Source organism: Streptomyces sp. NRRL F-525, assembly GCF_000716605.1.
Taxonomy (GTDB): domain Bacteria; phylum Actinomycetota; class Actinomycetes; order Streptomycetales; family Streptomycetaceae; genus Streptomyces.
Genome location: NZ_JNXE01000014.1, coordinates 112546 through 170216 on the forward strand (window position 1 = coordinate 112546; position 57671 = coordinate 170216).

The 57671-nt window shown below is 69.9% G+C and carries 52 protein-coding genes (2 of these 52 only partly in view); 40 read left to right on the top strand and 12 right to left on the bottom strand.

Annotation, left to right across the window (positions count from 1 at the left end; genetic code table 11):
- From secD to OO69_RS21005, 5 genes are all read left to right on the top strand, one after another.
- A protein-coding gene (gene secD, locus OO69_RS20985) for a protein translocase subunit SecD (RefSeq protein WP_199810994.1) crosses the window boundary here: on the top strand, window positions 1-578 show its 3' portion. Its footprint begins 1201 nt before the window's first position; the window shows 578 of its 1779 coding nt (coding positions 1202-1779); the start codon falls outside the window, past its left edge; the stop codon is at window positions 576-578.
- 1 nt (window position 579) lies between these two features.
- Window positions 580-1704 (top strand): protein translocase subunit SecF, encoded by a 1125-nt coding sequence (gene secF, locus OO69_RS20990; protein ID WP_033282263.1) that lies wholly within the window; start codon window positions 580-582, stop codon window positions 1702-1704.
- Window positions 1701-2240, top strand: a complete 540-nt coding sequence (locus tag OO69_RS20995; RefSeq protein ID WP_033282264.1) for an adenine phosphoribosyltransferase — start codon at window positions 1701-1703, stop codon at window positions 2238-2240. The genes secF and OO69_RS20995 overlap by 4 nt, the downstream gene beginning before the upstream one ends.
- Window positions 2241-2466: 226 nt before the next feature.
- Window positions 2467-2943, top strand: coding sequence for a hypothetical protein (locus OO69_RS21000; RefSeq protein WP_234444490.1), 477 nt, complete (start codon window positions 2467-2469; stop codon window positions 2941-2943).
- A 241-nt stretch (window positions 2944-3184) separates the two neighbouring features.
- Window positions 3185-5728 (top strand): RelA/SpoT family protein, encoded by a 2544-nt coding sequence (locus OO69_RS21005; RefSeq protein ID WP_033282265.1) that lies wholly within the window; start codon window positions 3185-3187, stop codon window positions 5726-5728.
- A gap of 64 nt (window positions 5729-5792) precedes the next feature.
- Here OO69_RS21005 and OO69_RS21010 read toward each other — a convergent pair whose 3' ends face one another.
- Window positions 5793-7022 carry a DUF349 domain-containing protein gene (locus tag OO69_RS21010; protein WP_033282266.1) on the bottom strand — a complete coding sequence of 410 codons (1230 nt, stop codon included), beginning with the start codon at window positions 7020-7022 and terminating at the stop codon, window positions 5793-5795.
- Between the two features lie 135 nt (window positions 7023-7157).
- Window positions 7158-7985 (bottom strand): peptidylprolyl isomerase, encoded by an 828-nt coding sequence (locus tag OO69_RS21015; protein ID WP_033282267.1) that lies wholly within the window; start codon window positions 7983-7985, stop codon window positions 7158-7160.
- A gap of 179 nt (window positions 7986-8164) precedes the next feature.
- Between OO69_RS21015 and OO69_RS21020 the strand changes: the two genes are divergently transcribed.
- Together OO69_RS21020 and hisS are read left to right on the top strand one after the other, a co-directional pair.
- The gene (locus OO69_RS21020; RefSeq protein WP_033282268.1) at window positions 8165-8875 is read left to right on the top strand and encodes an MBL fold metallo-hydrolase; all 711 of its coding nucleotides are present in this window, start codon (window positions 8165-8167) and stop codon (window positions 8873-8875) included.
- A gap of 10 nt (window positions 8876-8885) precedes the next feature.
- Entirely contained in the window at window positions 8886-10148 is a 1263-nt protein-coding gene (hisS, locus tag OO69_RS21025; RefSeq protein WP_033282269.1) for a histidine--tRNA ligase, read from the top strand.
- A gap of 322 nt (window positions 10149-10470) precedes the next feature.
- On the opposite strand, the gene OO69_RS21030 is transcribed toward hisS, so the two are convergent.
- The 4 genes from OO69_RS21030 to OO69_RS21045 are packed head-to-tail and all read right to left on the bottom strand — an operon-like array spanning window position 10471 to window position 14043.
- A complete protein-coding gene (locus OO69_RS21030) occupies window positions 10471-11094 on the bottom strand; it encodes a response regulator (protein ID WP_033282270.1) in 624 nt (207 codons plus the stop codon).
- Window positions 11091-12326 (bottom strand): sensor histidine kinase, encoded by a 1236-nt coding sequence (locus tag OO69_RS21035; RefSeq protein WP_033282271.1) that lies wholly within the window; start codon window positions 12324-12326, stop codon window positions 11091-11093. Before OO69_RS21035 ends, OO69_RS21030 begins: the two co-directional genes overlap by 4 nt.
- Window positions 12323-13180: an ABC transporter permease gene (locus OO69_RS21040; protein ID WP_033282272.1), complete on the bottom strand. Its 858-nt coding sequence runs from the start codon at window positions 13178-13180 to the stop codon at window positions 12323-12325. The genes OO69_RS21035 and OO69_RS21040 overlap by 4 nt, the downstream gene beginning before the upstream one ends.
- Window positions 13177-14043 (bottom strand): ABC transporter ATP-binding protein, encoded by an 867-nt coding sequence (locus OO69_RS21045; RefSeq protein WP_033282273.1) that lies wholly within the window; start codon window positions 14041-14043, stop codon window positions 13177-13179. The genes OO69_RS21040 and OO69_RS21045 overlap by 4 nt, the downstream gene beginning before the upstream one ends.
- 142 nt (window positions 14044-14185) lie before the next feature.
- On the opposite strand from OO69_RS21045, the gene OO69_RS21050 reads away from it, so the two are divergent.
- The 3 genes from OO69_RS21050 (at window position 14186) to rpsD (ending at window position 17162) form a co-directional block, all read left to right on the top strand.
- Entirely contained in the window at window positions 14186-14842 is a 657-nt protein-coding gene (locus tag OO69_RS21050) for a vitamin K epoxide reductase family protein (RefSeq protein WP_033282274.1), read from the top strand.
- A gap of 47 nt (window positions 14843-14889) precedes the next feature.
- On the top strand, window positions 14890-16245 hold the full coding sequence (locus OO69_RS21055) for a replication-associated recombination protein A (RefSeq protein ID WP_033282275.1): 1356 nt from the start codon (window positions 14890-14892) through the stop codon (window positions 16243-16245).
- A 302-nt stretch (window positions 16246-16547) separates the two neighbouring features.
- Window positions 16548-17162 (top strand): 30S ribosomal protein S4, encoded by a 615-nt coding sequence (gene rpsD, locus OO69_RS21060; protein ID WP_019066381.1) that lies wholly within the window; start codon window positions 16548-16550, stop codon window positions 17160-17162.
- 31 nt (window positions 17163-17193) lie between these two features.
- On the opposite strand, the gene OO69_RS21065 is transcribed toward rpsD, so the two are convergent.
- The gene (locus OO69_RS21065; RefSeq protein ID WP_199810995.1) at window positions 17194-19362 is read right to left on the bottom strand and encodes an ATP-binding protein; all 2169 of its coding nucleotides are present in this window, start codon (window positions 19360-19362) and stop codon (window positions 17194-17196) included.
- Between the two features lie 206 nt (window positions 19363-19568).
- Between OO69_RS21065 and OO69_RS21070 the strand changes: the two genes are divergently transcribed.
- The 13 genes from OO69_RS21070 (at window position 19569) to nusB (ending at window position 32945) form a co-directional block, all read left to right on the top strand.
- Window positions 19569-20015 carry a DUF948 domain-containing protein gene (locus OO69_RS21070; RefSeq protein ID WP_063744453.1) on the top strand — a complete coding sequence of 149 codons (447 nt, stop codon included), beginning with the start codon at window positions 19569-19571 and terminating at the stop codon, window positions 20013-20015.
- A gap of 7 nt (window positions 20016-20022) precedes the next feature.
- Entirely contained in the window at window positions 20023-20382 is a 360-nt protein-coding gene (locus OO69_RS21075; RefSeq protein WP_033282276.1) for a hypothetical protein, read from the top strand.
- Window positions 20382-23054, top strand: coding sequence for an alanine--tRNA ligase (gene alaS, locus OO69_RS21080; protein ID WP_033282277.1), 2673 nt, complete (start codon window positions 20382-20384; stop codon window positions 23052-23054). The genes OO69_RS21075 and alaS overlap by 1 nt, the downstream gene beginning before the upstream one ends.
- A 15-nt stretch (window positions 23055-23069) precedes the next feature.
- Window positions 23070-23534, top strand: coding sequence for a Holliday junction resolvase RuvX (ruvX, locus tag OO69_RS21085; RefSeq protein WP_033282278.1), 465 nt, complete (start codon window positions 23070-23072; stop codon window positions 23532-23534).
- A gap of 122 nt (window positions 23535-23656) precedes the next feature.
- A complete protein-coding gene (gene mltG / locus OO69_RS21090) occupies window positions 23657-25396 on the top strand; it encodes an endolytic transglycosylase MltG (RefSeq protein ID WP_078652510.1) in 1740 nt (579 codons plus the stop codon).
- The gene (locus OO69_RS21095) at window positions 25377-26216 is read left to right on the top strand and encodes a shikimate dehydrogenase (protein ID WP_033282280.1); all 840 of its coding nucleotides are present in this window, start codon (window positions 25377-25379) and stop codon (window positions 26214-26216) included. The genes mltG and OO69_RS21095 overlap by 20 nt, the downstream gene beginning before the upstream one ends.
- 623 nt (window positions 26217-26839) lie before the next feature.
- Complete coding sequence (gene aroC / locus OO69_RS21100) at window positions 26840-28024, top strand: chorismate synthase (protein ID WP_033282281.1); 1185 nt, start codon at window positions 26840-26842, stop codon at window positions 28022-28024.
- Window positions 28021-28539 (top strand): shikimate kinase, encoded by a 519-nt coding sequence (locus tag OO69_RS21105; RefSeq protein WP_033282282.1) that lies wholly within the window; start codon window positions 28021-28023, stop codon window positions 28537-28539. The genes aroC and OO69_RS21105 overlap by 4 nt, the downstream gene beginning before the upstream one ends.
- Complete coding sequence (aroB, locus tag OO69_RS21110; RefSeq protein WP_033282283.1) at window positions 28536-29627, top strand: 3-dehydroquinate synthase; 1092 nt, start codon at window positions 28536-28538, stop codon at window positions 29625-29627. The genes OO69_RS21105 and aroB overlap by 4 nt, the downstream gene beginning before the upstream one ends.
- A 164-nt stretch (window positions 29628-29791) precedes the next feature.
- Window positions 29792-30631: a Pro-rich N-terminal domain-containing protein gene (locus OO69_RS21115; RefSeq protein WP_033282284.1), complete on the top strand. Its 840-nt coding sequence runs from the start codon at window positions 29792-29794 to the stop codon at window positions 30629-30631.
- 142 nt (window positions 30632-30773) lie between these two features.
- The gene (locus OO69_RS21120; RefSeq protein WP_033282285.1) at window positions 30774-31880 is read left to right on the top strand and encodes an aminopeptidase P family protein; all 1107 of its coding nucleotides are present in this window, start codon (window positions 30774-30776) and stop codon (window positions 31878-31880) included.
- 61 nt (window positions 31881-31941) lie between these two features.
- A complete protein-coding gene (efp, locus tag OO69_RS21125) occupies window positions 31942-32508 on the top strand; it encodes an elongation factor P (RefSeq protein ID WP_019059745.1) in 567 nt (188 codons plus the stop codon).
- A gap of 2 nt (window positions 32509-32510) precedes the next feature.
- Entirely contained in the window at window positions 32511-32945 is a 435-nt protein-coding gene (nusB, locus tag OO69_RS21130) for a transcription antitermination factor NusB (RefSeq protein ID WP_019066395.1), read from the top strand.
- A gap of 233 nt (window positions 32946-33178) precedes the next feature.
- On the opposite strand, the gene bldD is transcribed toward nusB, so the two are convergent.
- Entirely contained in the window at window positions 33179-33679 is a 501-nt protein-coding gene (gene bldD, locus OO69_RS21135) for a transcriptional regulator BldD (RefSeq protein ID WP_019059743.1), read from the bottom strand.
- 252 nt (window positions 33680-33931) lie between these two features.
- Between bldD and pyrR the strand changes: the two genes are divergently transcribed.
- The 13 genes from pyrR (at window position 33932) to metK (ending at window position 48255) form a co-directional block, all read left to right on the top strand.
- Complete coding sequence (pyrR, locus tag OO69_RS21140; RefSeq protein ID WP_033282286.1) at window positions 33932-34495, top strand: bifunctional pyr operon transcriptional regulator/uracil phosphoribosyltransferase PyrR; 564 nt, start codon at window positions 33932-33934, stop codon at window positions 34493-34495.
- A 93-nt stretch (window positions 34496-34588) separates the two neighbouring features.
- On the top strand, window positions 34589-35566 hold the full coding sequence (locus OO69_RS21145; RefSeq protein WP_033282287.1) for an aspartate carbamoyltransferase catalytic subunit: 978 nt from the start codon (window positions 34589-34591) through the stop codon (window positions 35564-35566).
- Window positions 35567-35571: 5 nt separating this feature from the next.
- The gene (locus tag OO69_RS21150; RefSeq protein WP_033282288.1) at window positions 35572-36858 is read left to right on the top strand and encodes a dihydroorotase; all 1287 of its coding nucleotides are present in this window, start codon (window positions 35572-35574) and stop codon (window positions 36856-36858) included.
- Window positions 36855-37439, top strand: a complete 585-nt coding sequence (locus OO69_RS21155; protein ID WP_033282289.1) for a hypothetical protein — start codon at window positions 36855-36857, stop codon at window positions 37437-37439. The genes OO69_RS21150 and OO69_RS21155 overlap by 4 nt, the downstream gene beginning before the upstream one ends.
- Window positions 37436-38578 carry a glutamine-hydrolyzing carbamoyl-phosphate synthase small subunit gene (carA, locus tag OO69_RS21160; protein WP_033282290.1) on the top strand — a complete coding sequence of 381 codons (1143 nt, stop codon included), beginning with the start codon at window positions 37436-37438 and terminating at the stop codon, window positions 38576-38578. The genes OO69_RS21155 and carA overlap by 4 nt, the downstream gene beginning before the upstream one ends.
- Entirely contained in the window at window positions 38571-41879 is a 3309-nt protein-coding gene (carB, locus tag OO69_RS21165; protein ID WP_033282291.1) for a carbamoyl-phosphate synthase large subunit, read from the top strand. Before carA ends, carB begins: the two co-directional genes overlap by 8 nt.
- Window positions 41880-41954: 75 nt before the next feature.
- Window positions 41955-43061: a quinone-dependent dihydroorotate dehydrogenase gene (locus OO69_RS21170; protein WP_033282292.1), complete on the top strand. Its 1107-nt coding sequence runs from the start codon at window positions 41955-41957 to the stop codon at window positions 43059-43061.
- Window positions 43058-43903, top strand: coding sequence for an orotidine-5'-phosphate decarboxylase (gene pyrF / locus OO69_RS21175; protein WP_033282293.1), 846 nt, complete (start codon window positions 43058-43060; stop codon window positions 43901-43903). Before OO69_RS21170 ends, pyrF begins: the two co-directional genes overlap by 4 nt.
- 289 nt (window positions 43904-44192) lie before the next feature.
- Window positions 44193-44516: an integration host factor gene (locus OO69_RS21180; protein WP_019059734.1), complete on the top strand. Its 324-nt coding sequence runs from the start codon at window positions 44193-44195 to the stop codon at window positions 44514-44516.
- Window positions 44517-44575: 59 nt separating this feature from the next.
- Window positions 44576-45169: a guanylate kinase gene (gene gmk / locus OO69_RS21185; RefSeq protein WP_078652511.1), complete on the top strand. Its 594-nt coding sequence runs from the start codon at window positions 44576-44578 to the stop codon at window positions 45167-45169.
- A gap of 40 nt (window positions 45170-45209) precedes the next feature.
- Complete coding sequence (gene rpoZ / locus OO69_RS21190) at window positions 45210-45482, top strand: DNA-directed RNA polymerase subunit omega (protein ID WP_019059732.1); 273 nt, start codon at window positions 45210-45212, stop codon at window positions 45480-45482.
- Between the two features lie 112 nt (window positions 45483-45594).
- Window positions 45595-46797 (top strand): bifunctional phosphopantothenoylcysteine decarboxylase/phosphopantothenate--cysteine ligase CoaBC, encoded by a 1203-nt coding sequence (gene coaBC / locus OO69_RS21195; RefSeq protein ID WP_033282295.1) that lies wholly within the window; start codon window positions 45595-45597, stop codon window positions 46795-46797.
- A 249-nt stretch (window positions 46798-47046) separates the two neighbouring features.
- Window positions 47047-48255, top strand: a complete 1209-nt coding sequence (gene metK / locus OO69_RS21200; RefSeq protein WP_033282296.1) for a methionine adenosyltransferase — start codon at window positions 47047-47049, stop codon at window positions 48253-48255.
- Between the two features lie 260 nt (window positions 48256-48515).
- Here metK and OO69_RS21205 read toward each other — a convergent pair whose 3' ends face one another.
- Together OO69_RS21205 and OO69_RS21210 are read right to left on the bottom strand one after the other, a co-directional pair.
- Window positions 48516-49223, bottom strand: coding sequence for an ABC transporter permease (locus OO69_RS21205; RefSeq protein WP_234444491.1), 708 nt, complete (start codon window positions 49221-49223; stop codon window positions 48516-48518).
- Between the two features lie 34 nt (window positions 49224-49257).
- Window positions 49258-50172 (bottom strand): ABC transporter ATP-binding protein, encoded by a 915-nt coding sequence (locus tag OO69_RS21210; RefSeq protein ID WP_033282298.1) that lies wholly within the window; start codon window positions 50170-50172, stop codon window positions 49258-49260.
- 68 nt (window positions 50173-50240) lie between these two features.
- Between OO69_RS21210 and OO69_RS21215 the strand changes: the two genes are divergently transcribed.
- Together OO69_RS21215 and OO69_RS21220 are read left to right on the top strand one after the other, a co-directional pair.
- Window positions 50241-50771: a TetR/AcrR family transcriptional regulator gene (locus OO69_RS21215; RefSeq protein ID WP_033282299.1), complete on the top strand. Its 531-nt coding sequence runs from the start codon at window positions 50241-50243 to the stop codon at window positions 50769-50771.
- 61 nt (window positions 50772-50832) lie between these two features.
- Window positions 50833-52986 carry a primosomal protein N' gene (locus tag OO69_RS21220; RefSeq protein WP_033282300.1) on the top strand — a complete coding sequence of 718 codons (2154 nt, stop codon included), beginning with the start codon at window positions 50833-50835 and terminating at the stop codon, window positions 52984-52986.
- Window positions 52987-53474: 488 nt separating this feature from the next.
- Here the strand turns inward: OO69_RS21220 and OO69_RS21225 are convergent, their stop codons facing one another.
- Entirely contained in the window at window positions 53475-54044 is a 570-nt protein-coding gene (locus OO69_RS21225) for a hypothetical protein (RefSeq protein ID WP_033282301.1), read from the bottom strand.
- 266 nt (window positions 54045-54310) lie between these two features.
- On the opposite strand from OO69_RS21225, the gene fmt reads away from it, so the two are divergent.
- Entirely contained in the window at window positions 54311-55255 is a 945-nt protein-coding gene (gene fmt, locus OO69_RS21230) for a methionyl-tRNA formyltransferase (protein ID WP_033282302.1), read from the top strand.
- Between the two features lie 410 nt (window positions 55256-55665).
- Complete coding sequence (locus OO69_RS21235) at window positions 55666-57084, top strand: RsmB/NOP family class I SAM-dependent RNA methyltransferase (protein WP_033282303.1); 1419 nt, start codon at window positions 55666-55668, stop codon at window positions 57082-57084.
- 146 nt (window positions 57085-57230) lie between these two features.
- Here the strand turns inward: OO69_RS21235 and OO69_RS21240 are convergent, their stop codons facing one another.
- Window positions 57231-57671, bottom strand: partial view of an alpha-hydroxy-acid oxidizing protein gene (locus tag OO69_RS21240; protein WP_033282304.1) — the 3' portion only. It continues 732 nt past the right edge of the window; the window shows 441 of its 1173 coding nt (coding positions 733-1173); its start codon lies beyond the right edge, outside the window; its stop codon occupies window positions 57231-57233.

Below are 57671 nucleotides of genomic sequence, written 5' to 3' on the forward strand. Positions count from 1 at the left end.
TCGCGCTGGTCGTCATCTACCTGCTGATCTTCTACCGCGGCCTGTCGGTCATCGCGATCCCCTCGCTGCTGGTCTCCGCGATCCTCACGTACGTGATCATGGCACTGCTCGGCCCGGGCATCGGCTTCGCGCTGAACCTGCCGGCGGTCTGCGGTGCGATCGTTGCGATCGGTATCACCGCGGACTCGTTCATCGTGTTCTTCGAACGCATCCGGGACGAGATCCGCGAGGGCCGCTCGCTGCGTCCCTCCGTCGAGCGGGCCTGGCCCCGTGCCCGGCGCACCATCCTGGTCTCCGACTTCGTGTCGTTCCTCGCCGCCGCGGTGCTGTTCATCGTCACCGTTGGCAAGGTCCAGGGCTTCGCGTTCACCCTCGGTCTGACCACCGTGCTCGACGTGGTCGTCGTCTTCCTCTTCACCAAGCCGCTGATGACCATCCTCGCCCGCAGGAAGTTCTTCGCGGACGGCCACAAGTGGTCCGGCATCGACCCGAAGGCGCTGGGCGCCAAGCCGCCGCTGCGCCGCACCCGCCGTCCCGCCGGTTCTGCCGCGGGCCCTGTCGACCCGAAGGAGGCGTGAGATGTCGAAGCTCGGCAACCTCGGCGCCCGGCTGCACCGTGGCGAGGTCGGGTACGACTTCGTCGGCAATCGCAAGATCTGGTACGGCATCTCGATCCTGATCACCATCACGGCCATCCTCGGCCTGACGGTGCGTGGCCTGAACATGGGCATCGAGTTCCAGGGCGGCGCCGCCTTCACCACGCCGAAGCACATGAGCGCCTCGGTGACCCAGGCGGAGAAGTACGCCGAGGACGCCTCCGGCCACGACGCGGTCGTCCAGAAGTTGGGCGACGGCAGCCTGCGCATCCAGATCGCCGGCATCGACACCGACAAGTCCGACAGCATCAAGGCGAAGCTGGCGAAGGACCTCGACGTCAGCTCCGAGAACATCGCAGCGGACCTGGTCGGCCCCAGTTGGGGTGACCAGGTCGCCAACAAGGCCTGGGAGGGCCTGGCGATCTTCATGGTGCTGGTCGTGATCTATCTGGCGATCGCCTTCGAGTGGCGCATGGCCCTGGCCGCGCTCGTCGCCCTGATCCACGACATCACCATCACCATCGGCATCTACGCCCTCGTCGGCTTCGAGGTCACGCCCGGCACGGTGATCGGTCTGCTGACCATCCTCGGTTACTCGCTCTACGACACGGTCGTCGTCTTCGACAGCCTCAAGGAGCAAACCAAGGACATCACCAAGCAGACCCGCTGGACCTACAGCGACATCGCCAACCGGTCGATCAACGGCACCCTGGTGCGTTCCATCAACACCACGGTCGTCGCGCTGCTGCCGGTCGGGGCCCTGCTGTTCATCGGTGGCGGCTTCCTCGGCGCGGGTGTCCTCAACGACATCTCGCTGTCGCTGTTCGTCGGCCTCGCGGCCGGTGCGTACTCGTCGATCTTCATCGCCACGCCGCTCGTCGCCGACCTCAAGGAGGCCGAGCCGCAGATCAAGGCCCTCAGGAAGCGCGTCCTCGCCAAGCGGGCCCAGGCCGCCGCGCAGGGCGAGCCGGCGGAGTCGCAGGTCACGAACCGCTCGGACGACGACTACGACGACGAGCCCGAGGACGCGGCAGCCGTCGTCGGCCCGCGCACCCAGCCGGCGTCCCGCAACCGCGGCCGCGGGCGCCCCTCGGGGAAGCGCCGATGACGGACATCCAGGAGCTGCTGCTCAGCCGTATCCGCGATGTGGCCGACTACCCGGAGCCGGGCGTGATGTTCAAGGACATCACCCCGCTCCTGGCGGACCCGGCCGCGTTCACGGCGCTCACGGACGCGCTCGCCGAGATCGTGGTGCGCACCGGTGCGACGAAGGTCGTGGGCCTGGAGGCCCGCGGGTTCATCCTCGGCGCCCCGGTGGCCGTCCGCGCGGGCGTCGGCTTCATTCCCGTGCGCAAGGCGGGCAAGCTCCCCGGAGCGACCCTCAGCCAGGCGTACGACCTGGAGTACGGCTCCGCCGAGATCGAGGTGCACGCGGAGGACATCGGCGCTGAGGACCGGATCCTGATCGTCGACGACGTGCTCGCCACCGGCGGCACTGCGGAGGCGTCGATCCAGCTCGTCCGCCGCGCGGGAGCGGAGGTCGCTGGCATCGCAGTCCTGATGGAGTTGGGGTTCCTGCGAGGGCGCGCCCGGATCGAACCCGCGCTGATGGGAGCCCCGCTGGAAGCGCTGATCGTGGTCTGATCCGGCTCCTACGGAACGTCACGGTGCTTTCGCGGTGCGTCGACTCGATGCACCGCGAAAGCACCGTTTCTGCTTGTGTCTTTGACCGTCAACAGGAACACGGCGCCTTCGGAACCCTGTTGACATGTACTGATCGATAAGTTTCAATGGTGAAAATTTGCCGAACCACGTGACCACTGGTTCGGGCGCGGGGGATTTATCGGCTTGCAGCACAGGATTTGTGCGTGTGCCTGATGTTTCCGCTGCCCGGAAAGGGTTCGTGGGAAATGAAGCAGGGGGATTCTTTTTGTTGCGCATGAGATCGATTGCGGTTGTCACGTCGATTGCTGCGGCTGCCTTCCTTGGAGCGGCCACGGGCCCGGCGCAAGCTGGTACCGGCATGCTCATCGCGGTGAACATCAACAATTTCCAGGACTGGGGCAACTTTAATCAGGACCCGGTGGGAGGCACCGATCCCACTCCGGGCGACGCCATCCGCGCCTGCGACGACACTGCTGACGGCTGGGGAGTCACCGCCTACCTGGATGTCGGTAGGAACGGATCCTGGGACCGTACGTCCACGACGGCCGGCCATGCCTCAGGATTCTGCAGCGCCTGGGAGACCGGTAACCTCACCGAGGGGACCAAGGTGACCCTCAAGGCGTGCAATACGAAGGCTGGCTATGCGCCGAAGAACTGCGATGAGGCCGATACCGTCGCCTGACGGCTGGATTAATGTCGGCGCGACGTAGCTCTCTTCACACAGTCGTTCGGGACCTTTCCTGGGCCTGAGATGGCTGTGACGCCTCGCAGGGGCGGGCCCGGAGGAATCCGGTGCCCGCCTCTCGTGTTTCACCGGTAGCAGGCCCTCACATCGGCCTGAAGGCGAGCCCGGAGCCCGGGATCGCTACCATGGGCACTCCGGAGCCTGACCGGGGGACCCGGATCGCGCACGAGGAGTCCTCTTGGCAGACGAGGCCCAGCCCCTGACCGCCGCCAAGCCCGAGCCCACCCCGGGCCCCGCGGCGGAGCCCGCCACGAGCGCGAGCACCGCACCCGCGAGCACCGCACCGGCCGAACCGCGCCCGGCGGCGGAGCACGACCGGTCGGCGCCCGCCGACAAGGCGGTCGAGCCCGCGCGCCCCAAGCCGGCCCCGGCGGCCACTCCCGCGCCCCGTCCCACGGCAGGCCAGCCCGCACGCACCGGCGGCGGCTCCTCCAACCGCGTCCGCGCCCGTCTCGCCCGCCTCGGCGTCCAGCGCTCCAACCCGTACAACCCGGTCCTGGAGCCCCTGCTGCGGATAGTGCGCAGCAACGACCCGAAGATCGAGACGGCCACCCTCCGCCAGGTCGAGAGCGCCTACCAGGTCGCCGAGCGCTGGCACCGCGGCCAGAAGCGCAAGAGCGGCGACCCATACATCACGCACCCGCTCGCCGTGACCACGATCCTGGCCGAGTTGGGCATGGACCCGGCAACGCTCATGGCCGGCCTGCTGCACGACACCGTCGAGGACACCGAGTACGGACTCGACCAGCTCCGCCGCGACTTCGGTGACTCCGTCGCCCTCCTCGTCGACGGCGTCACCAAGCTCGACAAGGTCAAGTTCGGTGAGGCCGCGCAGGCCGAGACCGTGCGCAAGATGGTCGTAGCGATGGCCAAGGACCCGCGTGTCCTGGTCATCAAGCTCGCCGACCGCCTGCACAACATGCGCACCATGCGCTATCTCAAGCGCGAGAAGCAGGAGAAGAAGGCGCGCGAGACGCTGGAGATCTACGCGCCGCTCGCCCATCGCCTGGGCATGAACACCATCAAGTGGGAGCTGGAGGACCTCGCCTTCGCGATCCTCTACCCCAAGATGTACGACGAGATCGTCCGGCTGGTGGCCGAGCGGGCACCGAAGCGTGACGAATACCTGGCCATAGTGACCGACGAGGTCCAGACCGACCTGCGCGCCGCCCGCATCAAGGCGACCGTCACCGGCCGCCCGAAGCACTACTACAGCGTCTACCAGAAGATGATCGTCCGCGGCCGCGACTTCGCGGAGATCTACGACCTGGTCGGCATCCGCGTCCTCGTGGACACCGTCCGCGACTGCTACGCGGCACTCGGCACCGTGCACGCGCGATGGAACCCGGTCCCCGGCCGGTTCAAGGACTACATCGCGATGCCCAAGTTCAACATGTACCAGTCGCTCCACACGACGGTAATTGGCCCCAACGGCAAGCCAGTTGAGCTCCAGATCCGTACCTTCGACATGCACCGCCGTGCGGAGTACGGCATCGCCGCGCACTGGAAGTACAAGCAGGAGGCCGTCGCCGGCACCTCCAAGGTGCGCGCGGAGACGCCCCGGACCACCGGCAAGGACGACCACCTCAACGACATGGCGTGGCTGCGCCAGCTGCTCGACTGGCAGAAGGAGACCGAGGACCCGGGCGAGTTCCTGGAGTCCCTGCGCTTCGACCTGTCCCGCAACGAGGTCTTCGTCTTCACGCCCAAGGGCGACGTGATAGCGCTGCCGGCGGGCGCCACCCCGGTCGACTTCTCCTACGCGGTGCACACCGAGGTCGGCCACCGGACCATAGGGGCACGGGTCAACGGGCGGCTCGTACCGCTCGAATCCACCCTGGACAACGGCGACTTGGTCGAGGTCTTCACCTCCAAGGCACCCGGCGCGGGCCCCTCCCGCGACTGGCTCGGCTTCGTCAAGTCGCCGCGCGCCCGCAACAAGATCAGAGCCTGGTTCTCCAAGGAGCGCCGCGACGAGGCGATCGAGCAGGGCAAGGACGCCATCGCCCGCGCGATGCGCAAGCAGGACCTGCCGATCCAGCGCATCCTCACCGGCGACTCCCTGGTCACGCTCGCGCACGAGATGCGCTACCCGGACATCTCCTCGCTGTACGCGGCGATCGGCGAGGGCCATGTCGCGGCGCAGAACGTCGTACAGAAGCTGGTGCAGGCGCTCGGCGGCGAGGAGGCGGCCACCGAGGAGATCGACGAGAGCGTGCCGCCGGCGCACGGCCGGGGGCGCAAGCGCCGGTCGAACGCCGACCCCGGTGTCGTCGTCAAGGGCGTCGACGACGTGTGGGTCAAGCTGGCCCGCTGTTGTACGCCCGTCCCCGGCGACCCCATCATCGGTTTCGTCACGCGAGGTAGCGGTGTATCGGTTCACCGCAGTGACTGCGTCAACGTGGAGTCACTGTCCCGCGAACCCGAGCGCATCCTCGAGGTCGAGTGGGCGCCCACCCAGTCCTCGGTCTTCCTGGTCGCCATCCAGGTCGAGGCCCTGGACCGCTCCCGGCTCCTCTCGGACGTCACCCGCGTCCTGTCCGACCAGCACGTCAACATCCTCTCCGCGGCCGTCCAGACCTCCCGCGACCGCGTAGCCACCTCCCGCTTCACCTTCGAGATGGGCGACCCCAAGCACCTGGGCCACGTCCTGAAGGCCGTCAGGGGCGTGGAGGGGGTCTACGACGTCTACCGCGTGACGTCGGCGCGCAACAAGACGTAGACGATACGCAGGAGGGGCTCCCGTACGTCGCGTACGGGAGCCCCTCCTGCGTGCCTACGACGGGTCAGCCGCCGAACTCCTGAAGGCCCTTCAGCGCCTGCTCCAGCAGGGCCTGGCGGCCCTCCAGCTCGCGCTGGAGTTTGTCGGCGCGGGAGGTGTTGCCCTGGGCGCGCGCCTGCTCGATCTGGCCCGTGAGCTTGTCCACGGCGGCCTGGAGCTGACCGGTGAGACCCTCGGCACGCGCGCGTGCCTCCGGGTTCGTCCGGCGCCACTCGACCTCCTCGGACTCCTGGAGGGCCCGCTCGATCGTGTGCATCCGGCCCTCGACCTTCGGGCGGGAGTCACGCGGCACATGGCCGATGGCCTCCCAGCGCTCGTTGATCGAGCGGAAGGCCGCGCGGGCCGCCTTCAGATCGGTCACCGGCAGGAGCTTCTCGGCCTCCTCGGCCAGCTCCTCCTTGAGCTTCAGGTTCTCCGTCTGCTCGGCGTCCCGCTCGGCGAAGACCGAGCTGCGGGCGGCGAAGAAGACGTCCTGGGCGCCGCGGAAGCGGTTCCACAGATCGTCCTCGTGCTCGCGCTGGGCGCGGCCCGCCGCCTTCCAGTCGGCCATCAGCTCGCGGTAGCGCGCGGCCGTGGGACCCCAGTCCGTCGAGGCCGACAGACCCTCGGCCTCGGCGACCAGCTTCTCCTTGGTCTTGCGGGCGTCCTCGCGCTGCGCGTCCAGCGACGCGAAGTGCGCCTTGCGGCGCTTGGAGAAGGCCGACCGGGCGTGCGAGAAGCGGTGCCACAGCTCGTCGTCCGACTTGCGGTCCAGGCGCGGCAGACCCTTCCAGGTGTCCACCAGCGCGCGCAGCCGCTCACCGGCGGCCCGCCACTGGTCGGACTGCGCCAGCTCCTCCGCCTCGACGACCAGCGCCTCCTTGGAGTGCCGGGCCTCGTCGGACTGCTTGGCGCGCTGCTGCTTGCGCTCCTCGCGACGCGCGTCGACGGTCTCCACCAGCTTGTCCAGCCGGACCCCGAGCGCCGCCAGGTCGCCCACCGCGTGGTGGGCGTCGACCTGCTCACGGAGATGGTCGACGGCGGCCTGCGCGTCCTTCGCCGACAGGTCGGTGGTCTTCACGCGCTTCTCGAGGAGGCCGATCTCGACAACCAGGCCTTCGTACTTGCGCTCGAAGTAGGCCAGCGCCTCCTCGGGGGAGCCGGCCTGCCAGGAACCGACGACCTGCTCGCCGTCGGCCGTACGCACGTACACGGTCCCCGTCTCGTCGACGCGGCCCCACGGGTCGCTGCTCACAGCGCCTCCTCCACATGATGCCTGCACAGGGCCTCTGTGCCCCCGGGCATCGTCCACAGTTTCGTCACGGCCAACATAGGCGACCGGCGGGTTGCCTGTCCGCATCCCGCGCGACCGAAATTTCGCTGTTGACGGTCAGGATTTCGTGACGGTCGCCTTGTTGATCACGACCGTCGCGTTCGGTGCTCCGTCGCCCGCGCCCGTGCTCTCACCAGCGGCCGCGATCTTGTTCAGGACCTTCATCCCGGAGGCCGAGATGGTACCGAACGGGGTGTAGCTCGCCGGCAGCGTGCTGGCCTTGTACACGAGGAAGAACTGGCTGCCGCCGGTGTGCTTCTGACCGGTGTTCGCCATCGCCACCGTGCCCGCCGGGTACGTCCCGCCCTTGAGGCTGGCGTCCTTCAGGTTCTCGTCCGGGATCGTGTACCCGGGGCCGCCGCTGCCCGCGCCCGTCGGGTCGCCGCACTGCAGCACGTAGATGCCGCTGGTGGTGAGCCGGTGGCACTTCGTGTGGTCGAAGAAGCCCTTGGCGGCAAGGAAGTTGAACGAGTTCACGGTGTGCGGCGCGGCCGACGTCTTCAGCGCGATGTCGATGTCACCGCAGGTCGTCGCCAGCTTCATCGTGTACTTCGCCGACTTGTCGATCGTGACCGCCGGCTCCTTCTTCCACGTCTCCGTCTTGATCTTGCCGGCCGCCGGCTTGGCGCACGGGTCCGGCGCCTTCTTCGTCGCCGAGGCGCTGGGCGTGGGCGTCACGTCCGCGCTCGCGTTGGTCTTGTCGTCGTCGTTCTTCAGGACGCCCGTCGTGTACAGCGCCACACTGCCGATCACGATCACGCCGAGCACCGACGCGATCACCGAGTTGCGCATGCGCGCCTTGCGTCGAGCGGACGTACGCCGCTGCTGCTGCCGCAAGAACTTCTCCCGCGCGAGCTGCCGCTTCCGCTGTTCCTGGGTGACCACCGGATTCTCTCCTCATGCGTCTCGTACGTCGACTGGGACGCGTGCGTCTTGTGAGCCGACCGCCTGCGTGTGCCCCGTACCGTATATGGGTTCGCTGAGGATTCGGCAGCGCCGGTAGGCTCTGACCACTGACGCAGGGATCCTTATCCCCACCCGTATCGACACAACGAAGGACGATCGTGCTCATTGCCGGGTTCCCCGCCGGGGCCTGGGGGACGAACTGTTATCTCGTCGCCCCCGCCGCCGGTGAGGAGTGCGTGATCATCGACCCGGGCCATCAGGCCGCCCAGGGAGTCGAGGAAGCGCTCAGGAAGCATCGGCTCAAGCCCGTCGCGGTCGTCCTCACCCATGGTCACATCGACCATGTGGCCTCGGTCGTCCCGGTGTGCGGCGCGCACGACGTGCCGGCCTGGATCCACCCCGAGGACCGCTACATGATGAGCGACCCCGAGAAGGCGCTCGGCCGCTCGATCGGGATGCCGCTGATGGGCGAGCTGACCGTGGGGGAGCCGGACGACGTCAAGGAGCTGACCGACGGAGCGCGGCTCGCGCTCGCGGGACTGGAGTTCTCGGTCGCGCACGCGCCGGGCCATACGAAGGGGTCGGTGACCTTCCAGATGCCCGAGAACACGGACATCCCGTCCGTGTTCTTCTCCGGGGATCTGCTCTTCGCCGGCTCCATCGGACGCACCGACCTGCCCGGCGGCTCCCACGCCGAGATCCTCGACTCGCTGGCCCGCGTGTGCCTGCCGCTCGACGACTCGACCGTGGTGCTGTCCGGCCACGGCCCCCAGACGACCATCGGCCAGGAGCGCGCCACCAACCCCTACTTGCGGGAAGTGGCCGCCGGCCAGGGAGCTGACGTGAACGCTCCCCGACGAGGAATGTGACGAGATTTTCGTGAGCACCTTTCAGGCCCCCAAGGGCACGTACGACCTGATTCCGCCGGAGTCGGCCAAGTACCTCGCCGTGCGCGAGGCCATCGCCGCTCCGCTGCGGAACTCCGGCTACGGCTACATCGAGACCCCCGGCTTCGAGAACGTCGAGCTGTTCGCGCGCGGTGTCGGTGAGTCCACCGACATCGTGACCAAGGAGATGTACGCCTTCGAGACCAAGGGCGGCGACCAGCTCGCCCTGCGCCCTGAGGGCACGGCTTCCGTCCTGCGCGCGGCACTTGAGGCCAACCTGCACAAGCTCGGCAACCTGCCGGTCAAGCTCTGGTACTCCGGCTCCTACTACCGCTACGAGCGCCCTCAGAAGGGCCGTTACCGCCACTTCTCCCAGGTCGGTGCCGAGGCGATCGGTGCCGAGGACCCGGCCCTGGACGCCGAGTTGATCATCCTGGCGGACCAGGCGTACCGCTCCCTGGGGCTGCGGAACTTCCGCATCCTCCTCAACAGCCTGGGCGACAAGGAGTGCCGTCCGGTCTACCGGGAGGCGCTGCAGACCTTCCTCCGGGGCCTGGACCTCGACGAGGAGACCCTGCGCCGCGCGGACATCAACCCGCTCCGCGTCCTCGACGACAAACGCCCCGACGTCCAGAAGCAGTTGACCGACGCGCCGTTGCTCCGCGACTACCTGTGCGACGCGTGCAAGGCGTACCACGAGGAGGTCCGCGAGCTCATCACGGCTGCGGGCGTCTCCTTCGAGGACGACCCCAGGCTGGTCCGCGGCCTCGACTACTACACCCGTACGACCTTCGAGTTCGTCCACGACGGTCTGGGTTCCCAGTCCGCGGTGGGCGGCGGTGGCCGTTACGACGGCCTCTCCGAGATGATCGGCGGGCCCGCGCTGCCCTCCGTGGGCTGGGCGTTGGGCGTCGACCGTACGGTTCTCGCCCTGGAGGCGGAGGGTGTCGAACTCGAACTCCCCGCGTCCACCAGCGTGTTCGCCGTCCCGCTCGGCGACGAGGCCCGCCGGGTCCTCTTCACCAAGGTGACCGAACTCCGCAAGCTCGGTATCGCGGCAGACTTCTCCTACGGCTCCAAGGGGCTCAAGGGTGCGATGAAGAACGCGAACCGCAGTGGGGCGCGCTACACGATCGTCGCCGGCGAACGTGATTTGGCCGAGGGTGTCGTGCAGCTCAAGGACATGGAGTCGGGGGAGCAGCGGGCGGTCGGGGTGAACGAGATCGTGGCGGAGCTGGAGTCGAAGCTGGGCTGAGGACGGGATTTTCGCCCCCGCCGCCCCTACCCGTCCCATCCCCCAGGGGCTCCGCCCCTTCGACCCCGCCAGGGGGCTCTGCCCCCTGGACCCCCGCTCCTCAAACGCCGGAGGGGCTGGATTCTCGGCGGATGGACTGAAAGTACTGGACGGCTGAGAACGCCGGACGGGCTGAGATGCTGCCGACCGAAGCCTTCAAGCGCCGGTCCGCACCCCTTAGCCCGTCCGGCGTTTGAGGACGAGGCCGTTCAGGCCGAAGCGGGGGTCTGGGGGCGGCAGCCCCCAGTGATGGGACGGGTAGGGGCGGCGGGGGCGAGAATCCTCAGTCCAGCAACCCGTACCGCATCGCACTCGTCACCGCGGCCGTCCGGTCATCGACGCCCAACTTGCCGAAAACCCGCAGCAGATGAGTCTTCACCGTCGACTCCCCGATGAACAACCGCCGCCCGATCTCCGCGTTGGTGCACCCCTCCGCCACCAACCGCAACACGGCAGTCTCCCGCTCCGACAACCGAGGCCGCTCCGGCCTCGTCCGCAACTGGTCCACCAGCCGCGCAGCCACAGACGGAGCCAACACGGTCTCGCCCCGCGCAGCGGCCCGTACCGCGTCCGCCAGTTCACCCCGCGGCAGATCCTTCAGCAGATAACCCGCCGCCCCCGCCTCCACGGCCCGCAGAATGTCCCGGTCGGTCTCGTACGTCGTGAGGACGATCACCCGGCACGACAACCCGGCCGCACTCATCCGCACGATGGAGTCGACGCCCCCGCCGCCCGGCATACGCAGGTCCATCAGCACGATGTCGGGCCGGAGTTCAGCGGCAAGCGCCTCCGCCTGAGGCCCACTGGACGCATCGGCGACGACATCGAGATCCGGCTCGGCACTGAGCATGGCGCGCAGCCCCTCCCGTACGACGGGATGGTCGTCGGCCAGGATGATCCGGATCATCGGGGACTCCTCGAAGGCGATACAGGCGATACAGGCGATACAGGCGATACAGGAGATACCGGCAGCCGCACCGTCACAGTCGTCCCCCCACCCACCGCACTCCGCACCACCGCCGTCCCACCCACCTCCGCCGCCCGCGTCCGCAACCCCGCCAGACCATAACCACCGGACACCGCCCCCGGATCGAACCCGCACCCGTCATCCCGTACCGACACGGTGAGTTGCTCGTCGGCGTACACCAGCGCGAGGCTCACCTTCGCTGAACTCCCCGCGTGCTTACGGGCGTTGGCAAGAGCTTCCTGGCAGGAACGCAGAGCTACGACCTCCGGCCCGGCGGGCAACGTACGCACAGGCCCGGTGACTTGGAGGGTCGCGTCATGGCGGGCGGCGAGCCGGCGCAGGGCGTCGGAGAGGGACGCGCCCTCCAGGTCGGCCGGGGTGCCGCCGGCGACCAGGGCGCGGGCCTCGGCCAGGTTCTGGCGGGCCGTCTCGTCCATCAGGGTCAAGTGCCGCCTGGCCTGCGGCAGATCGTCGTCCAGCTCCGCCTCCACCGCCTGGATCAGCATCAGCAGGCTGGTGAAACCCTGCGCGAGGGTGTCGTGGATCTCGCGGGCCATCCGCTCCCGTTCGGCCAACGCGCCGTGGGCCGAGGAGAGTCGGGAGACCTCATGGCGGCTGGCGTCCAGCTCGGCTATCAACTCCGCGCGCTCCTGGCTCTGTTCGATGACACGGATGATCCAGGTGCCGAGGGCCATCGAGAAGACCAGGGTGACCACCGCGAAGACGGAATTGAAGAACACGTCCTGCGCGCTCGGCCACCACAGCAGCGCCCAGCCGATCACGGGCGCGATGTTGATCACGGTCACCGCGATCAGAGCCCAGCGCAGCCGCAGCACCATGAAGCAGGGCGGGACGAGCGCGAAGGCCAGCAGCCGCGTCTCGCCGACCAGGACCGCGGAGGGGAGGAACAGCGCCATTTCCGCGATGAGGTAGCCGACCGCCCGGCGTTCGTCCGGTGGGTCGCCCTGCAGCACCGGGCGGCCCATCCAGACGTAGAGCGGGATCAGCGGGACGAGCAGCGTGGCCGCCGTGACGCGCACCGGCCACCCCGGTTGGCTCGTGCCGAGCACGAAGACCAGGGTGGCCAGCCAGATCAGGGCGAAGTACGTGTCCCAGAGCCGGAACGAGCGGTCCCAGGTGTACGAGCCCGACGGCCCGTGCGGAGCGGTCATCCGTCGCGCCGGTTCTTCCACCGGAAGGTCAGCAGGCACAGCAGCAATCCTCCGACGCACCACGCCCCGAGCACCAGCGCGACCTTCCCGAACTCCCAGCTCCCGGCCTGTTCCAGCACCTGCGCCGACGAGGGCAGGAACACCCCGCGCAGCCCCTGGCACATCCACTTCAGCGGGAACAGGGCGCCGATGTTGAGCATCCAGTCCGGGATGGTGTCGATGGAGATGTACACCCCGGAGATGAACTGCAGGACCAGGAAGGGGAGTACGACCACGGAGGTCGCGCTCTTGCCGGACTTCGGGACCGAGCTGACCGCGATGCCGAGCAGCGCGCACGCCGTCAGACCGAGCACGAAGATCCACCCGAAGTCCAGCCACTTCACCGCGGACGAGGGCAGGTCCACGTCGTAGAGCGTGGTGCCGACGAGGAGCAGGATCGCCGTCTCCATGAGGCCCGTGACCAGAACCAGCCAGATCTTGCCGAGGAAGTACGCGGCTGGTGGCATGGGCGTGCCGCGCAGCCGGCGCAGCACCTTCTCGTCCCGCTCGATCGCGATCGATATGCCCAGGGACTGGAAACTCGTCGACATGATGCCGGCGGCCATCATCGCCGGGACGTAGAGCTGGGAGGCGTTGACGCCCGCGCCCCGGACGTCGTCCTTGAAGATCGACGCGAAGAGGAACAGGAAGACGACCGGGAAGGCGAAGGTGAACACCACCTGGTCGCGCTGCCGGAAGAACTGTTTGAGTTCCAGCGACCCGCGGCGCAGTCCGAGTCCCCAGGCGTTGGGGAGCCGCTCTCCGGAGGTCCTCGTCCGGGGCCGTACGGCGGTCGTGTCCGTGGTCGTGGTCATCGCGCGTCCTCCTGTCCGGTCAGCCGGAGGTAGACGTCCTCCAGGGTGGGGCGGCTCACCAGGAGCCCGGGGATCTCGCCGTCGAAGCGGTGCATGAGCTCGGCTACGACCTTGGTAGGAGTCTCCGTGTGCTCCGCGCGCGGGGTGCCGTCCGGGTCCGTCCACTCGACCGTGGCCCCGGTGCCGTGGCGTTCGCGCAGGGCGGCCGGTTCGCCCTCGGCGACCACACGGCCCTTGGCGACGATGGCGAGGCGGTCGGCGAGGTTCTCCGCCTCCTCCAGGTAGTGGGTGGTGAGGAGGATCGTGGTGCCCTCGTCGGCGAGCTTGCGGATCAGGTCCCAGAACTGGCGCCGGGCCGCCGGGTCGAAGCCGGTCGTCGGCTCATCCAGGAGGAGGAGATCGGGGCCGCCTATCACCCCGAGGGCCACGTCGAGCCGCCTGCGCTGGCCGCCCGACAGGGCCTTGATACGGCTGTCCACCTTGGCCTCCAGACCCACCAGGCCGATGACCTCCTCGGGGTCGCGTGGCCGGGGGTAGTAGCGCGCGAAGTGCCGTACCGTCTCGCCGACCGTCAACTCGGCGGGTGCGGATTCGTCCTGCCAGACGATCCCGACCCGCGAACGCCACGCGCGCGTGCCCGTCGCCGGGTCCGAGCCGAGCACCGACACCTCACCCGCGTCCCGGCCGCGGTTGCCCTGGAGGATCTCGACCGTGGTGCTCTTGCCCGCCCCATTGGGTCCGAGCAGGCCGAACACCTCTCCCGTGCGGATCTCCAGGTCGATTCCGTCTACGGCGGTCACGTCCCCGTACTGCTTGCGCAGCCCCCGCACATCCACTGCGAGTTCGTTCGCCTGTGTTGTCATGCGACGAGCATCGTCCGGAATCGAGCGCTCAGGGACGACCGTGCGTACTTCCTTATGTCCATCGAACGGTGGACAGAGGTGCGCGTGCGGCACAATGGCCGTGCCCGAAGAAGGTCCAACTCTCAAGTGACGGATCGGCGTGATGAGCAAGACGACAGTGAAGGACGTCTCCACCGACTCCGAGCCGGAGCACACGGCCGCAGAGCCGCGCACGGTGGGCGGCAGCCGGGCCTTCGCCCTGCTGCTGGTGATCACCGGAGCGGCCGGACTGCTCGCCGCCTGGGTCATCACGATCGACAAGTTCAAGATCCTTGAGGGCAAGGTAGCCGGGAAGACGTTCACCCCGAGCTGCAGCATCAACCCGATCGTGTCCTGCGGCAGCGTCATGGAGAGCAAGCAGGCCGCGGCCTTCGGCTTCCCGAACCCGATGCTCGGCCTGGTCGCCTACGGCATCGTCATCTGCGTCGGCGTCAGCCTGCTGACCCGGGTCCAGTTCCCGCGCTGGTACTGGCTGACCTTCAACTTCGGCACGCTCTTCGGGGTGGCCTTCTGCACCTGGCTGCAGTTCCAGTCGCTGTACCGGATCAACGCGCTGTGCCTGTGGTGCTCGCTGGCCTGGGTCGCCACGATCACGATGTTCTGGTACGTCACGTCGTTCAACATCCGCAACGACTTCCTGAAGGCCCCGCGCCCGGTGAAGAACTTCCTGGGCGAGTTCACCTGGGTCCTCCCGGTCACCCACGTCGGCATCATCGCCATGCTGATCCTGACCCGCTGGGGCACCCAGCTCTGGGCCTGACCCCCGGCCAGACCGGATTGTCAGTGCGGTGACATAGGGTTTTGGACGTGGAGCCCGACCTATTCACCGCCGCCGCGGAAGAACGCCAGGAGAAGGACCCGTCCAGCAGTCCCCTGGCGGTGCGGATGCGCCCGCGCACCCTCGACGAGGTCGTGGGCCAGCAGCATCTGCTGAAGCCGGGCTCGCCCCTGCGCCGACTCGTCGGTGAAGGGGCGGGTGGCCCGGCCGGCCCCTCCTCGGTGATCCTCTGGGGGCCGCCCGGCACCGGCAAGACGACCCTCGCGTACGTCGTCTCCAAGGCGACCAACAAGCGGTTCGTGGAGCTGTCCGCGATCACCGCCGGGGTCAAGGAGGTCCGCGCGGTCATCGACGGCGCCCGGCGGGCCACCGGGGGCTTCGGCAAGGAGACCGTCCTCTTCCTCGACGAGATCCACCGCTTCAGCAAGGCCCAGCAGGACTCCCTCCTCCCGGCCGTCGAGAACCGCTGGATCACCCTGATCGCGGCGACCACGGAGAACCCGTACTTCTCGGTGATCTCCCCGCTGCTGTCCCGCTCGCTCCTCCTCACCCTCGAACCCCTCACGGACGAGGACCTGCGCGCCCTGCTCCGCCGGGCCTCGAGCGACGAACGCGGCCTGAAGGACGCGGTCACCCTTCCCGAGGACAGCGAGAACCACCTGCTGCGCATCGCCGGCGGCGACGCCCGCCGCGCGCTCACCGCCCTGGAGGCCGCCGCCGGGGCCGCCCTCGACAAGGGCGAGCCGGACATCACCCTCCAGACCCTGGAGGAGACGGTCGACCGCGCGGCGGTGAAGTACGACCGCGACGGCGACCAGCACTACGACGTGGCCAGCGCCCTCATCAAGTCCATCCGGGGCTCCGACGTCGACGCGGCCCTGCACTACCTGGCCCGCATGATCGAGGCCGGCGAGGACCCCCGCTTCATCGCCCGCCGCCTGATGATCTCCGCCAGCGAGGACATCGGCCTGGCCGATCCGAACGCGCTGCCGATCGCGGTCGCCGCCGCCCAGGCCGTAGCGATGATCGGCTTCCCGGAGGCCGCGCTCACCCTCAGCCACGCCACCATCGCGCTCGCCCTCGCGCCCAAGTCGAACGCGGCGACCAACGCGATCGGCGCCGCCATGGAGGACGTACGCAAGGGGCACGCGGGTCCGGTGCCCATGCATCTGCGGGACGGGCACTACAAGGGCGCGGCCAAGCTCGGGCATGCCCAGGGGTACGTCTATCCGCACGACCTGCCCGAGGGGATCGCCGAGCAGCAGTACGCCCCGGAGGAGCTGAAGGACCGCGAGTACTACGAGCCGACCCGGCACGGGGCCGAGGCGCGGTACGCGGACGCCGTGGAGTGGACCAGAAAACACCTTGGTCGTAAGCGGTCCTGAGCACCCTGTAGAATCCCCCGAAGTGCTGTGTCCCGTGCTGTCAGAACGGGACGGTCAGCCGGAGCCCCGGTTCTCGGACCGGCTCCAGGAGCGTCGCGCACCGTTCGAATGGTGTCGCGGGCAGCCCACCACCATCCGCCGCACGGCGGGACCGGTCGGTGGGCCACTCGCGTGCTGCACGTAGTGCCCAGATCAGGGGAGCGGCTGCCCACCAGGTCCCGTAAGGGTCCCGGCGGGTTTCCCCGGCTGCGGATGCGACCTCCCTCACGACCCTGACAAGCCGACAGACAGAAAGAGACATCGTGGCGAATCAGTCCCGCCCCAAGGTCAAGAAGTCGCGTGCCCTCGGCATCGCGCTGACCCCGAAGGCCGTCAAGTACTTCGAGGCCCGTCCCTACCCGCCGGGTGAGCACGGTCGTGGCCGCAAGCAGAACTCGGACTACAAGGTCCGTCTGCTGGAGAAGCAGCGTCTGCGCGCGCAGTACGACGTGTCCGAGCGCCAGCTCGTCCGCGCCTACGAGCGTGCCTCCAAGGTCCAGGGCAAGACCGGTGAGGCCCTGATCATCGAGCTGGAGCGTCGTCTCGACGCGCTGGTCCTTCGTTCGGGCATCGCCCGCACGATCTACCAGGCCCGCCAGATGGTCGTCCACGGCCACATCGAGGTCAACGGCCAGAAGGTCGACAAGCCGTCCTTCCGCGTCAAGCCCGACGACGTCGTCATGGTCCGCGAGCGCAGCCGCAGCAAGACGCTGTTCGAGGTCTCCCGCGCCGGTGGCTTCGCCCCCGACGGCGAGACCCCGCGCTACCTCCAGGTGAACCTCGGCGCCCTGGCGTTCCGCCTGGACCGCGAGCCGAACCGCAAGGAGATCCCGGTGATCTGCGACGAGCAGCTCGTCGTCGAGTACTACGCCCGCTGATCACCTCACGGACGTAGCACCACCCTTCGCGTCAGCCCGCCGTCTCCCCGCCCTTCCGGGTGGGCGAGGCGGCGGGCTTTCGCATGTCCACGCTCACGGTGGCGGGCCGCACCGGGCCGCGCGGCACCGGCACCGCGTCCAACGCCCGCGACGGCCCCAGCGCCCGCGCCACGGCCGCCTCCCGGCCCAGCAGTGCTCCGTCCCGTACGCACTCCTCGTACCGCTCGTCGCCGAGGCGCTCGCGGGCCATCGCCTCGCACAGCTCGTGCGGCGCGTTGTAGTACGCCGAGCCGAACAGCGGCAGCCCCACCGACGGCCACATCCCGCCCGCCGCGCCCTGCAGCAGCGCGGCCTCGGCGGCGTCGCCCTCCGCCACGGTGACGAGGGCCAGCAGTTCGACCGCGAGCACCGAGCCGAGCAGATCGCGGAACCCGTGCGCGCTGCCCAGGCAGTCCGCCAACAGGTCGCGGGCGAGCGGGAGTTCGCCGTCGCTCCAGGCGACGTAGGCCAGGACGTACAGCGCGTACGCCCGGGTCCAGCGCTCACCGTGGTCCTCGCACACGCGCCGGACGTCCTCGCACAGCTTCACCGCGTCCGCGAGATCGCCCTGGAACGCCCGGGTCATCGCCAGCTCGACCTGGCCCATCAGCACGTTGCTGTTGAGCTCGCCGATCTGCTGGTAGCGGTCGAGCGCCGAGCGCAGCAGGGTCTCCGCGCGGGCCATGTCGTCGGTGACCAACGCCAGGCAGCCGGTGCGGTGTTCGGCGTACGCGACCGCCGTGGGGTTCGCGGCCTCGTCCGCCTCCTCGCGGCACTCCTGGAGGGCGGCCAGCGCGGGCACGGTGTCGCCCTGGAGGATCGCCACGTAGCCGAGCACCCAGAGGGCCTTCAGCCGCGACTGGTCGTTGGCCGTGTCCTCCGCGTCCAGCTGCACGGCCTGCTCCAGCCAGTGCCGGCCCTCCGCGAGACGCCCGCAGCCCGCCCAGTAGAACCAGAGCGAGCCCGCGAGGTACTGGCCCAGGTGTGTCTCGTCCGGCTCGGTCAGGCAGTACTCCAGGGCGCCGCGCAGATTCGGCAGCTCCGCCTCGACCCGCGCGGCGACCTCGCCCTGGCGCGGTGAGAACCAGTCCAGCTCGCACCACGTGGCCAGGCCCAGATACCAGTCGCGGTGTCTGCGCCGCAGCCGGGCCGCGTCCCCGGTCGCCTCCAGCCAGTCGGCGCCGTAGGCCCGGATCGTGTCGAGCATGCGGTAGCGGACGCCCGTCGGTGTCTCCTCGCGGACGACCACGGACTGCGCGAGGAGTTCGGACAGCACGTCGAGAACGCCGTCGGAGTGCAGTCCGTCGCCACCGCACACGTACTCGGCGGCTTCCAGGTCGAAGCGCCCGGCGAACACCGACAGGCGCGCCCACAGCAACCGCTCCTCGGGCGTGCACAGTTCATGGCTCCAGCCGATCGCCGTGCGCAGCGTCTGGTGCCGGGGCAGAGCGTCCCTACGCCCGCCCGCCAGCAGCCGGAACCGGTCGTCGAACCGCGCCAGCAACTCCCCGGGTGCCAACGCCCGCAGCCGTCCCGCCGCCAGCTCGACGGCCAGGGGAATCCCGTCGAGCCGACGGCACAACTCCCGTACGTCCGGACCGTCTTCGAGGACGACCCCCTGCTGCGCGGCCCGGTCGGCGAACAGCTCCACCGCCTCGTCCTCGCCCAACGGCGCCACCGCGACGACCCGTTCACCCGCCAGTTCCAACGGCCGCCGCCCCACCGCGAGCACCCGCAGCCCCGGCACCCGCCCGAGCAACTCCGCCACCAGCTCGGCACACACCTCCACCAGATGCTCGAACCCGTCCAGCACCAAAAGGAGTTGACGGTCGGTCAGGTGGGCGAGCAACGCCTCGCGCGGCAGCCGCGCGGTGTGATCCGTCAGCCCCAGCGCCTCCACGACCGCGAAGTCCACGAGTTCCGGGTCGCGCACCGGTGCCAGTTCCACCCGCCACACGCCGTCCGGGGGAGCGGACCGGGCCGCCGCGTGGGCCGCGAGCCGGGACTTGCCGACCCCGCCGGGCCCGGTCACCGTGACCAGACGCGAGGCGTCGAGCGCCCGCGCCAGCTCGGTGAGTTCGGCCGAGCGGCCCACGAACCGGTCGGGTTCGAGGGGCAGATTGCCGTCCGCGGTGGCGTCGCCGCCAGGGGAAGCTCGCATGGAACACGGAGCGTACTGAACCGTATTCAGTCCGTACAATCGCTTCGCGCAACTCCGGTGTGCGCGGGGCGGTAATGCGGTACGGAGCGCAGCCCCCGGCGCGATAGGCTCGGCAGCGGTTATCCACAGGTGTTCACGGGGCGCCGCCTCCGGCGCGATAGGCTCGGGACGAGTCATCAACAAGCGTTTATGAGAGCGGGTGTCAGGTGTCCGGTGGAGAGGTGGCCGGGATCCTGGTGGCCGTCTTCTGGGCGATCCTGGTCTCGTTCCTCGCCGTCGCACTGGTGAGGCTGGCCCAGACGCTCAAGGCGACCACCAAGCTGGTCGCGGACGTGACCGACCAGGCCGTGCCGCTGCTGGCGGACGCCTCCGCGGCGGTGCGCTCCGCGCAGACCCAGATCGACCGGGTCGACGCGATCGCCACCGACGTCCAGGAAGTCACGTCGAACGCCTCCGCACTGTCCACCACCGTCGCCTCCACCTTCGGCGGCCCGCTCGTCAAGGTCGCGGCCTTCGGCTACGGCGTCCGCCGGGCCCTGGGCGGCCGCCGCGAGGACGTGCCCGCGCCGTCCGGGGCGTCCCGTCGTACGGTGATCGTGGGCCGTACCGTCCCGGCCGGACGGCGGGGCAAGCGCACCCGGAAGAAGGACTGACCGAGCCATGTTCCGCCGTACGTTCTGGTTCGGCACGGGCGTAGCCGCCGGTGTCTGGGCGACCACCAAGGTCAATCGCAAGCTGAAGCAGCTGACCCCCGAGCACCTCGCCGTCTCCGCGGCCAACAAGGCGCTCGCAGCGGGCCACAAGCTCAAGGACAGCGCGGTGCACTTCGCGCTCGACGTCCGCGCGGGCATGGCCCAGCGCGAGGCCGAACTCGGCGACGCGCTCGGGATCAACGCTCCCGTGGACCCCGAACTCCCGGCGCCCCGGGCGCACATCGCCATCGAGAACCGCAACACCCCCATGTCCGTCGAAAGAAACGACAGGACGACGTACTCGTACAACCGGAATGAGGACCACTGATGGAGTCGGCTGAAATCCGCCGCCGCTGGCTGAGCTTCTACGAGGAGCGCGGCCACACCGTCGTTCCCTCGGCGTCGCTCATCGCGGACGACCCGACTCTGCTCCTGGTCCCCGCCGGCATGGTCCCCTTCAAGCCGTACTTCCTCGGCGAGGTCAAGCCGCCGTGGCCGCGCGCCACCAGTGTGCAGAAGTGCGTGCGCACGCCGGACATCGAAGAGGTCGGCAAGACCACGCGCCACGGCACGTTCTTCCAGATGTGCGGCAACTTCTCCTTCGGCGACTACTTCAAGGAAGGCGCCATCACCTACGCCTGGGAGCTGCTCACCTCGCCCCAGGACAAGGGTGGTTACGGCCTCGACCCCGAGCGCCTGTGGATCACGGTCTACCTCGACGACGACGAGGCCGAGACCATCTGGCGCGAGAAGATCGGCGTCCCGGCCGAGCGCATCCAGCGCCTCGGCAAGAAGGACAACTACTGGTCGATGGGCGTCCCGGGTCCGTGCGGCCCGTGCTCCGAGATCAACTACGACCGCGGCCCCGAGTTCGGCGTCGAGGGCGGCCCGGCCGTCAACGACGAGCGGTACGTGGAGATCTGGAACCTCGTCTTCATGCAGTACGAGCGGGGCGAGGGCATCGGCAAGGAGGACTTCGAGATCCTCGGCGAGCTGCCCAGCAAGAACATCGACACGGGCCTCGGCCTCGAGCGCCTCGCGATGATCCTGCAGGGCGTGCAGAACATGTACGAGATCGACACCTCCATGGCCGTCATCAAGAAGGCCACCGAGCTGACCGGTGTCGAGTACGGCGACTCGCACGAGTCCGACGTCTCCCTGCGCGTGGTCACCGACCACATGCGCACGTCCGTGATGCTCATCGGCGACGGCGTGACCCCCGGCAACGAGGGCCGCGGTTACGTCCTGCGCCGCATCATGCGCCGCGCCATCCGCAACATGCGCCTGCTCGGCGCCACCGGCCTGGTCGTCAAGGACCTCATCGACACCGTCATCGCGATGATGGGCCAGCAGTACCCCGAGCTCGTCACCGACCGCCAGCGCATCGAGACCGTGGCCCTCGCCGAGGAGGCCGCCTTCGTCAAGACGCTGAAGGCCGGCACCAACATCCTCGACACCGCCATCGCCGACACCAAGCAGTCGGGCGGCAAGGTCCTCGCCGGCGACAAGGCGTTCCTGCTCCACGACACCTGGGGCTTCCCGATCGACCTCACCCTCGAAATGGCCGCCGAACAGGGCCTTTCCGTGGACGAGGACGGCTTCCGGCGCCTGATGAAGCAGCAGCGCGACCAGGCCAAGGCCGACGCGCAGGCCAAGAAGACCGGCCACGCGGGCGTGGGCGCCTACCGCGAGATCGCCGACAAGGCCGGCGAGACCGACTTCATCGGGTACTCGGACACCCAGGGCGAGTCCACCATCGTCGGCATCCTCGTCGACGGCGTCTCCTCCCCGGCCGCGACCGAGGGCGACGAGGTCGAGATCGTCCTCGACCGCACCCCCTTCTACGCCGAGGGCGGCGGCCAGATCGGCGACACCGGCCGGATCAAGGTCGAGTCCGGTGCCATGATCGAGATCCGCGACTGCCAGAAGCCGGTGCCCGGGGTCTACGTCCACAAGGGCGTCGTCCAGTACGGCGAGGTCACCGTCGGCGCCAAGGCCGAGGCCGCGATCGACATCCGCCGCCGTACCGCCATCGCCCGCGCCCACTCGGCCACCCACCTCACCCACCAGGCGCTGCGTGACGCCCTCGGTCCGACGGCCGCGCAGGCCGGTTCCGAGAACCAGCCGGGCCGTTTCCGCTTCGACTTCGGATCGCCGTCCGCGGTTCCCACGGCCGTGATGACCGACGTCGAGCAGAAGATCAACGAGGTGCTCGCCCGGGACCTGGACGTGCACGCCGAGATCCTCAGCCTCGACGAGGCCAAGAAGCAGGGCGCCATCGCCGAGTTCGGCGAGAAGTACGGCGAGCGGGTCCGCGTCGTCACCATCGGCGACTTCTCCAAGGAGCTGTGCGGCGGCACCCACGTCCACAACACCTCGCAGCTGGGCCTGGTCAAACTGCTCGGCGAGTCGTCGATCGGCTCCGGAGTGCGCCGTATCGAAGCGCTCGTCGGTGTCGACGCCTACAACTTCCTCGCCCGTGAGCACACGGTCGTCGCCCAGCTCCAGGAGCTGATCAAGGGGCGCCCGGAGGAGCTGCCGGAGAAGGTCTCCGCGATGCTCGGCAAGCTGAAGGACGCCGAGAAGGAGATCGAGAAGTTCCGCGCCGAGAAGGTGCTGCAGGCCGCGGCCGGTCTCGTCGAGTCCGCCAAGGACGTGCACGGCATCGCCGTCGTCACCGGCCAGGTCCCGGACGGCACGAGCGCCGACGACCTGCGCAAGCTGGTCCTCGACGTGCGCGGCCGCATCCAGGGCGGACGGGCCGCCGTAGTGGCCCTCTTCACGGTCAACAACGGCAAGCCGCTCACCGTCATCGCCACCAACGAAGCCGCCCGCGAGCGCGGTCTCAAGGCCGGTGACCTGGTGCGCGCCGCGGCCAAGACCCTCGGCGGCGGCGGTGGCGGCAAGCCGGACGTGGCCCAGGGCGGTGGCCAGAACCCGGCCGCCGTCGGTGAGGTCGTGGACGCTGTCGAGCGCATCGTCGCCGACACGGCCAAGTAAGAAACGGCCGAGAACATGCGAAGAGGACGTCGACTCGCGATCGACGTCGGGGACGCCCGGATCGGGGTCGCCTCGTGCGACCCCGACGGGATCCTCGCCACTCCCGTCGAGACCGTCCCCGGCCGCGACATCCCGGCGGCACACCGCCGGCTGAAGCAACTCGCCGAGGAGTACGAACCGATCGAAGTCGTCGTCGGCCTCCCGCGCTCCCTCAAGGGGGGCGAGGGACCGGCCGCGGTGAAGGTCCGGGCCTTCGCCCAGGAACTCGCGAAGGGCATCGCCCCGGTACCGGTCAGACTGTTGGACGAACGGATGACCACGGTGACGGCCAGTCAGGGACTGCGCGCCTCAGGGGTGAAGTCCAAGAAGGGCCGGTCGGTCATCGACCAGGCGGCCGCGGTCATCATCCTCCAGCAGGCGCTGGAATCCGAACGGGTGTCAGGTAAACCACCCGGCGAGGGCGTCGAAGTGGTCATCTGATCGCGATACGGTAACGTTCCGCGCGATGCGATGGTGTTCGAACAGCCATGGCACAGCAAGAGGCGGGACGGGAGCCGGAGCCGCAAGCGCCGCGACCGCCGCCTCGCGGCTCTAGGGGATCGATGACTGAGTATGGCCGGGGCCCAGGCTCCGAACCGTGGCATCCGGAGGACCCGTTGTTCGGGGACGTCGGATGGGAAGGACAGCAGGCCCAGATGGGGCAGCAGTCCTCCTACGGCGGCCAGCCGCAGCACTATCCGGAACAGCCGCAGCAGCCGCAGCAGTACGGCGACTGGGGCCATGGCCAGCAGGCCGACTACGGTCAGGCGCAGCAGCAGTACCCGGTCTACGACGAACAGGGCAACGCGCACTACCCCGACCAGCAGCAGTGGGCCGACCAGCAGCAGTACGCCGATCAGAGCCATCAGCAGTACGCCGCTCAGCAGCAGCAATATCAGCAGGGCGGCTGGGACGGCACCGGCGCGCCCGCGCAGGTTCCGTACGCCGCGGACCCCGGCGACCCGTACGCACAGCAGGCCGCCGCCTATGGCGAACAACAGCCCGATTTCTACGGCACGCCCGACGCGTTCCCACCGCCCGAGCCGCCCGGCAAGCGACGCACCGAGCCGGAACCGGAGCAGACCGACTGGGACCCGGGACCCGATCAGGGCGAACACGCGTTCTTCGCGGGTGGCGGTGACGACGAGGACGAGGCCGACGACGAGCCGGACGGGCGGCGCCGGGGCAAGGGCGGCAAAGGCAAGGACAAAGGCGGCAAGGAGAGGAAACGCCGCAACGGCTGCGCCTGCCTTGTCGTCGTCATGGTGTTCGGCGGCGGCCTGGCCACGGTCGGCTACTTCGGCTGGCAGTTCTACCAGAACCGTTTCGGCTCGGCGCCGGACTACGCGGGCGACGGCACCGGTTCGGTGAGCGTCACCATCCCCAAGGGGGCGGGTGGCTACACCATCGGGCAGGAGCTGAAGAAACAGGGCGTCGTGAAGAGCGTCGATGCCTTCGTGGCCGCTCAGTCGCAGAATCCCGACGGGAAGAAGATCCAGGCCGGCGTCTTTCTCCTCAAGAAGGAAATGTCCGCCGCGAGTGCGGTCAAGCTGATGCTCGACCCCAAGAGCCAGGACAATCTGATCGTCCCCACGGGCTGGCGGAACTCCAAGATCTACGCGGCGATCGACAAGAAACTCCAGGTTTCCGACGGCACCACCAAAGCCATCGCCAAGAAGGACTACAAGTCGCTCGGACTGCCCAGCTGGGCGAACAGCAACAAGGACATCAAGGACCCGCTGGAGGGCTTCCTCTACCCGGGCACGTACGGCGCCGCAAAGGGTATGAAACCCGAAACGGTCCTCAAGCAGATGGTCGCTCAGGCGAGCGACAAATACGGCGCGATCGACCTTGAGGCGAAGGCCAAGGCGCTCAATCTGGACGACCCGCTGCAGGTCATCACGGTCGCGAGCCTCGTCCAGGCCGAGGGCAAGACGCACGACGACTTCCGCAAGATGGCCGAAGTGGTCTACAACCGTCTCAAGACCACGAACACCGAGACCAACCGTTACCTGCAATTCGACTCGACCTTCAATTACCTGAAGGGCCAGAGCAACATCCACATCAGCGAGTCCGAGATCAACAGCAACAAGGACCCGTACAACACCTACACCCAAAAGGGCCTCCCGCCCGGTCCCATCGACAACCCCGGTGACGAGGCTCTGGCAGCGGCACTGAATCCGACCCATGACGGCTGGATCTACTTCGTGGCGACCGACGGTGAGAACAAGACCGAATTCGCCAAGACGTACGCCGAATTCCAGGCACTCAAGGAAAAGTTCAATGCCACCTCGGGCAACTGACGCCCGCCGTGCCGCCGTGCTCGGTTCCCCCATCGCCCACTCCCTCTCCCCGGTGCTGCATCGCGCGGCGTACGGGGAGTTGGGGCTGGACGACTGGTCGTACGACCGCTTCGACGTGGACGAGGAGGCCCTCCCGGGGTTCTTCAAGGACCTCGGCCCGGAGTGGGCGGGCCTGTCGCTGACGATGCCGCTCAAGCGGGCGGTGATACCGCTGCTCGACGAGATCAGCGAGACGGCGTCGTCCGTGGACGCGGTCAACACCGTGGTCTTCACGGAGGACGGCCGCCGCGTCGGCGACAACACCGACATCCCCGGCATGGTCGCCGCCTTGCGCGAACACGGCATCGAACAGGTCGACTCCGCCGCGATCCTCGGCGCCGGCGCCACCGCCTCCTCCGCCCTCGCCGCCCTCGCCCGCATCTGCACCGGCGAGGTCGTCGCGTACGTCCGCAGCGAGGCTCGCGCGGCGGAGATGCGGCAGTGGGGGAAGCGGCTGGACGTAGAGGTACGCACGGCCGACTGGTCCGACGCGGCGAAGGGCCTGCGCGCACCCCTGGTCTTCGCCACAACACCGGCCGGCACGACCGACGCCCTCTCCTCGGCGGTCCCGGAACGCCCCGCCACCCTCTTCGACGTCCTGTACGACCCCTGGCCCACGGACCTTGCGGCTCGTTGGTCCGGCTACGGGGGCGCGGTCGTGAGCGGGCTCGATCTGCTGGTGCACCAGGCGGTACTCCAGGTGGAACAGATGACGGGGTGCCGGCCCGCGCCGGTGGACGTGATGCGGCGGGCGGGGGAGAGGGCGTTGGCGGGGCGGTGAGCTGGGCGGGGTGAGGGGTGCGGCTGGTTGTCGGCCCCGGAGGTTACGGCGGTAGGGCGGGTTGGGGGCATTGGCTGGGCGCTCTCGCGGGGTGGGCGAGGAGCGCGTTGGGCGGCTCTTGGCCTTGGCCTGGCAAGGCTGTGGAGAGACCGCCGACGGATCGCCGACCTGGGCCCAGTAGGGCAGGCAAGTGAGTGTCAGCTGTCACTCGGTAAGGGTGCCGTGCAGGCGTAGGCGGGCCGTCGATCTGGTCGCGGTAGGGCATGCATGCGGGTGTCAGCTGCTTCTGGACCGCGACCCGGTAGGGCTGCCCAGCAGACGCAGGCGGACCGCCGCCCCGGACCCGGGTAGGCCCGCAAGCGGCCGTTAGCCGGCTCCCGACCCCGTCCGGGCAAGGCCGTCAAAGAGCCGCAGCCCGACCTCTGACCCCGCCCCGACAGGGCTCTCAACAAGCTGGCACCCCCACCCCACCCCGTCCGCCCCCTGGACCGTCGACCAGGTCCGTGCCCCGGACGTGGGAGGATCGGAGGCGGCGGGCCAGGGTCGCGCACCCGGTCGCGCCGCCGGCGTATGCGAGGACGCGCGTACGCAGCAGTACCAGGGCGCGAGCATGAGGAGCACCGTTGAGCAGGTTGCGCTGGCTGACCGCGGGGGAGTCCCACGGTCCCGCACTCGTGGCGACGCTGGAGGGTCTTCCCGCCGGTGTGCCGATCACCACGGACATGGTGGCGGACCACCTGGCCCGGCGCCGGCTCGGTTATGGACGCGGTGCGCGCATGAAGTTCGAGCGCGACGAGGTCACCTTCCTCGGCGGTGTCCGGCACGGCCTGACCCTCGGTTCGCCGGTCGCCATCATGGTGGGCAACACCGAGTGGCCCAAGTGGGAGCAGGTCATGGCGGCCGACCCGGTCGACCCGGAGATCCTGGCCGGGCTCGCCCGCAACGCCCCGCTGACCCGGCCGCGGCCCGGCCACGCCGATCTCGCCGGTATGCAGAAGTACGGCTTCGACGAGGCCCGGCCGATCCTGGAGCGGGCCTCCGCGCGGGAGACCGCGGCCCGTGTCGCGCTGGGTGCGGTCGCGCGGTCGTACATCAAGGAGACGGCCGGGATCGAGATCGTCTCGCACGTCGTCGAGCTGGCTTCCGCCAAGGCGCCGCAGGGTGTCCTGCCCACGCCCGCCGATGTCGAGAAGCTGGACGCCGATCCCGTGCGCTGCCTGGACGCCGACGCGTCGAAGGCGATGGTCGCGGAGATCGACCAGGCCCACAAGGACGGCGACACGCTCGGCGGTGTCGTCGAGATCCTTGCCTACGGCGTTCCCGTCGGCCTCGGCTCGCACGTGCACTGGGACCGCAAGCTGGACGCCCGTCTCGCCGGTGCCCTCATGGGTATCCAGGCGATCAAGGGCGTCGAGATCGGTGACGGGTTCGAGCTGGCCCGGGTGCCCGGTTCGCAGGCGCACGACGAGATCGTCAACACCGATGAGGGTATTCGTCGGGTCTCCGGGCGCTCCGGTGGTACCGAGGGCGGGCTGAGCACCGGTGAGTTGCTGCGCGTCCGTGCCGCGATGAAGCCCATCGCGACCGTGCCGCGCGCCCTGCAGACCGTCGACGTCGTCACCGGTGAGGCCACGCAGGCCCATCACCAGCGCTCCGACGTGTCGGCGGTGCCGGCCGCCGGGATCGTCGCCGAGGCCATGGTCGCCCTCGTTCTCGCGGACGCCGTCGCGGAGAAGTTCGGTGGCGACTCGGTGCCCGAGACCCGCCGCAACGTCCGCTCGTACCTCGAGAACCTGGCCATCCGGTGACCGCGACCCCGCTCGTCGTGCTGGTCGGTCCCATGGGTGTCGGCAAGTCCACCGTCGGGCAGCAGCTCGCCGAGCGGCTCGGTGTCGGCTACCGGGACACCGACGACGACATCGTGGCCACCGAGGGCCGCAGCATCGCCGAGATCTTCGTCGACGAGGGCGAGCCGGTCTTCCGCGCGATCGAGAAGCGCGCCGTGCACCAGGCACTCGCCGGGCACGATGGCGTCCTCGCGCTCGGCGGCGGCTCGATCCTCGACGAGGACACGCGCGCGCTGCTCGCCGGGCACCGGGTCGTCTACCTCTCCATGGACGTGGACGAAGCGGTCAAGCGCACCGGCCTCAACGCGGCCCGCCCGCTGCTCGCGATCAACCCGCGCAAGCAGTGGCGCGAACTGATGGAAGCCAGGCGGCACTTGTACGCCGAGGTCGCGCAGGCCGTCGTACCCACCGACGGCCGCACCCCCGAGGACGTCACCCAAGCCGTCCTGGACGCACTGGAGTTGAAGGAAGCATGAGCGAGTCAGTGACGCGGATCCAGGTCGGCGGCACGGCGGGCAGCGACCCGTACGAGGTCCTGGTGGGCCGTCAACTCCTGGGCGAACTGGGCGCGTTGGTCGGCGACCGGGCCAAGCGGGTCGCGATCATCCACCCCGAGGCGCTCGACGAGACGGGTGAGGCGCTGCGCGCCGACCTGGCCGGGCAGGGCTTCGAGGCCGTCGCCATCCAGGTGCCGAACGCGGAGGAGGCCAAGACCGCCGAGGTCGCCGCCTACTGCTGGAAGGCGCTGGGCCAGTCCGGCTTCACCCGCTCCGATGTCATCGTCGGTGTCGGCGGCGGTTCGACCACCGACCTGGCCGGGTTCGTCGCCGCGACCTGGCTGCGCGGGGTCCGCTGGATCGCCGTACCGACGACCGTGCTCGCCATGGTCGACGCGGCCGTCGGCGGCAAGACCGGCATCAACACCGCCGAGGGCAAGAACCTGGTCGGCTCCTTCCACCCGCCGGCCGGCGTCCTCTGCGACCTCGCCGCGCTGGACTCCCTCCCGGTCAACGACTACGTCTCCGGGCTCGCCGAGATCATCAAGGCCGGTTTCATCGCCGACCCGGTGATCCTCGAACTCATCGAGTCCGACCCGGAGTCGGCCCGTACCCCGGCAGGCCCGCACACGGCCGAGCTGATCGAACGCTCCATCAAGGTCAAGGCCGAGGTCGTCTCCGCCGACCTCAAGGAGTCGGGCCTCCGCGAGATCCTCAACTACGGCCACACCCTCGCGCACGCCATCGAGAAGAACGAGCGCTACAAGTGGCGGCACGGCGCCGCAGTGGCCGTAGGCATGCACTTCGCGGCCGAACTCGGCCGTCTCGCGGGCCGGTTGGACGACGCGACGGCCGACCGGCACCGCACGGTCCTCGAATCGGTCGGTCTGCCGCTCAGCTACCGCTACGACCAGTGGCCCAAGCTGCTGGAGACCATGAAGGTCGACAAGAAGTCGCGCGGCGACATGCTCCGCTTCATCGTCCTGGACGGCCTCGCCAAGCCGACGGTGCTCGAAGGCCCCGACCCGGCCGTCCTGCTCGCCGCGTACGGCGAAGTGGGCGAGTAAGTACCGCCAAGCACCTTCCGCCCGAATTGCCTTGCGCGGATGGGCACTTCGGCCCCTCCCCGGCCGTTCACCAAATGGCGGCCGGGGAAGGTACCGTTCGGTAGGGAGCGGGGGTTCGGGCCCGCTGCCAGCGCCAATCGCCGTACGAGATGGAGTGGCACCGGATGCAGCACGCAGTGGGGTCTCCGCTGCCGCCGCCCCACCAGCCGGGGCAGGGACCGACCACCGGTTGGTCCCCGGCCGGACAGCACTCGGGCCCACCGCCCCATCCGGGCCCGGCACCCGTGCCGCCCCCGCCACCGGCCCCGGGCTTCGCGCCCACCCCGCCGCTGCCGCACGCGGTCCCGCGCCGCGCACCGGACACCACCGGCCACGTCCAGCTCCCGCCGGGCGGCCCCGTCCCCATGCCCAGCGCGCCACCGGCGCAGGCCACGGCCGACCCGACCTCCACGACCCTCGCGGTGCTGCTCATCGGCCCCGCCGGCGCGGGCAAGACGAGCGTGGCGAAGTACTGGGCGGACCACCGCCGGGTCCCCACCGCCCACATCAGCCTCGACGACGTCCGCGAATGGGTCCGCTCCGGCTTCGCCGACCCCCAGTCCGGCTGGAACGACCACTCCGAGGCCCAGTACCGCCTGGCCCGCCGCACCTGCGGCTTCGCCGCCCGGAACTTCCTCGCCAACGGCATCTCCTGCATCCTCGACGACGCGGTCTTCCCCGACCGCCCGGTTGTAGGCCTCGGCGGCTGGAAACGACACGTGGGCCCCGGCCTCCTCCCGGTGGTCCTGTTGCCGGGCCTGGAAATCGTCCTGGAACGCAACGCCGAACGCTCCGGCAACCGCCGCCTCACCGACGAGGAGGTCGCCCGCATCCACGGCCGCATGGCCGGCTGGTACGGCTCGGGCCTCCCGATCATCGACAACTCCCAGATGGACGTCCAGCAGACCGCCCAGGTCCTGAACGACGTCCTGGCCCGCTCGATAGCAAGCCCCCCGAGCTGGTAATCACAGGGGACCTGTCCCACCTGAGGGGCGCGGGGAACTGCGCGACCAGCCCCCACGCGGCCGCACCCGAAACTCATGCCGCGTCCCCCGAACGGCACCCTCCCAACCAGCACAATCCAGCCACCGCTCCTACGCTCATCTCATGTCAGAGGTCTACGCAGCCCGCCGAGCAAGGCTCAGGGACCGGGCCCAAGCCGGCGGCAGCCAATCCGCGCTGGTCACCAACCCAGCCAACGTGCGCTACCTGTCGGGCCCGGTTCCCCAGGGCACCGTCCTGCTGCTGGGCAAGCGCGAGGACATGCTGGTCTGCGCGGACCCGCTGGACGAACGCCCCACCGAAGGCCGCCCCGACGAGGCCCTCCGCATCCACGAACTCAAGGGCCCCGGCGGCGACCCCGCCGTAGCGGCGGCAGACCTCGCGGCAGCGCACGGCGCCGAATCCATGGCCGTAGAAGAGCACCACCTCACCGTGGCCCGCCACAGAGCCCTCCGCTCGGTCGCCCCCACGCTCCGCCTCACCGACATCGGCGGCGCGGTCGAGCAGCTCCGGGTCGTCAAGGACGAGGAGGAGATCTCCTGTCTGAGAATCGCAGCCGAGATCGCCGACCAGGCCCTCGGAGAGCTGCTGGAGTCGATCCTCGTCGGCCGCACCGAACGCCATCTCGCCCTCGAACTGGAGCGGCGGCTCGTCGACCACGGCGCGGACGGCCCGGCCTTCGCGACCTCCGTCGCCACCGGCCCGCACTCCGGCAGACGCGGCCACCGGCCGACCGATCGCAGGGTCGAGGAAGGAGATTTCCTTTCCGTCTGCCTCGGTGCCACCTATCGCGGATACCGCTGTGAGATCGGCCGTACGTTCGTCATCGGGACGTCTCCCGCGGACTGGCAGATCGAGCTGTACGACCTCGTCTTCGCCGCCCAGCGCGCTGCGCGGGAGTCCCTGAGCCCCGGCGCCGCCTACCGGGATGTGGACCGCGCGGCACGCCAGGTGCTGGACTCCGCGGGGTACTCGGAGGGCCTCGCAGCCCTCACCGGCCACGGTGTCGGGCTCGAAATCGACGAGGAGCCGCAGCTGGCCCCCGCGGCCATGGGTAAACTGGACGCTTGCGTGCCGGTCACCGTCGAACCGGGGGTTCACCTCCCGGGCCGGGGCGGTGTCCGGATCGATGACACGCTCGTCGTACGCCCTGAGGCGGACGGCGGACCCGAGCTACTCACCATCACGACCAAGGAGCTGCTCGCGCTCTAGCTTTTCCGAGCTGTGCGCGTGTCCCGTGGTCGTCCACGTCAGTCCAGGAGATTCCGCAACCGTGGCTTCCACGAACGACCTCAAGAACGGCCTGGTGCTCAAGCTCGACGGGGGCCAGCTCTGGTCCGTCGTCGAGTTCCAGCACGTCAAGCCCGGCAAGGGCCCTGCCTTCGTGCGCACCAAGCTCAAGAACGTGCTCTCCGGCAAGGTCGTCGACAAGACGTTCAACGCCGGCGTCAAGGTCGAGACGGCCACTGTCGACAAGCGCGACATGCAGTTCTCGTACATGGACGGCGAGTACTTCGTCTTCATGGACATGGAGACCTACGACCAGCTCATGGTCGACCGCAAGGCCGTCGGCGACGCCGCCAACTTCCTGATCGAGGGCTTCACCGCCACGGTGGCGCAGCACGAGGGCGAGGTGCTCTTCGTCGAGCTGCCGGCCGCCGTCGAGCTCGTTATCCAGGAGACCGAGCCCGGCGTCCAGGGCGACCGCTCCACCGGTGGCACCAAGCCCGCCACCCTGGAGACCGGTTACCAGATCCAGGTCCCGCTCTTCATCACCACCGGTGAGAAGATCAAGGTCGACACCCGCTCCAGCGACTACCTCGGCCGGGTGAACAGCTAACCGTGGCTGCCCGCAATACGGCCCGCAAGCGCGCCTTCCAGATCCTCTTCGAGGGCGACCAGCGCGGTGTCGGCGTCCAGACCGTCCTCGCGGACTGGATCCGGCTCTCCCGGGACGACACCCGGCAGCCGCCGGTCAGCGAGTACACGATGGAGCTGGTCGAGGGGTACGCGCAGCACGCGCGCCGCATCGACGAGCTGATCGCGCAGTACTCGGTCGGCTGGACGCTCGACCGCATGCCCGTGGTGGACCGCAACATCCTGCGCCTCGGCGCCTACGAGCTCATCTGGGCCGACGAGACGCCGGACGCCGTCGTCCTCGACGAGATGGTGCAGCTGGCGAAGGAGTTCTCGACGGACGAGTCGCCCTCGTTCGTGAACGGCCTGCTGGGCCGGTTCAAGGACCTGAAGCCCTCGCTGCGCCGGGACGAGGCGTAGGCAGGACGCGAGTACGCGAGCGAAACGCCGGAGGGCCCGCAGCACGACCGCTGCGGGCCCTCCGGCGTTCCCGCAGGCGGTTTCGCAGGCGGTTTCGTAGGCATGAGGGCGTTCCCGTACGCGTGAGGCCCCTGAGGCCCGCAGAAAGCCGCCGGGGTGGCCGGAACCGTGAAGTTCCGGCCACCCCGGCGGCACGTTTCTGCTGAGACGGGAAGCGGCTCGGCGGGAGCGGCTCAGTTCTCCTCGTGGGAGACCGCGCGACGCGCGTCCGCGTCCAGCACGCCCCAGCTGATGAGCTGCTCGGTGAGGACCGAGGGCGACTGGTCGTAGATGACGGCGAGTGTGCGCAGGTCGTCCTGGCGGATCGAGAGCACCTTGCCGTTGTAGTCGCCGCGCTGGGACTGGATCGTCGCCGCGTAGCGCTGCAGCGGGCCGGCCTTCTCGGCGGGCACGTGGGCCAGTCGCTCCAGGTCGAGGACCAGCTTCGGCGGCGGCTCGGCGGCCCCGCCCGGCGTGGTGCCCGGCAGCAGCTCCTGCACCGGAACCCCGTAGAAGTCAGCCAACTCGGCGAGACGCTGCACGGTCACGGCACGGTCGCCGCGCTCGTACGACCCGACCACGACCGCCTTCCAGCGTCCCTGGGACTTCTCCTCGACACCGTGGAGGGAAAGGCCCTGCTGGGTGCGGATGGCCCGGAGCTTGGCCCCGAGCTGTTTGGCGTATTCGCTGGACATATAGCTCCCGGACACTGTGTCGACGCGGCTGCAGTGTTTCCGCGCCGCGCGGCTGGTAACTCACTGTGAGGTTACGCAGCGTTACGCTGCCGCGTCAAGCCGAATGGTCCGCACCGGCTCTTCCGTGGTACCGGTGTCCGATTACTCCATAGGGGTGATCAGGGGTGTCGTCCCGGCCTGCTACCGTGGATGGCGCAAATCCGACGTCCTTTAAGGTCCGTCCCGTGAGGCGGAGAAGGAGGTCCGTTTCTTATGGACACCCAGCAGTACGAGTCCGATGCCCGGCCCGTTCTCGAGGCCCCCGACATCGCGCGGGTCCTGACCCGCATCGCCCACGAGATCGTCGAGCGCGCCAAGGGCGCCGACGACGTCGTGCTCCTCGGCATCCCGACCCGGGGCGTCTTCCTCGCCCAGCGGCTCGCCGCCAAGCTCGAGGAGATCACCGACCGCAAGATCCCGGTCGGCTCCCTCGACATCACCATGTACCGCGACGACCTGCGCATGCACCCGCCCCGCGCGCTGGCCCGCACCGACATCCCCGGTGACGGCATCGACGGCCGCCTGGTCGTCCTCGTCGACGACGTGCTCTTCTCCGGCCGCACCATCCGCGCCGCCCTCGACGCCCTGAACGACATCGGGCGTCCCCGCGCGGTGCAGCTCGCGGTCCTGGTCGACAGAGGCCACCGCGAACTGCCCATCCGCGCCGACTACGTCGGCAAGAACCTCCCCACGTCGCTGCGGGAGACGGTCAAGGTCCAGCTCGCCGAGGAGGACGGTCGCGACACCGTGCTGCTCGGTGTGAAGCAGGCCCAGTAGCAAGTCGGCCGCAGGCGCCCACCTGGTGCGCCCGCGCACTCCGGCTTGCCCGGAATCTCCCCAAAACCTGAACTGCCTTACGGAGCCTGACAGATGCAGCGTCATCTCATCTCGGCCGCCGACCTCACCCGCGACGACGCCGTCCTGATCCTCGACACCGCCGAGGAGATGGCCAGGGTCGCCGACCGGCCGATCAAGAAACTGCCGACCCTGCGCGGCCGTACCGTCGTGAACCTCTTCTTCGAGGACTCCACGCGTACGCGTATCTCCTTCGAAGCCGCCGAGAAGCGCCTCTCCGCCGACGTCATCAACTTCACCGCCAAGGGGTCGAGCGTCTCCAAGGGCGAGTCCCTGAAGGACACCGCGCAGACCCTGGAGGCCATGGGCGTCGACGCGGTCGTCATCCGGCACGGGGCCTCCGGGGCGCCGTACCGGCTCGCCACCTCCGGGTGGATCGACGCGGCCGTCATCAACGCCGGTGACGGCACCCACCAGCACCCGACCCAGGCGCTGCTGGACGCGTTCACCATGCGGCGCCGGCTGGTCGGCCGGGACGCAGGGATCGGGCAGGACCTGGAGGGCAAGCGGATCACGCTCGTCGGCGACATCCTGCACAGCCGGGTGGCCCGCTCGAACGTCGACCTCCTGCACACGCTCGGCGCCGAGGTCACCCTCGTCGCCCCGCCGACCCTGGTGCCGGTCGGCGTCGAGGCCTGGCCCTGCGAGGTCTCCTACGACCTCGACAGCACGCTCTCCAAGTCCGACGCGGTGATGCTCCTGCGCGTCCAGCGCGAGCGCATGAACGCGGCGTTCTTCCCGACCGAGCGCGAGTACTCGCGGCGCTACGGCCTGGACGGCGAGCGGATGGCGAAGATGCCGGAGCACGCCATCGTGATGCACCCGGGGCCGATGGTCCGGGGCATGGAGATCACCGCCGAGGTCGCCGACTCGGACCGCTGCACCGTCGTCGAGCAGGTCGCAAACGGAGTGTCCATCCGGATGGCCGTGCTCTATCTGCTTCTGGGCGGTAACGAACCCGCCGTCAGCCACGCCCGTATCGAGGAGAAGTAAGTCACATGAGCAAGATCCTGATCCGTGGTGCGAAGGTGCTCGGCGGCGAGCCGCAGGACGTCCTGATCGACGGTTCGCAGATTGCGGCGGTGGGCGTGGGCCTGAGCGCCGAGGGTGCCGAAGTCGTCGAGGCCGACGGCAAGGTGCTGCTGCCGGGTCTCGTCGACCTGCACACCCATCTCCGCGAGCCCGGCCGCGAGGACTCCGAGACCGTCCTGACCGGTACCCGCGCCGCCGCCAGCGGCGGTTACACGGCCGTGTTCGCCATGGCCAACACCTTCCCCGTGGCCGACACCGCCGGTGTCGTCGAGCAGGTCTACCGGCTCGGCCAGGAGCACGGCTACTGCGATGTGCAGCCCATCGGTGCCGTCACCGTCGGCCTGGAGGGCAAGAAGCTCGCCGAGCTGGGCGCCATGCACGAGTCGGCCGCCGGGGTCACCGTCTTCTCGGACGACGGCAAGTGCGTCGACGACGCGGTGATCATGCGCCGGGCGCTGGAGTACGTGAAGGCCTTCGGGGGAGTCGTCGCCCAGCACGCCCAGGAGCCGCGGCTGACCGAGGGCGCCCAGATGAACGAGGGTGTCGTATCGGCCGAGCTGGGGCTCGGGGGCTGGCCCGCGGTGGCCGAAGAATCGATCATCGCCCGTGATGTCCTGCTCGCCGAGCACGTCGGCTCCCGCGTCCACATCTGCCACCTGTCGACCGCCGGGTCCGTCGAGATCGTCCGCTGGGCCAAGTCCCGGGGCATCGACGTGACCGCCGAGGTCACTCCGCACCACCTCCTCCTCACGGATGAGCTGGTGCGCTCCTACAACCCGGTGTTCAAGGTCAACCCGCCGTTGCGCACCGAGCGGGACGTCCTCGCCCTGCGCGAGGCGCTCGCCGACGGCACGATCGACATCGTCGCCACCGACCACGCCCCGCACCCGCACGAGGACAAGGACTGCGAGTGGGCCGCCGCCGCCATGGGGATGGTCGGCCTGGAGACCGCGTTGTCAGTGGTGCAGGAGACCATGGTGGACACCGGGCTCCTCACCTGGACCGGGGTCGCCGAGCGCATGTCCGCCAAGCCCGCCGAGATCGGCCGGGCCACCGGACACGGGCGTCCCGTCTCGGCTGGTGAGCCCGCCAACCTCACGCTCGTCGACACGGAATACCGTGGGTCGGTGGACCCCGCGGGCTTCGCTTCGCGCAGTCGCAACACCCCGTACGAGGGGCGTGAGCTGCCGGGCCGTGTGACGCACACCTGGCTCCGGGGCAAGGCCACGCTCGTCGACGGGAAGCTCACGTGACACCTCTGGAACTGACCCACCTCGCGGCCGGGGAGAAGTCCGCCCCGGTGACCGACTGGGCCGCCCGCATCGGCTGGCTCGTCGGCCTCGCCCTGTTCATCGCGCTCGTCTACTGGCTGATGCGCGAGGGCTGGAAGTGGCGCGGCACGCTCCAGGGAGACCTGCCCGAGCTGCCCACGTCGCCGGAAGAGCCCGGCGAGGTGAAACTGACGATGAGCGGCCGCTACCACGGCTCCACCACCGCCGGGCAGTGGCTCGACCGCATCGTGGCGCACGGCCTGGGCACCCGCAGCCGGGTCGAGCTGACCCTGACGGAGGCCGGCCTGGATGTCGTACGACCGGGAGCCACCGACTTCTTCATCCCGGCCGGGGCGCTGCGCGAGGCCCTGCTCGGCAAGGGCATCGCCGGGAAGGTCCTCAGCGAGGGCGGCCTCCTGGTCGTGACGTGGGCGCACGGCGACCGGCTGATCGACTCCGGGTTTCGCTCCGACACCGCGGCCGAGCACGCGGAGTGGGTCGACACCCTGAACAGCATGATCAACAAGAGTCTCGAGACGACCGACACGGAAGGCGCACGATGACCACCTCCACCAGGGGAGCCGCCAAGGTTCCCGCCGTACTCGTCCTGGAGGACGGCCGGATCTTCCGCGGCCGTGCCTACGGGTCCGTGGGGGTGACCTTCGGCGAGGCCGTGTTCTCCACCGGCATGACCGGCTACCAGGAGACCCTGACCGACCCGTCGTACCACCGCCAGGTCGTCGTGATGACCGCCCCGCACATCGGCAACACCGGTGTGAACGACGAGGACCCCGAGTCGGCCCGCATCTGGGTCGCCGGTTACGTGGTGCGCGACCCCGCACGCGTGCCGTCCAACTGGCGCTCCCGCCGCTCCCTCGACGAGGAGCTGCGCAACCAGGGTGTCGTCGGGATCTCCGGCATCGACACGCGCGCGTTGACCCGCCATCTGCGCGAGCGCGGCGCCATGCGCGTCGGCATCTTCTCCGGCCCCGCGCTGCCCGACGACGACACCATGCTCGCCGAGGTGCGCCAGGCCCCCGAGATGACGGGCGCCGACCTCTCCGCCGAGGTCGCCACCAAGGAGGCCTACGTCGTCCCCGCGATCGGCGAGAAGAAGTTCACCGTCGCCGCCGTCGACCTCGGCATCAAGGGCATGACCCCGCACCGCATGGCCGAGCGCGGCATCGAGGTGCACGTGCTCCCGGCCACCGCGACCGTCGAGGACATCTACGCCGTCCAGCCCGACGGCGTGTTCTTCTCCAACGGCCCGGGCGACCCCGCCACTGCCGACCACCCGGTCGCCGTCATGCAGGCCGTCCTGGAGCGCGGCACCCCGCTCTTCGGCATCTGCTTCGGCAACCAGATCCTGGGCCGCGCCCTCGGCTTCGGCACGTACAAGCTGAAGTACGGCCACCGGGGCATCAACCAGCCCGTCCAGGACCGTACGACGGGCAAGGTCGAGGTCACCGCGCACAACCACGGCTTCGCCGTCGACGCGCCCCTCGACAAGGTCTCCGACACGCCGTACGGCCGCGCCGAGGTCTCGCACGTCTGCCTGAACGACCAGGTGGTCGAGGGGCTGCGGCTGCTCGACCGGCCGGCGTTCAGCGTCCAGTACCACCCCGAGGCGGCGGCCGGCCCGCACGACGCCGCCTACCTGTTCGACCGCTTCACGTCTTTGATGGAGGGCCAGCGTGCCTAAGCGCACCGATATCCAGTCCGTCCTGGTCATCGGCTCCGGCCCGATCGTCATCGGCCAGGCCGCCGAGTTCGACTACTCCGGCACCCAGGCCTGCCGCATCCTGCGCGCCGAGGGCATCCGCGTCATCCTGGTCAACTCGAACCCGGCGACGATCATGACCGACCCGGAGATCGCCGACGCCACCTACGTCGAGCCGATCACCCCGGACTTCGTCGAGAAGATCATCGCCAAGGAGCGCCCGGACGCCCTGCTGCCCACCCTGGGCGGCCAGACGGCGCTCAACACCGCCATCTCGCTGCACGAGGCGGGCACCCTGGAGAAGTACGGCGTCGAGCTGATCGGCGCCAACGTAGAGGCCATCAACAAGGGCGAGGACCGCGACCTCTTCAAGGGCGTCGTCGAGGCCGTCCGCCAGAAGATCGGCTACGGCGAGTCCGCCCGCTCGGTGATCTGCCACTCCATGGACGACGTGATCGCCGGTGTCGACACCCTTGGCGGCTACCCGGTCGTCGTCCGGCCCTCGTTCACGATGGGCGGCGCCGGTTCCGGTTTCGCCCATGACGAGGAAGAGCTGCGCCGCATCGCCGGCCAGGGCCTCACGCTGTCTCCGACCACCGAGGTCCTCCTTGAGGAGTCCATCCTCGGCTGGAAGGAGTACGAGCTGGAGCTGATGCGCGACAAGAACGACAACGTCGTGGTCGTCTGCTCCATCGAGAACTTCGACCCCATGGGCGTGCACACCGGGGACTCGATCACCGTCGCCCCGGCGATGACGCTGACCGACCGCGAGTACCAGGTGCTGCGCGACGTGGGCATCGCGATCATCCGCGAGGTCGGCGTCGACACCGGCGGCTGCAACATCCAGTTCGCGATCGACCCGGTCGACGGCCGCGTCATCGTCATCGAGATGAACCCGCGCGTGTCGCGCTCCTCGGCGCTCGCCTCCAAGGCGACCGGTTTCCCGATCGCCAAGATCGCCGCCAAGCTGGCCGTCGGCTACACGCTCGACGAGATCCCGAACGACATCACGCGCGAGACCCCGGCCTCCTTCGAGCCGACCCTCGACTACGTCGTCGTGAAGGCCCCGCGTTTCGCCTTCGAGAAGTTCCCGTCGGCGGACTCGACCCTGACGACCACCATGAAGTCGGTCGGCGAGGCCATGGCCATCGGCCGCAACTTCACCGAGGCCTTCCAGAAGGCGCTGCGCTCCCTGGAGAAGAAGGGCAGCCAGTTCACGTTCGTGGGCGAGCCCGGCGACAAGGTCCAGCTCCTGGAGGAGGCCGTACGGCCCACCGACGGGCGGATCAACACCGTCATGCAGGCCATCCGCGCGGGCGCCACCCAGGAGGAGGTCTTCGAGTACACGAAGATCGACCCCTGGTTCGTCGACCAGCTCTTCCTCATCAAGGAGATCGCCGACGAGCTGGCCGCCGCCGACAAGCTGGACCCGGAGCTGCTCGCCGAGGCCAAGCGGCACGGCTTCTCCGACCAGCAGGTCGGCGAGATCCGCGGCCTGCGCGAGGACGTCGTCCGCGAGGTCCGGCACGCGCTCGGCATCCGCCCGGTCTACAAGACGGTCGACACCTGCGCCGCCGAGTTCGCCGCGAAGACGCCGTACTTCTACTCGTCCTACGACGAGGAGAACGAGGTCGCCCCGCGCGAGAAGCCCGCGGTCATCATCCTGGGGTCCGGCCCCAACCGCATCGGCCAGGGCATCGAGTTCGACTACTCCTGCGTCCACGCCTCCTTCGCGCTCAGCGACGCGGGCTACGAGACCGTGATGGTCAACTGCAACCCCGAGACCGTCTCCACGGACTACGACACGTCCGACCGCCTCTACTTCGAGCCGCTGACGCTTGAGGACGTCCTGGAGATCGTCCACGCCGAGCAGCAGGCGGGCCCCGTCGCGGGCGTCATCGTCCAGCTCGGCGGCCAGACCCCGCTGGGCCTCGCGCAGGCCCTCAAGGACAACGGCGTCCCGGTCGTCGGCACGCCCCCGGAGGCGATCCACGCCGCCGAGGACCGCGGCGCCTTCGGCCAGGTCCTCGCGGAGGCGGGCCTCCCGGCCCCCAAGCACGGCACGGCGACCACCTTCGTCGGCGCCAAGGCGATCGCCGACGAGATCGGCTACCCGGTCCTGGTGCGCCCCTCCTACGTCCTCGGCGGACGCGGCATGGAGATCGTCTACGACGAGACCCGCCTGGAGTCGTACATCGCCGAGTCCACCGAGATCAGCCCCTCGCGGCCGGTCCTGGTCGACCGCTTCCTTGACGACGCCATCGAGATCGACGTCGACGCGCTCTACGACGGCCACGAGCTGTACCTCGGCGGCGTCATGGAGCACATCGAGGAGGCCGGCATCCACTCCGGCGACTCGGCCTGTGCCCTGCCGCCGATCACCCTGGGCGGCTTCGACATCAAGCGCCTGCGCACCTCGACCGAGGCCATCGCCAAGGGCGTCGGCGTCCGCGGCCTGATCAACATCCAGTTCGCGATGGCCGGCGACATCCTCTACGTCCTGGAGGCCAACCCGCGCGCGTCCCGTACGGTCCCCTTCACCTCGAAGGCGACCGCGGTGCCGCTCGCGAAGGCCGCCGCCCGCATCTCGCTGGGCGCCACGGTCGCCGAACTCCGCGCCGAGGGGCTGCTCCCGGCCCACGGCGACGGCGGCGAACTCCCGATGGACGCGCCGATCTCCGTCAAGGAGGCCGTCATGCCGTGGTCGCGCTTCCGCGACATCCACGGCCGCGGCGTCGACACGGTGCTGGGCCCGGAGATGCGCTCCACCGGCGAGGTCATGGGCATCGACTCCGTCTTCGGCACGGCGTACGCCAAGTCCCAGGCGGGCGCCTACGGCCCGCTGCCCACCAAGGGCCGCGCGTTCATCTCGGTCGCCAACCGCGACAAGCGCTCGATGATCTTCCCGGCACGCGAACTGGTCGCCCACGGCTTCGAGTTGCTCGCCACCTCCGGCACCGCCGAGGTCCTCCGGCGCAACGGCCTGAACGCGACGGTCGTCCGCAAGCAGTCCGAGGGCGTCGGCCCGAACGGCGAGAAGACCATCGTCCAGCTCATCCACGACGGCGAGGTCGATCTCATCGTCAACACCCCGTACGGCACCGGCGGCCGCCTCGACGGCTACGAGATCCGTACGGCGGCCGTGGCCCGCTCCGTGCCCTGCCTCACGACGGTCCAGGCGCTCGCCGCCGCCGTCCAGGGCATCGACGCACTCAACCACGGTGACGTGGGCGTGCGTTCACTCCAGGAACACGCGCAGCACCTGACCGCGGCCCGCGACTAGCAGCCTTGAGGGGGACACCGGAAACGGTGTCCCCCTTCTCGTGAGGCTCACGAGGTTTCGAAGGACACCTGAGACATGTACAAGCTTTTCTTCCGTCTGGTCTTCAAACGGATGGACCCGGAGCAGGCCCACCACCTCGCCTTCCGCTGGATCCGGCTCGCGGTCCGCATCCCCGTCCTGCGCACGTTCGTCGCGGCGGCCCTCGCGCCCCGGTTCGAGGAGCTGCGGACGGAGGCCTTCGGGCTGCGCATGCACGGCCCGTTCGGACTCGCCGCCGGCTTCGACAAGAACGCGGTCGCGATCGACGGCATGTCGATGCTCGGCTTCGACCACGTCGAGATCGGCACGGTCACGGGGGAGCCGCAGCCCGGCAACCCCAAGAAGCGGCTGTTCCGCCTTGTGCCGGACCGGGCGCTGATCAACCGCATGGGCTTCAACAACGAGGGCTCCGCGGCCGTGGCGGCCCGCCTGGAGGCTCGTGAGGCGGTCTTCAGGACTGTCGTCGGCGTCAACATCGGCAAGACCAAGGTCGTCCCCGAGGAGGAGGCCGTCGGCGACTACGTGAAGTCGACCGAGCGGCTCGCCCGTCACGCCGACTACCTCGTCGTCAACGTGTCGTCGCCCAACACGCCCGGACTGCGCAACCTCCAGGCGACCGAGGCCCTGCGCCCGCTGCTCACCGCCGTCCGCGAAGCCGCCGACCGCGCGGTGACCGACCGCCGCGTGCCGCTCCTGGTGAAGATCGCGCCCGACCTCGCCGACGAGGACGTGGACGCGGTCGCCGACCTCGCCGTGGAGCTGGGCCTGGACGGCATCATCGCCACCAACACGACCATCGCGCGCGAGGGCCTCGGTCTGACATCCGAACCCGAACTCGTCAAGGAGACCGGCGGACTCTCCGGAGCACCCCTGAAGGCTCGCTCCCTGGAGGTACTGCGCCGCCTCTACGCGCGCGTGGGCGACCGCATCACCCTGGTGGGCGTCGGCGGCATCGAGGACGCCGAGGACGCCTGGCAGCGCATCCTCGCCGGCGCCACCCTCGTACAGGGCTACAGCGCCTTCATCTACGAAGGGCCCTTCTGGGGCCGCGCCATCCACAAGGGCCTCGCCGCACGCCTGCGCACGAGCCCGTACGCCACCCTCGCCGACGCGGTCGGCGCCGACGTAAGGAAGCCGGCATGAGCCCCCTGGAACCCTTCGGCGCACGTCTCCGCCGCGCCATGGACGAACGCGGCCCGCTCTGCGTCGGCATCGACCCGCACGCCTCGCTGCTCACCGAGTGGGGCCTGAACGACGACGTGGCAGGGCTTGAGCGGTTCAGCCGCACGGTCGTCGAGGCGCTCGCCGACCGGGTCGCCGTCCTCAAGCCGCAGAGCGCCTTCTTCGAGCGCTTCGGCTCGCGCGGGATCGCCGTCCTGGAGAAGTCCGTCGAGGAGGCGCGGGCGGCCGGCGCGCTGGTCGTGATGGACGCCAAGCGCGGCGACATCGGCTCGACCATGGCCGCGTACGCCGAGTCCTTCCTCCGGAAGGACTCCCCGCTCTTCTCCGACGCGCTGACCGTGTCGCCGTATCTCGGCTACGGCTCGCTCGCTCCGGCGATCGAACTGGCGCGGGAGAGCGGCGCCGGCCTCTTCGTGCTCGCGCTGACCTCCAACCCGGAGGGCGGCGAGGTGCAGCACGCGGTCCGCTCCGACGGCCGGAACATCGGAGCGACCATGCTGGCCCACCTGGCCGCCGAGAACGCGGGAGAGGAGCCGCTGGGCTCCTTCGGGGCCGTCGTCGGCGCCACGCTGGGCGACCTCTCGTCGTACGACCTCGCCGTCAACGGTCCGATCCTCGCGCCCGGCATCGGGGCGCAGGGGGCCACTCCGGCCGATCTTCCCGGGGTCTTCGGAGCGGTGCTGCGCAATGTCGTCCCGAACGTGAGCCGAGGTGTTCTACGTCACGGTCCCGACGTCGGAGCCCTCCGAGCGGCCTCGGAAGGCTTCGCGGAGGACATTCGCGTCGCCTTTGCGACCGTCTGAGGTGTTCGAACGGGTCGATCGAGTCCTCCGATGAGTGGCTCGACGGGCGACTCCGGAGCGACTTGAGTCTGAATACATCCTCAAATCAGGGGCGTTTTGCCGGAAATGTCCGGCCTGGCGCAGGCTGACCAGGACTTTTCCTCTGTTCTCGCTGACTCCGGCGTCCCTGGCCGCTAGTCTCCGAGCAGAGTCAACGGGCAAGCGTGTTGCTCGTAGCTCCCCAGGTGTGGGGCGACTAGGTTCCTCACCGGTCCGTATCCGACAGTTCGACATCCGAGGTGACGTAGGCGTGGCTCTTCCGCCCCTTACCCCTGAACAGCGCGCAGCCGCGCTCGAAAAGGCCGCCGCGGCTCGCCGGGAGCGGGCCGAGGTCAAGAATCGACTCAAGCACTCCGGCGCCTCCCTGCATGACGTGATCAAGCAGGGCCAGGAGAACGACGTCATCGGCAAGATGAAGGTCTCCGCCCTGCTTGAGTCCCTGCCCGGCGTGGGCAAGGTCCGCGCCAAGCAGATCATGGAGCGACTCGGTATCTCCGAGAGCCGCCGTGTCCGTGGCCTTGGTTCCAACCAGATCGCCTCCCTGGAGCGTGAGTTCGGCAGCACTGGTTCCTGAGTCCGGGTACTCCGGACCGGGAGTCCCGGGCACACCGGGATTGCTGGAATAATCGCTGCATGGCTGCAACATTCCGGGGGACGACCCCCGAGCCCCCGGACGTACGTCCGCGGCTGACCGTGCTCTCCGGCCCCTCTGGGGTCGGCAAGAGCACGGTCGTCGCCCATATGCGCAAGGAACACCCCGAGGTGTGGCTCTCGGTGTCGGCGACGACCCGCAGGCCGCGCCCCGGCGAGAAGCACGGCGTCCACTACTTCTTCGTCTCCGACGAGGAGATGGACAAGCTGATCGCCAACGGCGAGCTGCTGGAGTGGGCCGAGTTCGCGGGCAACCGCTACGGCACACCCCGTACCGCCGTGCTCGAACATCTGGAGTCCGGCGTACCGGTCCTCCTGGAGATCGACCTCCAGGGCGCCCGGCAGGTCCGCGAGTCCATGGCCGAGGCGCACTCGGTGTTCCTGGCTCCCCCCTCCTGGGAGGAGCTGGTGCGCAGGCTCACCGGACGGGGCACCGAGCCGCCCGAGGTGATCGAGCGCCGCCTGGACGCGGCCAAGATCGAGCTCGCGGCGGAGCCCGAGTTCGACGCGACCCTGGTCAACACCTCCGTCGAGGACGTAGCGCGCGAGCTGCTAGCCTTGATGGAAGTTGTGTGATCGTTTTTCCGATCTCATCCCATCTTTCGGAAGGCAGAGCGTGTCCTCTTCCATCACCGCTCCCGAGGGCATCATCAACCCTCCGATCGACGAGCTCCTCGAGGCCACCGACTCGAAGTACAGCCTCGTGATCTACGCCGCCAAGCGTGCCCGTCAGATCAACGCGTACTACTCGCAGCTCGGCGAGGGCCTCCTCGAGTACGTCGGTCCGCTCGTCGACACCCACGTCCACGAGAAGCCGCTCTCCATCGCCCTGCGCGAGATCAACGCGGGTCTGCTGACCTCCGAGGCCGTCGAGGGCCCCGCGACCTGAGCCGCAGCAGCTTTATCCACAGGCCCGGCAGCGACTGTCGGGCCTGTGGTGTGTCATGGAGTCGTACGGGTCGCACGAGCCGCGCGAACGTTTCCGAACTCGGGGAGAGACGGTGGACAAGCCCAAGGTCGTTCTGGGGGTCAGCGGTGGCATCGCCGCGTACAAGGCCTGTGAGCTGCTGCGCAGACTGACGGAGTCGGGCCATGACGTCCGTGTCGTCCCCACCGCGTCCGCCCTGCACTTCGTCGGCGCTGCCACCTGGTCCGCGCTCTCCGGGCACCCCGTCTCGACCGAGGTGTGGGACGACGTCCACGAGGTCCCGCACGTGCGCATCGGCCAGAGTGCCGACCTGGTGGTCGTGGCCCCGGCCACGGCGGACATGCTCGCGAAAGCGGCCCACGGCCTCGCCGACGACCTCCTCACCAACACCCTCCTCACCGCCCGCTGTCCGGTCGTCTTCGCGCCCGCCATGCACACGGAGATGTGGGAACACCCGGCCACCCAGGAGAACGTGGCGACACTGCGCCGCCGCGGCGCCGTCGTGATCGAGCCCGCCGTCGGACGGCTGACCGGCGTCGACACCGGCAAGGGCCGGCTGCCCGACCCCACCGAGATCTTCGAGGTCTGCCGCCGGGTGCTCGCGCGGGGCGTCACCGAGCCCGACCTCAAGGGCCGGCACGTCGTCGTCAGCGCCGGCGGCACCCGCGAGCCCCTGGACCCGGTCCGCTTCCTCGGCAACCGCTCCTCCGGCAAGCAGGGTTACGCCCTCGCGCGCACCGCCGCCGCCCGGGGCGCCCGGGTCACGCTGATCGCCGCGAACACGGGACTGCCGGACCTGGCGGGCGTGGACGTCGTCCCGGTCGGGACCGCCGTACAGCTGCGGGAGGCGGTGCTCAAGGCCGCCGCGGACGCGGACGCGGTCGTCATGGCCGCGGCGGTCGCGGACTTCCGTCCCGCCGAGTACGCGGCCGGGAAGATCAAGAAGAAGGACGACAAGGAACCCGACCCCATCGTCCTGGTGCGGAATCCGGACATCCTCGCGGAGATCTCCGCCGACCGGGCCCGCCCCGGACAGGTGGTCGTCGGGTTCGCCGCCGAGACGGACGACGTCCTCGCCAACGGCCGTACCAAACTGGCTCGAAAGGGGTGCGATCTGCTGGTGGTGAACGAGGTGGGCGAGCGCAAGACCTTCGGTTCCGAGGAGAACGAGGCGGTTGTGCTGGGCGTCGACGGAAGCGAGACCGCCGTTCCGTACGGTCCGAAGGAAGCCCTGGCAGAGATCGTGTGGGACCTGGTCGTACACCGTCTCTCCTGATTTGTTTCAGCAATCTGTCAGTCGTCTGTCGGTTCGCCGAAACCTGACATTGGTGCGTGGCGGCTCTGGCCAACGGCACCCGGCATTCGGCAAAATGCGCGTGCCGCAGGTCACAGCGTTTCCCGAGAGGCGAGACAGGTGGACCGTCTGTCGACCGCGACCGATAAACTGTTCTCGGACGATGTCGGGCGCAGCTCCCGTCCGTCCGCCAATGATCAGCCAGCAGCCGCTGCAACCTCAGGGAGCGTTGTGTCCCGTCGCCTTTTCACCTCGGAGTCCGTGACCGAAGGTCACCCCGACAAGATCGCTGACCAGATCAGCGACACCATTCTCGACGCGCTTCTGGCGGAGGACCCGACCTCCCGGGTCGCCGTCGAGACGCTGATCACGACCGGCCTGGTGCACGTGGCCGGCGAGGTCACCACCAAGACCTACGCGCCCATCGCGCAGCTCGTCCGCGACAAGATCCTCGAGATCGGCTACGACTCCTCCAAGAAGGGCTTCGACGGCGCCTCCTGCGGCGTGTCGGTGTCCATCGGCGCGCAGTCCCCGGACATCGCACAGGGTGTCGACACGGCGTACGAGAACCGTGTCGAGGGCGACGAGGACGAGCTCGACAAGCAGGGCGCGGGCGACCAGGGCCTGATGTTCGGCTACGCGACGGACGAGACGCCGACGCTCATGCCGCTCCCGATCTTCCTGGCGCACCGCCTGTCGAAGCGCCTCTCGGAGGTCCGCAAGAACGGGACGATCCCGTACCTGCGCCCCGACGGCAAGACCCAGGTCACCATCGAGTACGACGGCGACAAGGCCGTCCGTCTCGACACGGTCGTCGTCTCCTCGCAGCACGCGTCCGACATCGACCTGGAGTCGCTGCTCGCCCCCGACATCCGCGAGTTCGTGGTCGAGGCCGAGCTGAAGGCGCTCGTCGAAGAGGGCATCAAGCTCGACACCGACGGCTACCGCCTGCTCGTGAACCCGACCGGCCGCTTCGAGATCGGCGGCCCGATGGGCGACGCGGGTCTGACCGGCCGCAAGATCATCATCGACACGTACGGCGGCATGGCCCGTCACGGCGGTGGCGCGTTCTCGGGCAAGGACCCGTCCAAGGTGGACCGTTCGGCGGCGTACGCGATGCGCTGGGTCGCCAAGAACGTCGTCGCCGCGGGTCTCGCCTCGCGCTGCGAGGTACAGGTCGCGTACGCGATCGGCAAGGCCGAGCCGGTGGGTCTGTTCGTCGAGACGTTCGGCACGGAGAAGGTCGACACGGACCGGATCGAGAAGGCGATCGACGAGGTCTTCGACCTGCGTCCGGCCGCCATCATCCGCGACCTCGACCTGCTGCGCCCGATCTACGCCCAGACCGCCGCGTACGGCCACTTCGGCCGTGAGATCCCCGACTTCACGTGGGAGAACACCGACCGCGTGGACGCGCTGCGCAAGGCCGCGGGGCTGTAGGTTCCGCGTCGTTCGTTAGGTTCTGCGAGGCCCGGTTTCCCTTTGGGGGAGCCGGGCCTCGGTGGTGTGTCAGGGAGTCAGGGCGAGGGCTCGTCGTCCGGGGGTGGAGTGGATCCGTCCGGTCCGTCGTCCGCCTGGTCCGGCGGCTCGTAGTCGAAGCGGCGCTTGATCTCGTCGACGGCCTCGGTCTTGCCGTGGGCCGAGGCGAGGGTGATCAGGCGTTTCGCGAACAGGTCGATGGCGGGGCCTGTTCGGGTGGGTCAGCGGCGGAGGCCGCGGGCCGCGATGAGGAGTGCTGCTGCCGTGATGGCTGCGATGACCGCCGTCGAGTGGGCGTAGGCCTGGGTGTTGCCGGTGACGGCTGACTGGAAGCCGTGGAGGGCCCAGTAGCCCGGGGTCGCGGGGGCCACCGTGGTGACCCAGTGGGGGAGGACCGTCAGGGGGACCAGGCAGCCGCTGAGGCAGGTGATCGTGAGGGCGCCGATGTCGGAGGCGGCGGCCAACTGGCCCTGGGTGCGGGCGTGTACGCCGAGTGCCAGGCCGCAGGACGTGACGCAGGCCGCCCAGAGGAGGGCCAGCAGGGGGAGGCGCCAGGTGCCGGCCGTGAGGGGGAAGCCGAAGGCCGCGGTCGCGAAGAGGAAGAGGATGGCCTGCTGGAGCAGGAAGAGTGTGATCAAGGGGGCCGCTTTTCCGGCCAGGATCGCGGAAGGGGACGCCGGGCCGGAGCGCAGGCGGTCCCAGGTGTGCCAAGTGCGTTCGGAGAGCAGGAGTTGGCCGGCCACGTCCAGGGCCAGCAGGGTGAACATCACCGCGATGCCCGGAGCGGCCTGCACGACGCCCGGTGTGCCGGGGGCGGCCAGGCGGTCGTACACCGGGTGGAGCACGCTCAGCAGGACCAGGGACATGACGGTGTAGGCGAGCGGGGTTCCCGGGTCCCTGATGAGGAGGACGAGGGTGTGGCGGGTCATAACACCGGTGTGGCGGGCCGTGGTTGACGTGAGTTCAGGCCGCATCGTGGGTCTCCGTGGGGAGTTGGCCGGTGGCCAGGCCGCGGTAGAGGTCGTCCAGTGAGGGTTCGCGGATCGTGGCCGAGCGGACCCGGGTGGTGTCGGGGCCCAAGTCCCGGAGGATTCGGGCCAGTTCCTGTGCCGGGTCCGTGGTGCTGAAGCGCAGTTCGCCGGGGGCGGTCGAGGGCTGTGCCAGGTGCCCGGGTACGGGGCCGTTGAACGTCACCGTGACCTCGCCGGGCAGGCCGTCCAGGAGGTCGGCGCGGTTGCCGCGGGCGATCACCCGGCCGGACGCGGCGACCGCGAGCGTGGCGTCCAGGTGCTCCAACTCCGGTAGGTAGTGCGTGGTGTAGCAGATCGCGGCGCCTTCGTCGGCGCGGGTCCTGACGAGTCGTAGCAGCGCTTCGCGGGTGGTGGGGTCGGCGCCGACGGTGGGTTCGTCGAGCAGTAGGACGCGGGGGCGGGGGAGGAGGACGGTGGCTGCCTGGGCGCGGCGCTGCTGGCCGCCGGAGAGTGTCGCGACGGGGCGGTCGAGTACGTCGGTGAGGAGCAACTCCTCGGCTACGGCGGCCAGTTCGGTGCGGAGTTCGGTGCGGCGCAGGCCCGCGAGGCCGCCGTAGAGGCGGAGGTTCTCGCGGAGGGTGGCAGTTGGGTAGAGGGCCAGTTCCTGGGGGGCCAGGCCGATCAGGCGGCGGGTGGAGCGTGGGGCGGTGGCGAGGTTCAGTCCGGCCGCGTGGACCGTGCCCGCGTCCGGGCGCTCCAGGCCGGCGACTATGCGGGCGAAGGTGGTTTTGCCGGCGCCGTTGTGGCCGATCAGGCCGCAGATCTCGCCGGGTTCTATGTGCAGGTCGAAGCCGTCGAGGGCCTGGACGGGGCCCCATCGTTTGCGCAGGCCGTTGACGGTCAGCATGGTCGCTCCCTCGATATATACAACGTATACGTATACTGTGTATACGTAGCTTCGAGTGAGGATGTCAAGTGACGCCACGGCGGATCAGTCGTGATCAAGTGCTGGACGTGACCTGGGAGTTGGCGACCCGGAAGGGGCTGTCGGCCGTCACGATGCGGGCCGTCGCGCAGGAGCTGGATGTCAACCCGATGACGCTCTACCGGCACGTCGGCGACAAGCAGGGACTCCTCGACGGGCTCGTGGAGCGGCTGTTGCTGGAGATCGAGGTGCCCGGGCCCGGAGTCGATTGGCGCGAGCAGCTGCGTCTGCTCGCCCGCAGCATGCGGGCCACGGCCCGCCGGCACCCCGATCTGTTCCTGCTGCTCTTTCAGCGGCCGGCGGTCACACCCGAGGCCGTCGGGCCTCGGAACGCGGTCTACGGTGCCCTGCGCGCCGCCGGTCTTCAGGAGGAGGGGATTCCGCGGGCCGAGCGGCTGCTGTCGACGTTCATGCTCGGGTTCGCCGCTTCGGAGGCCGGGGGGCGGTTCCGGGACGGTGATCCGGACGCGGACATGGCCTTCGCGGAAGACCTCATCGGCAGGCTCCTGGCCGAGGGCTAGAAGGCCGAGTGCCTACGGCGGCGGTCGGCCGTTGTCAGTGGCGTTTGGTAAGAATGCAAGCGTGAGCAGCGAGGACGGGGAACGGGACGGTGGGGCGGAGGGCGCGCCGCCTGAGCAGCTTGCGCTGATTCGGGAGAGTGTGCGGCAGGCGAAGGGGCCGAAGGCCAAGCCGCGGACGTGGCGGGGGGCCGCGCTGGCCGGGGAGCTGCCGGTCGCGCGGGTGTTGGTCGACAAAGGCGTGCTGCATCTTGATCGGTACTTCGACTATGCGGTGCCTGAGGAGCTCGACGCCGATGCGCAGCCCGGGGTGCGGGTGCGGGTCAGGTTCGGGGCCGGGCGGCATCGGGTGCGGGACGGGCGGCGTGAAGGTGGGGGGCTGATCGACGGGTTTCTCGTCGAGCGGCTGGCCGCGTCCGACTACTCCGGGCCGCTTGCCGCGCTGGCTCAGGTCGTGTCGCCCGAGCCCGTGCTGAGTGCGGAGCTTCTGGGGCTTGCTCGGGCCGTTGCCGATCGGTATGCCGGGAGTCTTGCCGATGTGCTGCAGCTGGCTGTGCCGCCGCGCAGTGCTCGGGCCGAGCAGAAGCCTTCGCCTGCGCCGTTGCCGTCGCCCGAGGTGCCCGCGGTGGGGTCCTGGGGGCGGTACGAGCGGGGGGCCGGGTTCCTGGAGGCGCTCGCTTCGGGGGGTGCGCCTCGGGCTGTGTGGAACGCGCTGCCTGGGCCCGAGTGGAGTGAGGAGACCGCTCGGGCCGTCGCCGCGACGCTGGCCTCGGGGCGGGGGGCGCTTGTCGTCGTGCCGGACGGGCGGGCCGCCGGGCGGGTCGATGCCGCGTTGACCGCGCTGCTGGGGGAGGGGCGGCATGCGGTGCTCACGGCGGATGCCGGGCCCGAGAAGCGGTATCGGCAGTGGCTGGCCGTGCGGCGGGGGGCTGTGCGTGCGGTCGTCGGGACGCGGGCCGCGATGTTCGCCCCCGTTCAGGATCTGGGGCTTGTCGCGATCTGGGACGACGGGGACGGGAGTCACAGCGAGCCGCATGCGCCGCAGCCGCACGCGCGGGATGTGCTGTTGCTGCGGGCTGCGTTGGACAAGTGCGGTTTCTTGTTGGGGAGTTGGAGTTGCACCGTGGAGGCGGCGCAGCTTGTGGAGAGCGGGTGGGCCCGGCCGTTGGTCGCGTCGCGGGATCAGGTGCGGGTGGCCGCGCCGCTCGTACGGACCGTGGGGGACGGGGACTTGGCGCGGGACGAGGCGGCTCGGGCCGCGCGGTTGCCTACGTTGGCCTGGCAGGCGGTGCGGGAGGGGCTGAAGCACGGGCCCGTGCTGGTGCAGGTGCCTCGGCGGGGGTATGTGCCGCGGATGGCTTGTGCGCAGTGTCGGGCCGCCGCGCGGTGTCGGCATTGTGCCGGGCCGTTGGAGGGGCAGGACGCGGGTGTGTTGCGCTGTGGGTGGTGCGGGGTCGAGGAGAACTCCTGGCACTGTCCTGAGTGCGGGGGGTTCCGGTTGCGGGCACAGATCGTGGGGGCTCGGCGGACCGCGGAGGAGTTGGGGCGGGCGTTTCCTGCGGTGCCGGTGCGGACGTCTGGGCGGGAGCAGGTGTTGGACACCGTGCCGGGGTCGCCCGCGTTGGTCGTGAGTACGCCGGGGGCCGAGCCGGTTGCCGAGGGGGGGTATGCGGCGGCCTTGTTGCTGGATGGGTGGGCGATGCTGGGGCGGCCTGATCTGCGGGCCGGGGAGGATGCGTTGCGGCGGTGGATCGCGGCGAGTTCGCTGGTGCGGGCGCAGGGGGTTGGGGGGACCGTGGTTGTCGTTGCGGAACCTACTTTGCGGCCTGTGCAGGCGTTGGTTCGGTGGGATCCCGTTGGGCATGCGGTGCGGGAGCTTGCGGAGCGGGGGGAGTTGGGGTTTCCGCCGGTTTCTCGGATGGCTGCGGTGGCGGGGAGTGCGGGGGGTGTCGCGGAATTTCTTGGTGCCGTTGCACTGCCTTCGGATGCTGAGGTGTTGGGGCCCGTTCCGATGGGGGTGCCGGTTGCTTCGGCGGGGCGTGCTCGGCGGGTGGGGGATCCGCCTGTCGGGGAGGAGTGGGTGCGGGCGTTGATTCGGGTGCGGCCGGGGAGTGGGGGGGCGTTGGCTGCGGCGTTGAAGGCTGCGCAGGCTGCTCGGATGGCTCGGGGTGGGGGGGATGTGGTGCGGGTGCGGGTTGATCCGCCGGATATTGGGTGAGGGCCTCGGCCTTCGGCCTCGGGGGTGTCTCCCACCCGCGCGCCGCCCGTTCACCGCTCGTTGAGAGGTGGACGTTTGCCGTCGGGGTTCTCGCCGTTGGCGGCTGGCCGTTCGGCGTTCGTTGAGGGGGGCTTTGGCCGCTGGAGTTCTTGCCGTTGGCGGCTGGCCGTTCAGCGTTTGTTGAGAGGTGGAGCCTTGCTGTTGGGGTTCTTGTCGTCGGTGGCTGGCCGTTCGGCGTTCGCCGTTCGTTGAGGGGCGGGTCTTTGGCGTTGGGGGTTTCCGCCGTTGGTGGCTGGCCGTTCGGCGATTGTTGGGGGTGGACCCTGCCGTTAGTGGTCGGTCGTTCGGCGTTCGCTGAGGGGGCCTTTGACGTGGGGGCTCTCGGCGTTGGCGGGCAGTCGTGCGGGGTGTGGGCTGCGGGAGAACTGGTTTCTGCATGCCGCTGCCTCCCGGGTTTGGGCCGGGAGGCAGGTGGGGTTCGAGTGGGGTCAGCCGTTGCGGGGGCCCGGGAAGGCTGTGGGCCTGGCCTCGTCTCGGAGGGTGGGGCTGCCTGCTGTGGGCTGGGTCGGCATGGAGCGGGCCGCGGGGACCGTGGGGAGGGTCGGCATCGTGGGCATGGCGGGCATCGTGGGGAGGCCCGTGTTCACGCCTACCGGGCGGGTCGTCGCAGCCTCCGTCGTGCGTTCGGCGTCGGCCGCGGCCTGGGTCGCGGCGCGGCGGGCGCCGTAGCGGCGGTGGACCGCCTGCTTGGTGACACCCAGGGCGGAGCCCACCGCGTCCCACGAGAAGCCGAGTGAGCGGTCGAAGTCCACGGCGGCCGTGACCAGGGTCTCGACACTGTCCCGCAGCTCCTGCGCGAGACGGACCGTCGGGGCGGGAGCGCGTCCGTAGACGACGAAGCCCGTGGACGGGCCGGAGCGGCGCGGGCGGTAGACGTTGCCCAGCTGGGCGGTGAGCGTGCGCAGTGCGTCCACCTGCCGGCGGACCCGCTCGATGTCCCGCACCAGCAAGTGCAGGCTGGCCCGAGCCTGGGCGTCGTGGGTTGCGTGGTCGGCCATGAACAAGCCTCTCGAACCGGCGTTGAAAAGGATCGGGCCACGCGAATGCGGCCCAAGGAGGTCAACTCTTTCTTGACCAACGCCTGTGCGCTCTGCTGGTCACGCGAAGGGGGCGTAGGGGCATATGCGTACGCCCCCGCTGAATCGGTGTGCGCTGCGGGCGCCGGGGAGTTGACGGGTGTGAGCCGCCGGGCGGTCGTGCCGGGGTGCGCCATAGACTGGTGCGCTGCCCGCCCACCCTCCGCCCGAGAGGCCCGAACCCTCCTATGAAGCTCGTCTTCGCCGGTACCCCCGAGGTCGCCGTTCCCGCCCTGGACGCCCTGATCGCCTCCGGGCGGCACGAGGTGGCCGCCGTCGTCACGCGGCCCGACGCGCCGGCCGGGCGTGGGCGCAGGCTGGTGGCGAGTCCCGTCGCCGAGCGGGCCGAGGAGGCGGGCATCGAGGTGCTGAAGCCCGTGAAGCCGCGCGACCCGGAGTTCCTGGAGCGGCTGCGGGAGATCGCGCCCGACTGCTGTCCCGTCGTCGCCTACGGCGCCCTGCTGCCCCGGGTCGCCCTCGACATCCCCGCCCACGGCTGGGTCAACCTGCACTTCTCGCTGCTCCCCGCCTGGCGCGGTGCCGCCCCTGTGCAGCACTCCATCATGTCCGGCGACGAGATCACCGGCGCGTCCACCTTCCTGATCGAGGAGGGACTCGACTCCGGGCCCGTCTACGGCACCGTCACCGAGGAGATCCGCCCCACCGACACCAGCGGTGACCTGCTCACCCGGCTCGCGTTCGCCGGCTCGGGGCTGCTCGCGGCGACCATGGACGGTATCGAGGACGGCACGCTGAAGGCCGTACCGCAGCCGAACGAGGGCATCACCCTCGCGCCGAAGATCAACGTCGAGGACGCGCAGGTGGATTGGGCGGCTCCCGCGCTGCGGGTGGACCGGGTGGTGCGCGGGTGCACCCCCGCCCCGGGTGCCTGGACGGTGTTCCGCGGTGAGCGACTCAAGCTCATCCAGGCGGTGCCCGTGCCGGAGCGGACCGACCTCGCGCCCGGTGCGCTGGCCGTCGGCAAGAACAATGTGTACGTGGGCACCGGTTCGTACGCCGTCGAGCTGCTGTGGGTGCAGGCGCAGGGCAAGAAGCCGATGCGGGCGGCGGACTGGGCGCGGGGGGCGCGGATCGGGGTGGGGGAGAGCGTCGGGGGGCTCGGGGCTGCCTAGGCTCCGGGCGCGCCGGGCGCCCTGGGGACTCCGGGACCCCTGGGTACTCCGGGACCTCGGGCACCGAAGGGCCTTCGGCACCCCGGCACCCCGTGCAACTCGGCACTCCGGTACGCGCCGCATCCTGGGGATGTCCAGAACCCCGGCACTCCCGGGCCCCACGCCCCCCCGCGCACCCCGGGCCCTCGGGCACCTCAGGCACTCCGGGACCTCCAGCCCCCCAGCACCCCCGGCACCTCAGGCACTCCGGGACCTCCAGCCCCCCAGCGCCCCCCGGCACCCAGGCACCCCGGAACCTCCAGACCCCGCCACCCCCGGCACCTCCATGCGCGAGACGTCCCGCGCACAGGCACCCCGGTGCGACGTACGCTGGGTGCACATCTCAGCCAGAAATCCGGAGCACCTTTTTCGTGAGCGAGCAGTCCCCGCGACCCCGTAAGCCCGGCAAGCCCTACCGTCGGCCGCAGAAGGACCCCGTCCGTTTCCTCGCCTTCGAGGCGTTGCGGGCCGTGGACGAGCGGGACGCGTACGCCAACCTCGTTCTGCCGCCGCTGCTGCGGAAGGCGCGCGAGAAGGGCGACTTCGACGCCCGGGACGCCGCGCTCGCGACCGAGTTGGTGTACGGGACGCTGCGCAAGCAGGGGACCTACGACGCGATCATCGCCTCGTGCGTCGACCGGCCGCTGCGTGAGGTCGACCCGCCGGTGCTGGACGTGCTGAGCCTTGGGGTGCACCAGTTGCTCGGGACGCGGATCCCGACGCACGCCGCCGTGTCCGCCTCCGTCGAACTCGCCCGGGTCGTCCTCGGCGACGGGCGGGCCAAGTTCGTCAACGCCGTGCTGCGGAAGGTCGCGCAGGACGACCTCGACACCTGGATCGAACGGGTCGCGCCGCCCTACGACGACGACCCCGAGGACAACCTCGCCATCGTGCACTCGCACCCGCGCTGGGTCGTCTCCGCGCTGTGGGACTCGCTCGGCGGTGGGCGTGCCGGTATCGAGGACCTGCTGGAGGCCGACAACGAACGGCCCGAGGTGACCCTGGTCGCCCGGCCCGGCCGGTCCACCACCGAGGAACTGCTCCGCGAGGAGGCCGCGGTGCCGGGGCGCTGGTCGCCGTACGCCGTGCGGCTCAGCGAGGGCGGGGAGCCCGGGGCCGTGGAAGCGGTGAAGGAAGGGCGTGCGGGCGTGCAGGACGAGGGCAGTCAGCTGGTCGCTCTCGCGCTGGCCAACGCGCCCCTCGACGGGCCGGACGAGAAGTGGCTCGACGGGTGTGCCGGTCCCGGTGGCAAGGCCGCGCTGCTCGCCGCCGTGGCCGCCGAGCGCGGGGCGATGCTCCTCGCCTCCGAGAAGGCGCCGCACCGGGCAGGGCTGGTGGCGAAGTCCCTTGCCGGGAACCCGGGTCCGTACCAGGTCATCGCCGCCGACGGGACCCGGCCGCCGTGGCGTCCCGGGAGCTTCGACCGCGTCCTGATGGATGTGCCGTGTACCGGGCTCGGTGCCCTGCGCCGTCGCCCCGAGGCCCGTTGGCGGCGCCGCCCGGAGGACCTCGAAGGCTTCGCGCCCCTGCAACGCGACCTGTTGGGCACCGCGCTTGAATCCGTGCGCGTCGGCGGTGTCGTCGGTTACGCGACCTGCTCTCCGCACCTCGCCGAGACCCGGGCCGTCGTCGACGACATCCTCAAGCAGTACCCGCACACCGAACTGATCGACGCCCGCCCGCTCCTGCCCGACGTCCCGGCACTCGGCGCGGGCCCCGACGTACAGCTGTGGCCCCACCTGCACGGAACCGACGCGATGTATCTGGCGCTGATCCGCCGGACCGGGTGACCTGACGGCCGCACGGGGCTCGGTGCGCTGTTCGGCATGCCAACTACCGCCACCCACCCCGCCGCCGTTGTCCCAGCGCGCCCGAACAGGCATCGCGGTCGGTCTCCAGCCGGGCACCGCTCCCCGGCCCGCTCGCACCCCCGCCGTCACCCCACGCGCTGAAGCGCCTCCCGCGTCAGGTCGGCAAGGGTCGGATACCCGTCGACCGCCATGATCAGGTCGGCCTCCGCGAGGAGGGAGCGGAGGACGTGGACGATGCCGTCCGTGCCGCCGAGGGCGAGGCCGTAGGCGTAGGGGCGGCCGATGCCTACGGCGGTGGCGCCCAGGGCGATGGCCTTGACGATGTCGGCGCCGCTGCGGATGCCGGAGTCGAACAGGACCGGGAGGCCGTCCGCCGCCTCGACCACGGCGGGGAGCGCGTCCAGGGCGGGGAGGCCGCCGTTGGCCTGGCGGCCGCCGTGGTTGGAGCAGTAGACGCCGTCCACGCCTCCGTCCTTCGCGCGGCGTACGTCCTCGGGGTGGCAGATGCCCTTGACGATCAGGGGGAGGTCGGTGAGGGACCGTAGCCAGGGGAGGTCGTCCCAGGT

Coding starts and splice junctions, on each gene's coding strand:
- OO69_RS21040 (WP_033282272.1), bottom strand. CDS start 13,180: ATGACCACGACCACGGACACGACCGCCGTACGGCCCCGGACGAGGACC.
- OO69_RS21095 (WP_033282280.1), top strand. CDS start 25,377: ATGCCACCTCGGGCAACTGACGCCCGCCGTGCCGCCGTGCTCGGTTCC.
- OO69_RS21075 (WP_033282276.1), top strand. CDS start 20,023: ATGTTCCGCCGTACGTTCTGGTTCGGCACGGGCGTAGCCGCCGGTGTC.
- pyrF (WP_033282293.1), top strand. CDS start 43,058: ATGAGCCCCCTGGAACCCTTCGGCGCACGTCTCCGCCGCGCCATGGAC.
- secF (WP_033282263.1), top strand. CDS start 580: ATGTCGAAGCTCGGCAACCTCGGCGCCCGGCTGCACCGTGGCGAGGTC.
- bldD (WP_019059743.1), bottom strand. CDS start 33,679: ATGTCCAGCGAATACGCCAAACAGCTCGGGGCCAAGCTCCGGGCCATC.
- OO69_RS21045 (WP_033282273.1), bottom strand. CDS start 14,043: ATGACAACACAGGCGAACGAACTCGCAGTGGATGTGCGGGGGCTGCGC.
- OO69_RS21120 (WP_033282285.1), top strand. CDS start 30,774: ATGTCAGAGGTCTACGCAGCCCGCCGAGCAAGGCTCAGGGACCGGGCC.
- OO69_RS21225 (WP_033282301.1), bottom strand. CDS start 54,044: ATGGCCGACCACGCAACCCACGACGCCCAGGCTCGGGCCAGCCTGCAC.
- alaS (WP_033282277.1), top strand. CDS start 20,382: ATGGAGTCGGCTGAAATCCGCCGCCGCTGGCTGAGCTTCTACGAGGAG.
- OO69_RS21030 (WP_033282270.1), bottom strand. CDS start 11,094: ATGATCCGGATCATCCTGGCCGACGACCATCCCGTCGTACGGGAGGGG.
- OO69_RS21170 (WP_033282292.1), top strand. CDS start 41,955: ATGTACAAGCTTTTCTTCCGTCTGGTCTTCAAACGGATGGACCCGGAG.
- mltG (WP_078652510.1), top strand. CDS start 23,657: ATGACTGAGTATGGCCGGGGCCCAGGCTCCGAACCGTGGCATCCGGAG.
- OO69_RS21035 (WP_033282271.1), bottom strand. CDS start 12,326: ATGACCGCTCCGCACGGGCCGTCGGGCTCGTACACCTGGGACCGCTCG.
- OO69_RS21050 (WP_033282274.1), top strand. CDS start 14,186: ATGAGCAAGACGACAGTGAAGGACGTCTCCACCGACTCCGAGCCGGAG.
- OO69_RS21150 (WP_033282288.1), top strand. CDS start 35,572: ATGAGCAAGATCCTGATCCGTGGTGCGAAGGTGCTCGGCGGCGAGCCG.
- OO69_RS21115 (WP_033282284.1), top strand. CDS start 29,792: ATGCAGCACGCAGTGGGGTCTCCGCTGCCGCCGCCCCACCAGCCGGGG.
- OO69_RS21145 (WP_033282287.1), top strand. CDS start 34,589: ATGCAGCGTCATCTCATCTCGGCCGCCGACCTCACCCGCGACGACGCC.
- pyrR (WP_033282286.1), top strand. CDS start 33,932: ATGGACACCCAGCAGTACGAGTCCGATGCCCGGCCCGTTCTCGAGGCC.
- OO69_RS21210 (WP_033282298.1), bottom strand. CDS start 50,172: ATGCTGACCGTCAACGGCCTGCGCAAACGATGGGGCCCCGTCCAGGCC.
- ruvX (WP_033282278.1), top strand. CDS start 23,070: ATGCGAAGAGGACGTCGACTCGCGATCGACGTCGGGGACGCCCGGATC.
- gmk (WP_078652511.1), top strand. CDS start 44,576: ATGGCTGCAACATTCCGGGGGACGACCCCCGAGCCCCCGGACGTACGT.
- aroB (WP_033282283.1), top strand. CDS start 28,536: ATGAGCGAGTCAGTGACGCGGATCCAGGTCGGCGGCACGGCGGGCAGC.
- fmt (WP_033282302.1), top strand. CDS start 54,311: ATGAAGCTCGTCTTCGCCGGTACCCCCGAGGTCGCCGTTCCCGCCCTG.
- OO69_RS20995 (WP_033282264.1), top strand. CDS start 1,701: ATGACGGACATCCAGGAGCTGCTGCTCAGCCGTATCCGCGATGTGGCC.
- OO69_RS21205 (WP_234444491.1), bottom strand. CDS start 49,223: ATGACCCGCCACACCCTCGTCCTCCTCATCAGGGACCCGGGAACCCCG.
- carA (WP_033282290.1), top strand. CDS start 37,436: ATGACCACCTCCACCAGGGGAGCCGCCAAGGTTCCCGCCGTACTCGTC.
- OO69_RS21065 (WP_199810995.1), bottom strand. CDS start 19,362: ATGCGAGCTTCCCCTGGCGGCGACGCCACCGCGGACGGCAATCTGCCC.